Raw genomic sequence first — 57,671 nt, 5'->3', positions numbered from 1 at the left:
GTAACAGAATTGCGGCACCAACATAGAAGGAAATGACAACTGATTGGGGAACGACACCCTTTTCAGCCGTGTTGGCAACACCAAATGCGGTAAAGATGAACGGGAAAATAGCTGCGATCACCGCACCACCGTTTGACAAGAAACTTTGAATCCCGTATGCGTAACTCTTTTGGTCATCATTGACCATATCGCCGACCATCATCTTAAATGGCTGCATGGCGATGTTAGACGAAACATCCAACAGGGCAACGGTTACCGCCCCAAATACCAAGGCCGTAATCGATGCGTACCCGAAACCAAAACTCCCCGAGTTAGGCAACAGACACATGACGATGATGGCAATTAACGTTCCCAGAGCCAGGTAAGGCAGGCGGCGGCCGCCAAGCTTAGGTGCCCAGGTTCGATCTGAATAATAACCAATAATCGGTTGAACGATTAAACCGGCAAGTGGTGGCAAAATAAAGAACCAACCCAACTTGTTGGGATCTGCCCCAATCGTTTGGAAGATCCGGCTCATCTGTGAGCTCTGCAGGGTAAAGGCAATCTGCACACCCAAGAAGCCAAAGTTAATCATCCAAATGGTACTGGCAGGAAGTTTAGGCAAACCAGACTTCTTGGTTGCAGCTGCGCTACTTTGTTCATCCATTTCATATTCCTCCAATTCAAAATATCATATTAATAATAGCGTTTACATTTTGTATTATTGCACGTTTTAATCAATGTTGCAAACGGTTGCATGAAATTAATTGAGCATTTTTAAAATCGGATCGGCGAAAATAGACTGGTACCGGTTACTTTGGCGAGATGTCAATCTCATAAAAATTTCTTGTGGCATTTTGATACCTACTACTTTTAGATTTGTATTTATGAGAGAAAAAAAGTTTTTTGACTTTTTTCACTGATATATAACGGCTGTGGTCTAGACCTCATGTGTAATATGAAAATAAGACGTGTAAAACTGTGCTAACCTTTCATTGCACTTCAATCAAAAATGTTTTATATTGAACAAGCATTCACAAGTAACTTGATGGACACAATTTCATAAGGTGGTGAGATTTACATGTTGTTAGGTAGTGTTGAAGCCGGTGGTACAAAGTTTGTATGTGCTGTTGGTAACGAAGATTATCGCATCTTGGATCGGACACAATTTCCAACGACTACGCCAAAAGAGACCTTGCAAAAGACTGTTGATTATTTCAAGCAGTTCAAGGATCTCAAGGCAATCTCAATTTCTTCCTTTGGACCAATTGAGCTCCGTAAGAACTCGCCTAAGTATGGGTACATTACAAATACCCCGAAAAAAGGCTGGGCCAATACGGATTTTGTAGGTCGAATTAAAGAAGATTTTGATATCCCGATTAGTTGGACAACCGATGTTAACGGGTCCGCTTATGGCGAATACGTCATGGCAACGCTGTTCAACGAAAAGATCAATTCGCTGGTCTATTACACGATTGGTACCGGGGTTGGTGCTGGTGCAATTATCAACGGTAACTTCGTTGGCGACATCGGACATCCTGAAATGGGACATGTTCGATTGAAACGTCATCCAGACGACCTGAATTTCAAGGGGATCTGTCCTTACCATGGCGATTGTTTGGAAGGCTTGGTTTCCGGACCAACGTTCGAACCAAGAACCGGTAAGAAAGGCCAAGATGTTCCACTTTCAGACCACACATGGGATATCATGGCATTCTACGTAGCCCAAGCCGCAATTCAAGTCACTTTGATGATGCGTCCAGCCAAGATTGTCTTTGGCGGTGGCGTTGTCAGCGAAGAATTCTTGAAGAAGGTTCGCGAGCAGTTTAATGAGTTGATGAATAACTACGTTGACGTTGGCGATCTCGATAAATACATCGTGATGCCATTGGTCAAGGATAATGGTTCAGCAACCGTCGGGGATTTTGCTTTAGCTTTGAAAGAATACAACAAGTAACAACTTATTTTTTTGGGAAGTTCCACAAACGTTTGCGGAACGAATGAATTTTAAAAGGAGATTTTTTATATTATGAAAGCACTCGTATTTACTGGAAAACAACACATGGAAATTCAAGACATTGACAAGCCAGAAGTAAAGCCTAACGAAGTTCGTGTTGACACTGCTTATGCTGGTGTTTGTGGAACCGACCACGCCCTTTATAACGGCCTTCCAGGTTCAGCAGATGCTGTTCCTCCAATCGTCTTTGGTCATGAAAACTCAGGTGTCATTTCAGAAGTTGGCTCAGATGTTGACGGCTTCAAAGTTGGCGATCGAGTAACTGTTGACCCTAACATCTATTGTGGCAAATGTTTCTACTGCCACACTGGTCGTCCAGAACTTTGTGACAACCTCTCAGCCGTTGGTGTAACTCGTAATGGTGGCCTTGAAGAATCCTTTACTGCTCCTGCCACAAACGTTTACCCTATTCCTGATAACGTTTCATTGAAAGATGCAGCCGTTATCGAACCCATCTCATGTGCCGTTCATGGTATCGACTTGCTTAAGTTAACACCATACCAAAAAGCTTTGGTTATCGGTGATGGCTTCATGGGTCAATTATTCGCTCAAATTCTTCAGTCTTATGGTGTCCACCAAGTTGACTTGGCCGGAATTATCGACGAAAAATTGGATTTGAACCGTGAAAAATTAGGTGTTACCAACACTTACAACACCACTCGTGACCAGATTCCTTCAGATTACGACGTTGTTATTGAAGCCGTTGGATTACCACAAACTCAACAACAAGCTGTTGAAGCTACTCGTAAGGGTGCTCAAGTATTGATGTTTGGTGTTGGTAAGCCAGATGCTCATTTCGAAATGAACACTTACGAAATTTACCAAAAGCAATTAACTGTTCAAGGTTCATTCATCAACCCTAACGCATTCGAAGACTCAATCGCCCTTCTCCAAAGCGGTGACTTGAACGTTGATGCCATCATCAGCAACGTCTTCGACTTGGACGAAGTTGAACCATTCTTGCAAGGAAAGACTAAAGGCGTTTCAAAGGCAGTTGTTAAAGTAGGTGACTAGTTTGAAAAATAATGAGGAAACCGCCAGCCAAGTTCTAAATGGCCGGACGATCTCGATGTCTAAATCCATTACGTTTTTCATCATTTCTTTGGTGATTAACTCCGCCGGAAACGTGCTTACCTTGGTTACCAGCGCCCAAATCCACCCTTCCTACTTGGGATCGGCTTATTGGACCGCCGCTGAAGCCAACCTGGCAGTTGCGTTTGGCTGGAATCTATTTTGGACATTCTTAATTCTTGGGGTCGTGATCACAATTTTAAATGCCATCCTGGTTGGACACTGGGATTGGCGGCGCGCACTTGGAAATCTGATCTTCATGGTTCCCTTCTCAGCGTTGATTCAAGTATTCGAAGACTTCTTCCTTGGTAAGTACCCGGCATTGTTTGGTGGTTTTCCACCAGCCAAGACGCCATTCATGATTGGATTTTATATCCTCTTGAACTTCTTGGGTGTCGCAATGATCGGAACTGCCATCTCCATTTATCAGCGGGTCAACCTGGTACTGCACCCCGCCGATGACTTGATGCAGATTCTGCGTTTCAAGTATTTCAAAGGAAATGCCAACACAGCGATGTGGGCATCATACATTCCACCAACACTGATGGCAATCTTGGCCTTCGCAATCACTCGTCAATTCACCAACTTGGGAATCGGAACCATCTTTGCGTTCTTATTCCAAGGCGGAATTACCGGGATCGCGGATACTAAGGTCTTCCCTCACCTGAAGCATCAAGCTTTGGACGTGGGAAAAGATTAGAGCGCGACGAGGCCCGGGAGATGCGGTTTCTAAGTGCCCTTTAATTAAAGTCCCTGACTTTGGGACTTTAATTAAAGGGCACTTAGAAGTTAGCATCTGGGCCGTCGCCAAGTAGGCTAGGCAGGGCTTCACCCGGCCGTCGGAGCGTATTTCGGAAGCCGAAGGAATCTCAAAATCGGCTAACAAACATTTGCCCAAGGTGCTTTATTAAAAATCAACCCTGGTTTTTACTGGAAGTTCCTTGGGCTTGGGTTTCCTCGTAAATGAACGCGGTTACACAATTAATATGAAAGAGGCAATTAAACATGGCAATTAAAGATGATATTACAGGAATTCAACACGTTGGAATTCCATCCGTTGATTTGGACAAAACAATCGCATTTTATGAATCACTTGGCTTTGAACAAGCCGGCTTATTCCATAACGGTGAGAACCGCTGCGCATTCATGCGTTTTGGCAACTTAACCATTGAAACTTGGGAAGGCGATCCAACTGCTCGTAAAGCTGGTGCAATCAACCATATTTCACTGAATACACCAGATGTTGAAAAAGCTTTCGCTGATGCCAAAGCTCAGGGATTACGCATGGTGAATGATGAAATTCAATCCATTCCTTCATTCTGGGATAAGGGAATTAAATTCTTCAACATCCTTGGCCCTAACGAAGAAACAATCGAGTTCTGCCAAATCCTGTAGGACAGAGTGTGACGAGCAACGGGTGATGCGGTGTGTAAGACCGAAAAGATTTAAATCCTGGTCTTGGATTTAAAGCTTTTTGGTCTTACACGTTAGCATTAGTTGCGTCGGAACACGTTTCAGCTAGATAACAGTGGTTAACAAACGGGGCTGGGGCAAATGCTTTTTGTCCTAGCCCCATTTGTGTTTTATAATTAAATCATTGAATGATTCCAAGAAGGGAAGTACTAATAATATGGCTCATATTTCTTTTGATGGCTCAAAATTATCAAAGTTCGTTCACGACAACGAACTCGGTGAAATGCAGGCATTAGTGAATGCTGCGGACAATGAATTACGCAAAGGCACTGGTGCCGGCAGCGATTTCCGTGACTGGCTGACTCTGCCAAAGGATTACGACAAAGAAGAATTTGCCCGCATCCAGGCAGCTGCTAAAAAGATTCAGTCAGACTCCAAAGTCTTGGTTGTCATCGGGATCGGTGGTTCATACCTCGGTGCCAAGATGGCCGTTGACTTCTTGAATGATACTTTCTTCAATTATTTGCCAGATGACCAGCGCAAATTCCCACAAGTGATGTTTGCAGGTAATTCATTGAGCTCCTCATACGTTTATGATCTGATTAACTTGATCGGCGACCGTGACTTCTCAGTGAACGTCATCTCTAAATCAGGTACGACCACTGAACCTTCAATTGCATTTCGAATCTTCAAGGAACGTCTCATCGCCAAATATGGTGAAGAAGGCGCTAAAGAACGGATCTACGCTACAACTGACAAAGCTCACGGTGCTTTACGCAAAGAAGCTGACGCCAGTGGTTATGAAACCTTTATCATCCCCGATGGTATCGGCGGCCGTTACTCAGTCTTGAGCCCAGTTGGCCTGCTGCCAATCGCTGTTTCCGGTGCTGACATTGAACAGTTGATGAAAGGTGCCGCAGATGCTGCCGATGAATACAGCGATCCTGATTTGACCAAGAACGAGGCTTACCAGTACGCTGCCTACCGAAACATCTTGTACCGAAAAGGCTTCACCACTGAATTATTGGAAAACTACGAACCAAACATGACCTACTTCGCCGAATGGTGGAAGCAATTGATGGGTGAGTCCGAAGGTAAAGACCAAAAGGGAATTTACCCATCATCTGCCAACTTCACAACCGACCTGCATTCCCTAGGTCAATACATCCAAGAAGGCTTGCGAAACCTCATGGAAACGGTTATCAAGTTGGATAAGCCAAACCACGACGTTGACATCCCTAAAGAAAAAGACAACTTGGATGGCTTAGGCTATCTTGAAGGCCGCACGATGGACTATGCCAACACCGAAGCCTTCCATGCGGTAGTCCTCGCCCACACAGATGGTAACGTGCCGAACATGGCCGTTCACATCCCGGACGAAACACCATACACATTGGGATATTTGATCTACTTCTTCGAGGTTGCGGTTGCCATTTCCGGTTACTTAAACGGTATCAACCCATTCAATCAACCAGGTGTTGAAGCATACAAGCAGAATATGTTTGCATTACTTGGCAAACCTGGGTTTGAAGAAAAGGGTAAGGAACTTAAGAAGCGCATCTAACTTTCAAAAGTCCAAAAAATAGCAGTCCTCGACGGTAATCGTCCAGGACTGCTATTTAATTACAACAAACAATGTACAACTAAATTAAGTGCACATCATCCTCACACGATACGAAACAGTTGCTTTGATGTTGCCACAACTAATGGTATCGTCATTTATTCCAACGAAAACTTGTGTTTATCAAACGGTGTAATTTTCACAACAGTAGATAAACACTTAACGGACAAGAATACACCTCTTTCGACAACAACATTACTGATTGGAGCCTCAAGATTGGCCGCACTAACAAAATGCTGATTATCCTTTTCAGTCATTATTATCGCTTCCTTTAATTTGAATTAGTTTTGTTCTAATTCATTTTTAATATAATGTCAAGCTTTTTCTTAATTTTGTATTAACCTCATCGCTTTTTAATGTTATAGTTATTCCAATAAAAAAAGAGGATGATACTTATGGAAAAAACAAAAGGTATTTCAAGACAACTAATAACGGCAGGATGGACGTCTTTTTTTTCCGAAATCGGTTCATCCACGTTTATGTTTTCTGTAAGTTTGCTTTTATTACATACATACCACAATGCAGGAGTATTTACCTTGGTTCAACTTTTAGAGCCAGGCATCATTCTGTTGTTCAATCCCTTTATTGGAGTTTACGTTGATCAGCACAAAAAGAAAAATATTGCATTAACAAGCCAGTTGGGATTAGTTATTACTTTCGTCATTCTTTCCGCTTGGATTAATAAAGCAATAAAGTCACCTCTGTTTCTTGTGTATTTAACCATATGCCTTTTTATTATTCTCATATCTACTCAATCACGAAAAGTAAGTTATCAGGCAGCAGTTATCTCTATGATGCCCAGAGGCTCAGTAAATAAAATGGTGTCAGTCCAACAAACCTGTACCCTCTCAGCAACATTGATTGCTCCATTTATTGGCTCACTGTTATATTCAACTCTCGGTTTTAAATCCTCAGTATTTTTTGAGGGAGTTACAGAAATTATCGTCTTACTTGGAATATTTTTGATAAAGTTTGAGCTTTATGCAACCGGTAATCACACTTTCCAAGGTACACAAAAAAACATACTTTCTCAACTAGCCTCAGGGCTAACAATAATCAAAGTTCACCGGAACTTGTTATTAGTAGTACTACTAAGCTCTTTTATAAACTTCTTCTTCGCAGCGATAAATATAGGGTTGCCCATCACCGTGATTGAATCTAAAAATATGGGGTCATTCTCACTTGCTGTTATTGAGGTTGGGTTATCAATCGGGATGTTGAGTGGTGGAATTACTTCAGGGTTCATGAAAAGTGTGAATATAACCGTTATTGGCTTTCGCTTAGCTATAATTGGAATACTTGTTGTTGCCATGGGCGTATTTTTCCTTAGTAATGTTCTTATAATTATCTTAATTGGAATAACTACCCTTTGTTTTTTTGTTGGTTTATTGATAGTACGTATAAATATTCCTATGAGTAGTTATGTGAAGGAATCTGTTCCGCTAGACTATCAGGGAAGAGTAAATTCAACCGTTGACGCTTTGTCATCCTTAATGTCCCCCTTTGGAATTATCACGTTTGGATTCCTTTTTGCTCATACATGGAATCCCACTATTTATCTGCTAAGTGGCTTATTCATATTATTCATAAGCATAGGATTTTCACACAAAATATCAAAAGGAGACTAGTAACCATGGAATATAAAAATATGTATAATTTAATTTCGAGGAACATGGATTTCTTTAATGTATTAGATGTTCCAGTCAACTCAACAATGAATGTAGAGCTAAAAGCATATATGGAACTTATAATCACAGACATTTTCAGTAAAAACAATCTACGAAAGCATTTGCACGGGTTTTCCTCCCTTGTTGCAAAGCTAAATCATTATTTCTTTGTTCCAGATGTCAGTGCGAGATTTCCACAACTTTGTGAGGGAGCACTGCTCAGCCTATCTATCTCCAATACCTCTTCGTCTAATTCGTTCTTTTTGTCGAAGGTTGAAGAGGATTTAGAACCATGGAACCCCATTCTTTTACAATTGCAACACTTTGCAATCTTAGAATATGTTAAAAATGATGGTAGCGAAATTCAACATATTTCAAAATTAATTTGTAAAAGCTCACTTGGTCTCCACACGCCACTTGAAATAAGCGATTATAACGATATCTATAGTGCAACCCATGCGGTAATCTCTGGATCAATTTATGGTAGGCGATTATTATGTAATCTATTTCCAACGAGAACAACCTATGATTACTTTAAATATTTCCAACACGCATTCTTTTTTTCGCTCTTGGATCATCATTACGACTTAGCAGTAGAAACACTGATTGCCAGTTGTCTACTGTTTGAATTGAGTATTAGCGACCGAAAAACTATTGAGAATGAGATCGATTATATTGATACAAACATTTTTCAAAACCAAAGAATAAATCACATAACGAGGACAAATTTTAAGGACTATTACCACCTATTACTTGTACGTATAATATTAGAGGAAGTGAGATAATGATTGCTGATCTTCAATCTGAAATTAAGGATAAATTGGATAAAGATTACAACTTTTGGGAATATTTAAACTTAACTTACTCTATTTCGATTGGGGTATTAATTAAGCATTTTGTCAATCAACCTGTAAATACGGAAGAATACTTAATTCTAACCAAGTTCTGCAAATTGTTCTACAACAGTGGCCTTATCCAACGGCTTCCCAAATGCTTTCTCAAAGCAAATACCATATTCGCAGTTTATAGCATAATAAATTCCGACTTTACGTACACTTATCCAATGAATTCAGAAAGCTTTGTTCTTAATCGAGTAGAACTGGACGAACTGCAACAACTTCAGTACAGCCTTCTGCAAACTCTAAATGAAAAGCCATGTGTTTTTGTTGATCCAGTATCAATTTATCATGAGGTAGATTGTAAAATTAATCCGAACGCTGTTCGGACAAAAAAGATCAGCTTCCTTTAAAATGGTGTTTACCACAAACCCATCTTTTAGGAGCTGATCTTTTGTCTAGTATAACCTATTCCGAACGAATTAAAATCGAAACCTTTTGTGAACTAGGGCTGTCCAATATCCAAATGGGCGTTCGGCTGAACCGATCACCGTCAACAATTTCTTATGAATTATCTCGATGTCAACCTTATCAGGCTGAATTAGCACAAACAGATGCCGAATACAAGCGATCACGATGTGGTCGGAAAACTAAGCTGAGCGATGAGTTAAAGCAAAAAATTCTCAACCATTTACGTCTAAGCTGGTCACCAGGAATGATTGCTCACGAATTTAAACTAGCTACTAAATCTATTTATAATTGGCTAAATCAGGGGAGAATTGGTTTCTCCTTGAATGATCTACCTGAACATGGCGTACGCCAACGGCGTAACGTTGACCAACGATCCAAATATAATCAATCTTTGGGGCGATCAATTGAACAGCGTCCCATGATCATTAATCAACGTAATCGCATCGGCGATTTTGAACTAGATACAGTCGTTGGTCCTCGTGGGCATAGTAAGGCAGTTTTATTAACTTTAATCGATCGAAAATCACGGTTCCTTTGGGCATACCGGTTAAAAGATCGGACGACAGCGACTGTTAATGAAGCACTAACTAAGTTCCTAACCACTTTTAATGGTCCGGTGCACAGCTTTACTGTGGACCGTGGCACTGAGTTTAGTGGGCTAGTATCACTTGAATCACAATATGGTATTAAGACCTATTACTGCCATGCTTATACTCCAGCTGAACGTGGTAGTAATGAACGCTTTAATCGGAATTTACGTTATTTTTATCCTAAAGGGACTCGTTTTGAGCACATTAGTGCTCAAGATTTAACGACGACGTTACTCCAAATTAACCAGCGACCGCTTAAAATACTCGACTGGCAAACACCGTATCAGGTTATGCTGACAAATTTGTCCAAAAATTCGGATTAAATTTGCAATCTACCATGAGCACATTATTTCTTGCAAGGATGCCTCGTCACTCGGTATAGAATCATTTGTAATTAGCCTAATTAATTCACTTTTGAAGATAAAAGTTAGTAACGGTAGACTGGATGGAAGAGTTGAAACTGTTGGAATGTTTGCATTATTATCAAAAAAATACCGGTTTTTCTTTTACCTATCATTTCTGAATCGAAACCTTGAAAGTATCGCACAATCGACCAACTTAGATTATTCTACTCTGGACGTAGTTAGCCTAATATCATTAAACACTTTGATAAACAAATAGAGGTGAACCCTTTTGAAACAACAAAAATCATTGATACCATTGAATCAAATCATATCAACAATGAGCAGTCAGGACAAACTATACTCAACACTAGTATCACTTCTCAAAAGGACTAATCAAATTCCTATAAAATCGAAGAACAATAAGATAGCGTTTGATTGGGAAAAATTTATTTCATTCTCCCCAAAGCTTCGTCTTCAAACCCTGGTAAATGTTATAAATAATCAAGTGGTTTATGGAAGACGGTTAGATAGAAAAAATTACAATTTCTTTATTGGCTTTTTAATATTTAGCATTCAGCAGTATGATATTAAGGCCATCACTACCAGTTCGATAATGCTGCTAACACAAAGTGACTCTGTAGAATTGAAAAATACAATTACACGATTTGTTAAGGCCCAGCAACGGGAAAACGGATATTTCGGATATCTGAATCCATTATTATCGGAAATAAATCGTGAGTCCGTCACCGAATTTGTAAATACTACAACTGCTTACTTAATGTTGCTTAACAGTTATTTAAAAAAGTAGTTTCACAACTACATGATGAGGTGAACTGAAATGAATTACACTTTCAGTTTTTTTTACTAGTGTAAATGTTATTCACGCCAATTACCAGAAGGGGTAAATAGAGATGCCGATAATACCGTTGAGAATCGGTAGTGGCCACCAGTTATCTTTAAACATTTCCTGATATCCTTTGGTTATTAACTGCTGAATTGAATGCAAAACACACATTTTTGAAGTATGAAATCAATCCTCCCAATCTACAGAATCTCATGTCCAACAATGATGTGATCAATTACCTGCTCATCCTCTGCTGGTTTATCCAGTAATAGCTTAACTGCCGACTGCCCCATTTCATCTGGATGAATATCAACAGAATGGAAATGCTGATCGGTGAGTTCACTTGGTAGTGAATTGTTGTAACCAAGAACTTCAACGTTTTTATTAGGATTAATCATTTTGAAACGGTGGTACATTTGCAGGCCACTGTAATCATCAATGGCGACGATTCCATCCATCTGCGGATTGTCGCGAATGAACTGATCTTCTAATTCATCATTCTCTTGAGTTGACAGCACGACAGGCGATTTGCCGGCCTGCTTCATCGCTGCCAGGTAACCCTTGCGCCGATCAATTTCATACGGCCAACCGTTATGGGTTTGGACAAAAATTGGATTCTGGCACTGATAGTGATCAATTAAGTAGTTGGTGCCGTCAAATCCGGCCTGGACGTTATCGTTATCGACATACAGCCAATCTTGTCCGGCCGCCGGTTTACCAATTGTCACAAAATCAACGTTTTCTTTTTGCAGCATTTCGATGACTGGGTCATTTTGGTGGGAGTATAGCAGGATAAAATGTTTGATTTGGGCGCGGGTAATCATTGATTTAACATTCTCGATTACCTGTTCAGTACTGTCTCCAATCGCGATTGATAGGACGTAATTGCGGCTGTTGAGCTGCGCGTTAATCCCCCGCAAAATACCAACGTAAAAAATATTTTCGACAACCCGGTTATTAACTGGGAAGACGACGCCGACGGTATTGGCTTCACGATTGGTCAGATTCTTAGCGTTATAGTTGGGCTGATACCCCATCAAATCCGCCGTTTTCTTGACGCTGCGGCGAGTCTTGAGACTGATGCGTTTATTATCATTGAGTGCCCGTGACACGGTGGAAACCGATAAGCCCAGCCGTCTGGCAATGTCTCGGATTGTAACCATTTGAATTGCCTCCCCTCTACTAAATTTTACCCTTTTTGAAGTTGCGATCTTGTTAAACTTTTGTATCAATTATTAATATTGAACGCTACTACTAGATTTTGACAGTATTATGTGATAATTTCAACGTATGAGGTGATTATGGAAATGAAAAAGCACAGATCATTAGCTGCCATCTTGGCGGTTGTTGCAAGCTTTGCACTAATTTTGGCTGGCTGCAGCAGTTCTTCAAATAAGAGTTCCAACAACAATTCTAATAAGGCCAGCATGCAAAACGAGACTCAAGATAAATCCGCTAAGCAACTGTTAACATCAAGCGATAATCTTTGGTACATGAATGGTTCGATTAATTACAACAGTAAATCAGGCATCGATGCCTACAAATTCAATTCTAAGAACCATACCGTGACCATTTACAGTGTCAACAAGATGTACAAGACCTACAGTGAAGCTAAGCAGGCAAATGATCTGGACAAACAGGGAACTTTGAAGTACACCTTCAAGAATGACTCGGCTGACAAACCGGTGATTTACATGAAGGGTAAACTTTCGGATATCCCAATGCATCAGACAATTTCAGTGAAAAATACCGTTAGCGGCAAGAACCACCAGTCTAAGCTGGCAGTGACCGGCTATAAGGTCGTTCGAAACCTGGATAACGATCCGGCTCCCCAAGTTTGGGTAACGCCCAAAGACTAATTAATTTTACCAGAAGAGACAATGGCAGAATCACTTTTGCCGTTGTTTTTTTGTATCCTGCGTAAGCCTCAAAAGGAGCGCGTTACCAGCCCCCGGGCCTTATTTCGCTGTTAAACAGTCAGTTATGGTAGGATAAAACCATTCAACTTGATCAAAGAAGGTATTCGAACATGAAGGGCAACAAACTATTACAGCGGTCAATCAGAACGTTTTTTCAGAATTGGGGGGCTTACGTCAGTTTAGTTATTGTGATTAATCTACTGTTGGGCATCGTTGTTGTGCCAATCATGCAGTATATGACTGGCCTGATTCTCCAAGTGAACCGGATCCCCTACTTATCGTATACGAATGCGGTCTGGCTTTTGACCCAACGACCACTGGCGGTGGTGGAACTGTTCATTTTGCTGCTGGTTATCTTTGCGATGGTCTTTTGGCAGTTCGCGTTTCTGCTCTCTGGGATTAACAACATCGCCCTCAAACAAAATTTGAGTCTCTGGGGAGTTTTTAAAATTGCCATCCATGACATGCGTGGATTGCGACTGGGCAGCTTCCTGTTCTTTATTGGCTATTTTATTTTAGTTCTGCCATTTTCAGTTGCCTACCTGAACTCACCACTGCTTTCAAAAGCGACCATCCCCGTCTTTATCTTGGACGATTTGGAAAAGAATCCGTTGATTGCAATCCTGCTCACAGTCCTGGGCGTTGCCGTCTTTTACTTGGGAATTCGACTGATCCAAGTCCTGCCGATGATGATTATTCACCATCAAAAGGGCCTGGAAGCCGCCAAGAACAGCTGGCAGTTGACCAGCCACAATACCTGGCAGTATCTCTGGCGGATCTTCGTACTGGGAATCATCAGCTTCGCGTCAACGACCTTGGTATCGTATTTACTTTACCTTTTCCAGACTTACCTGGATGCCCAGTCAAAAGTGATTAGCTTTGTTGGTGCGGTCACCAACATGGGCCTGTTGACCGTCTGGCAACGAATTGTCGCCTCGTTTAGTGTGGTTGTCTTCATGCTCATCTTGTTAATGGTCTTGGATGAGTCCAAATGGCATTCAACGGCGGCTGTGGTCCGTTTACCCCGAAAGCGACGGATTGGTCGGCGGGTCATGGGAGCCCTTCTGATTGGCCTGTTTTTGGTCGGAGACGTGGCCTTTAATGCTGTCTATCTTCAAGGAGCACTGCTGACCAAACCCATCACGATTTCCCACCGTGGGGTAGATGACGGTAACGGTGTTCAAAATACAATTCCGGCGTTGAACAAAACCAGCAAAGAAAAGCCTGATTACGTTGAAATGGACCTCCACGAAACCCGCGATCATCAATTTGTGGTCATGCACGATGAAAATCTGTGGAACCTGGCCGGGGTGAATAAAGATCCTTATCAATTGACCCTCTCCCAAATGACCAAGATGAAAGTTCATGAGAACGGCCACACGGCCCACATTGCCAGCTTTAATCAGTATCTGCGGGCTGCTGAACATGATCACCAAAAGCTATTGGTTGAAATTAAAACTACTCGTCACGATAGTCAAAACATGCTGCAGCTATTTATTAAACGTTACGAAAACCGCCTGCTGCGGGATCACGATCGGATCCATTCACTGGATTATCATGTGATCAGCGGCTTAAAGAAGCAGGCTCCTAAATTATTTGTCAGCTATATTTTGCCGTACAACTTCTCGTTCCCCCAAACCAAGGCCAATGCTTACACCATGGAAGAAACCACGTTGAACGAAACGTTTGTCAACGAGGCGCATTTCCACCACCAACAAGTGTATGCCTGGACGGTCGATGACGAAGACGACATGACCCGAATGCTATTCTTGAACGTTGACGGGATTATTACTGACAACTTAACTGAGCTTCAATCAACCATCAATTCTACGTTTGATCATCCAAGTTATGCTCAGCGGTTGTTGATTTATTCGAATGAATTGCAGGATGAAGAAAAGGTTCTACAATATCTGTTGTTGGTAATAGATTTTTATCTATTACTGATGACAGATTTTTTGTTTATCATTAGAATAAAAAAGCGGACATCTCCCGTCCGTTAACTTGCTCCCACCACAGAATTAAGTCAAGAAAGGAAATGCCCTATGTCAAATGATACTACGAAAATGTTGTTAGGAATAGATGATGAACACTTAATAATTGAGGAAGGACAAGTGGGTGATGATGGAGTGATTCGATTGGTGGGGTCCCTAAACTACACCCCCAAGGCATGCCGCAATTGTGGGATTATCAATGATCACCAAATTATTGGCTATGGTTGGCGGAAGACCACCATTAGATTCGCAAAAACATTGGGCAGCACCGTTATCCTGTGTCTCAATCGGCGAAACTTTCACTGTAAGGCTTGTCATACCAATTTCCTGGCGCAGACGAATGCGGTGCCGAAACACTGCACGATTTCAAATACGACCCGCAAACAATGCTTAGAAAAACTGACCGAACCGGTTTCGCTCAAACACATTGCCGATGAGTTATCCACTTCGGATTCATTCGTTGGTCGGCAGCTCTTGCGCGCTGAACGGGACTTTCAAACCAACTGGCACTATTTACCAAAAGTTCTCCTCATGGACGAAGTTAAAAGCACTAAGAGCGCCACCGACGCGATGAGCTTTGAATTTATGGACGCGGAAACCCACGAATTGATCGACCTGTTACCCTTTAGGACCATCTATCAGCTTCAAAAGTATTTCCAGCATTACGACCAGGCTGCGCGAGAAAATGTGAAAATTATCGTCACCGATATGAACTATACCTATCCCAAATTGGTGGGGCAGATCTTTCCGAACGCCATCGTTGTCATCGATCCGTTCCACTTGGTTAACGCTTTAAATCGAGCTTTTAATAAGACGCGGGTGCGCCTCATGAAAACCCTGGCGACTTCCTCACGCGAGTATCACGCCCTAAAACGCTATTGGAAACTATTATTAACGCCGGAAAATCACCTCAACTACGAAGCTTTCCGTAAGTGGACAAACTTCCCTTATCCAGCGACTGCCACTGATGTGGTTGATGCTTTATTGGACATTGATCCCGAGCTCAAGCAAACTTACAACGTGATGAATCGGTTACGTGAAACCATCAAAAACCGTGATTGGCCCAACTATAATCAAGTATTCCATCACTTAGAGGGCTGCTCGGAAGAGATGTTGGCAACCCTCCAGACCCTAGCGACTCATCATGATGAAATTGGCAATACCTTTACTCACCATTACACCAACGGGCCCTTAGAAGGTTCAAACAACAAGATTAAAGTCATTAAACGCACTGGATTTGGTTACCGAAACTTCTTCAGATTCCGGCTAAGAGTGCTGTTCGCTTTTCGAGTTCATACAAAAAGAGCTCTAATCACCAAGTGATTAGAACTCCAATATTTTGTTCACCAACAACAGTTGACGAAGAACCGAAGAAAATTAGTTATCCAAGACATCAAAAAGGGAATCCCAGCTGGGATTCCCTTTTTGATAACCTAATATTCTTCTAAATCAATTTAGGCAACGTCTAATTTGCATCAAGCCATTCAGCTTCAACCCTACGCCAAGGAGTCCCACGCCGGCAGCTCCACTGGTGCTTGCTTCAATAGGGCCTTTTGATCATCTGAAAGGTATTTTTTGTGGACCACGACTTCGTAGACGTAGTCGTCCATCCAATCGTCACTCATGGTGAAGTAGCCCTTCTCACCATTCTTGTCACCCCAGGAATTTTCAACTTTCCATTTAGTGGGCGTCTCACCATCAAGGTCAACCCCAGTGAAAGTCATCGCGTGCGACACTTCGGCTTGATGATATTGCAGCCGGGCTGCCTTGTCCATCTCCAAGTCGACATCGAACAGTTTCGTGTAGCGATACAAGTGACTGTCCAGATAGCCTTTCTTGCGGTCCATTTGTTCAAGCACATCGTTGCCAAACCAGACCGTTTCGCCATCCTTGAGTTGGGCAATGGTAGCGGCCTTTAAAACGTCCATCGGCAGATTTAAGAAGGCAATCTGCTTGCCGCCGACAACGTTATTTTGACTTGGCAGTGAATATAATTGGTTGTAATCTTTTTCCGGGGAATTAGCTAACACCACATAATCATCCAAATCGACACCGAAGTATTGATCATAGAATTGTTGAGGGGGTAGACCGGAGACCCGATGATACTTTTTGTCATCGTCGCGATAGGCAAAATCAACGGTTGCCGGTGGTTCACCGAATGAATAGGCCGTGATTCGGTAGACTTCACTCAGCATTTGTTTGCGAGCGACACTGATCGCCTCATCGCTCTTTTCATCCTTGACCATCGACCGCAGTTTGGCAGCGTCAATCCGCAGTTTGCGGTTCATAACCGTATCAAAAGCACCGGTATTCTCAACGTTCGCCGTTTCCGGAAAATCACTGACCGGCATCACACCATATTTTTGGACCAATGCCGCTGCCATCGCCCATTGGCCGCCATCGTCGCCAGGGAAGCTCAAATAATTTTCAACTTCCCGGTCATTAGCCGGCCGACTGGCGGTCGCTAAAATTCGGTCATAGAAGATGTTGGCGCGCTCAATTTTATCCCAGAAGAACAGGTATTTTTGTGAAAGGTTGAAATCCTTCACCTTATACTTAGCAGCAAACTGATGCCGTAAAGTGTTCACCAAAGAAAACAGCCAGCAGCGACCACTTTGCTTCTGGTTGGTCACCGAACCGGTCTGGAGGTCCACTGAAAATACTGGATTCAATCGCACTTGGGCATCCGGATCCTGAGCTGCTTGGTTGATGCCGTTTTGTTCGATTATCTTCGACAGCACATCACTCTTAGGTGCATTCTTGAAATCATTGTGGAGTGCTGAAAAATCTTGCTCCGTTAAAACACTATTCTTATCAGTCATTCAGACATCCCTCCTATGTAATTGTGTCATATTGTAAATCTTTTCTTGGTTGGTCGCAATGTGGCATCTGTTGCTTATGCTTACTTGTTCAACAGAAATCTATTAGATGTGCTGATTACTGCCGCAGAGTCGCAGGCCGCCGGCTCTGCCTGCTGTAGTGGCTTGGATTTCGAGCCTGTAGTCTCGAAATACCAAGATGCTGTAATCGCGACTTTCAGTCGCTTCAACAGCATGGACACTACTGCTGGCAATGCCGGCGGCCTGCGACTCGGCTATTTTGAGGATGAACTTTAACCGGGCGAATTTGGTAGCTCAAACACTGTTTACCCGCAACGGCATCACTGAATTACTACAATTTCGGCAAGACAAAATTCAAATTCTCTTTTCCAACGCCACTTAAAGCTGTAAAACAAAAAAGTCTACAGGATAATCTGCAGACCCAAATGACGATTACCTCATACTAGATGCGCTTCTTAAGCCGTGGCGTTACCAAATAAGCAATTAAGGCACCGACTGCTCCTTGAATCAAGTTGGTGCCAATCCCAATATAGCCGGCATAAATGTTATACAGAACCGAGTCTGCCACAAAATAGCCGATTACCATAATGACGATCCCGACTGAAACGGCGATCAGCTTGGTCCACTTGCGATCGGTATTTTTACCAGCGATCAAGCCGACAATCAAGCCTTCTGCGCCGTGGACAATCAGTGAAAACCACATATATTGACCATAACCGGAGATCAGGTCCAACAAGAAACCACTGGCACCACCGACAACTCCGCCGACTCTCGGTCCCAGCAACAGCGCGCTGATAAAGATTCCAGCGTCACACAGATTGATATTGCCATGGGTCATTGGAATTGGGATGATAAAAAAGCGGCTGATCGCAACCGTGACGGCGATAAACATCGCCGTTAAAACAACCTTGAAAATATCACTGCTGACCTTGCCGCCTACACTTTTACGATCCATTACTGACTTCCTCCCAATACATAATCTTCTTTATTTGCTTCAGTAAAATCATACTTGGCCCGACTTCCGCCAATCAATTTTGGCCGTGAAGAAAGGCAGACCACATTCGCCGCACCGACACGGCGATTGGTCATGCGGACTGGAATCTGAACGTATTTAACGTGCATCCCAATCTCGGTTCCCCCGATGTCGATACCGCCAAATGCCGTGATGTGCTCCACTTCAACTGGGTCATCCATTCGTTCATAAGCAGCGACTTGCGTACCGCCACCGGCATGCATTGCCGGAACCACGGAAACAATTTCTAAATTATTGCGCTCGGCAACCTTCCGTTCAACCAAGAGGGCCCGGTTGATGTGCTCACAGCCCTGAATGGCAACATGAATATTGCGTGGAATTAAAAATTCTTCCAAAGTCGACACAACGGCTCGACCAACGTCCAATCTGGAATTAGTCCCCTTCCAGTCACCAGAAATTTCACTGGTACTGCAGCCAACCACAAAAATGCCATTTTCCGGGAATGTCACCCGCTCAAAATATTCAGTTAAGACAGCCGACAAATCACGCTTGATTGTTTGTAAATCCATCTTTTACACTTCTTCCCCTGTTTGTCCTAACGTAAACTTCGCCACATTGTACAATGACCTGGTCAAATTCAACCCAAATTTCCGTTGGTGCTGTGGTGCGCGGCTGGTCAGACTCACCGCATCGTACACCCCAATAACTGCGTTTTGAACCGCTGTATCAAAATCCAGCTTAAAGTTCAAATACCCAATTAACAGTGCTGAAAATAGATCACCGGTGCCATAAAAATGACCGCCGATTAAAGGCGAGCCGGCCCATTTGAGTTGGTCGCCGTTGACATAGACACAGCCAATCCCACCGTCACGGTGGACTCCGGTGACAATTACCTTGGCTTTGGAGTGGGTCGCTTCACGATAATCGGTAACAGCTTGATGAATTCGGTCATCACTGGCATTAACTCGGAGGCGTTCTCCACTGAGCAGCCCCAATTCGGTAATGTTTGGGGTAATAATCGTGGCAATTGATGCGAGTCGCTTAATGGCATCCAAGTAGCCAGGTTCAAAGCCGGCATACATTTTACCCTGATCACCCAAAACCGGATCAATCAGCAGGTCAGGCAGGCTAACTCCCGAGAGATAGTCGTACAAAAGGTTAGCCGTACTAATCTTACCAACGTAACCAACGATTCCTGAATTAAATTGAAGATCATCCAACCCATTCCAGTGACCAGTTGCCCGCCTGATAAAAGAATCAGTATTCTGAGTAGTAGGCGTTCCAAAACCTTCTGTTTGAGTTGAAAGCAGTTCTGTCGGCAAGGTTGCCGTTTGCAGTCCAAACGCTGAAAATACGGCGATGGCGGCAGTAGCCGAAAGCCTGCCGACCGCGGAAAAATCTTCTGCAATTAATACACTCGGCTTGATAATGATCATCCTTCCAATCATGTTTGTTACAAATATTGTACCCCATTGCCAATCTAAAAGTTAATACCTTACACATTAAATGTAACATTCTCTCATCAAAAGTATTTTAAGTATACCAAGAATCCCAGAAGAAACAATAGACAGTTTGCTGTTAATGTCAGTGACTCTGGTATAGTAGAGCTGTAAATAGTTTGGAATATAGAAAAGAGTGATCACCATGAACTTTGCCACTAAAACCGGCATCACAACCCTGGCGCAAACTTTTATCATGGGCTCAATTGATGCCTACACCTTTCAAAATTTTGACGGTTCATTTGTGAGTGCGCAAACCGGAAACCTGGTTGTTTTCGCTTACGAACTCGCCACCAAGGGTTGGAGTACGGCTTACATTCGCGTACCGGTATTACTAGGATTCCTACTCGGAGCATTCATCTCACAAGCCTTTAAACACATTCAACTGGCAAGCGACCGCCGGTTCAACGTCCTCTTGCTGTTCAGTATCATCCTATTGGGAATTCTGGCAGTGGCGGCAGCATTCCACCTGTCGATGCTCAACATGTTATTCAGCCTCGGCCTCTTCTCAGGTTATGAACTGACCGTGTTCAACAAGATTGGCACGACCAGTGTGAACAACGGCATCATGACTGGGAATTTGAAAAATTTTGCAAATAATTCCTATGAAGCCATCTTTAGCCACGATCGTGAAGCTTTGCTCAAAGCCGGCCGCTTTTTGAGTGGGATTATCATGTTTATTCTCGGCATTATCTTCAGTGCCTACCTGCTTCATGCTGCCGGGCCAAAAGTCTTTGTGGCCGCCTTGATGATCAATCTGGTTTTGTTGATCATCCCACTATTTGGTTGGCGAAATCGTCAACGGGATGAAACAATAAGTTGACATTCACTTATATTTGAGTTAGATTAAAAAGCAATTAGAAAACTTACGAATTATCAAGCTATGAGGAGAAGAGTAACCACTCAGATCGATTTCAGAAAGCCTGGCAGATGAGAGCAGGTATCGAAATGACGGTGAAGATGAGCTCCAAAGGGCATTAAGCCGTTCACGCGGATTAATCGGTAGGAACCGTTAACTTCCCGGGTATCATAGGTACCGTTGAGGCGTTGTTTGCAAAGGCAACGTGAATAAGGGTGGTAACACGAGCATTCGTCCCTTGATTGTCAATTTGACAGTCAGGGGACGAGTGCTTTTTTTCGTAAGTAAAACTTTTACAATTACAGGAGGATTTTCACATGACAAATACAGCAATTACAACTAAATTTCCATATCGGTACGACGTTGTCGGCAGTTTATTAAGAACACAGGCGTTAAAAGACGCCCACGCCAAGTATCATGCCGGCCAAATCAGTACAGCTGACCTACAAAAAGTTCAACACGCTGAAACAAAGAAGATTGTTGATAAACAAGTTGAGCTTGGCCTCAAAGACATTACCGACGGTGAATTTAACCGCAGCTGGTGGCACCTGGACTTTCTTTGGGGATTAACCGGTGTCCAAAAATACGACTATCACAAGAGTTACAAGTTCCACGGCAGTAAGACGCGGACTGATAACGCTGAATTGGCCGGCAAAGTCGCCTTCAACCCAAACCATCCCTTCTTTGACAGCTTCAAGTTCCTTCAATCAATTACCCCGGATAGTGTGACCCCCAAGCAAACCATCCCGTCGCCAACGATGCTTTTCCGCGACAATCGCAGTGATAATTGGTCAAAGTTCTATGATGCCTGGGATCAATATTTGACTGATGTCGCCAAGGCCTACCATGAAACGATTTTGCACTTCTATGAACTCGGTGCCCGCTACGTTCAATTAGATGACACCACTTGGGCATTTCTAATCAGCAAGTTAAACGAAACCGTTCACGACGCGGATGCCCATGCGAAATACGTCAAATTAGCCGAAGATTCTGTCAAAGTCATTAACCAGCTGCTGACTGGTTTGCCGAACGACTTGACCGTGACGACTCACATTTGTCGTGGCAACTTTAAATCCACCTTCCTATTTTCCGGCGGTTATGACGATGTAGCAGAGTATCTGGGTCAACTCAATTACGATGGCTTGTTCCTGGAATACGACAGTGAGCGAGCTGGTGACTTCTCACCACTTGGCAAGATTTGGAATGGCGATAAAAACAAACGAATTGTCCTTGGCTTGATCACTTCCAAATCACCTGAATTAGAAGACAAAGACGCGGTCATCAACCGGATTCATCAAGCCAGCGGCCAGGTCCCACTGGAAAACTTGGCGCTCTCGACGCAATGTGGCTTTGCCTCAACTGAAGAGGGTAACAAGCTCACCGAACAGCAGCAATGGGACAAACTTAAACTGGTCAGAGATATCGCCCGAGAAGTTTGGGATGTCGACTAGCTGTTAGCCAATCGAAAAGAGGCGTCGTTATGGATAAAAGCAGGGAAAAATACTCGCAAGCAACTGATCGCCAGCAAACTCACTGGCTGGGATTGGCCATTGGTTTGGTTGGTGGTCTCATTATCGATGCACTATTTAATTTTCGGACCGGGACGTTTTTCACTTTTATTGGAATTGTTCTGGGAATGAGCGGGTTGCTGGATTTTAAACAGCGTTAATCGTTTCAAACCGTCTGCCAGGTGCCATCTAACTGGCAGATTTTTATGAGTTGCCTCAGGAACGAAAAACAGGTACGCTTTTATTAAAAGTTTCTCATAATTATGTAAAGGAATGATGAACATGCTCGCCTGGATCAGCCTGCAACACAGCATCGTAGAGACCGTTGCACTTCAGTGATGAATGACACTTGGCACATCCCCAAACGGACAGGTTTCAAATAAACCGTTTGGCTGTGCTTATCTTAACTGGAGTGCATCTAATGACAATTAAATATCCAAGTACTATTTTCAAAGGCTACGCGTACACTTTCTTTTCCTTTTTCGGGATCACTTCACTTTGGGTGATTTACCTGCAGATGCAGGGGCTAAATCTAGTAGAAATCGGTTTATGTGAAAGCATCTTCCACGTTGCCAGTTTTGTTTTCGAAGTGCCATCGGGCGTATTGGCCGATCGCTTTTCCTATCGTTTCTCACTTTTCTGGGGCCGAATTGCCTCAATCGTTTCCGCCATCCTCATACTGGTAGCCCACAGTTTCTGGCTGTTTGCCCTGAGCTTCGTGCTGAGTGCGCTGTCGTATAATCTCCAATCAGGGACAATCGACGCGCTCATGTACGATTCATTGGTGGCCCCTCAACAAACCAAACGATTCCCCAATGTTATCAGCAATCTCAACGTGGTGATTGAGTTTTCGCAGACGGCAGGTGTCGTGATTGCCGGATTTTTGGTCCACTGGCATTTCGAATTGACCTACGTCGCGGCAATTCTGATCGGTATTTTCGGCCTGATAACCGTTTTATTAATGAAGGAACCGACTGTCCCCAAGTCAATTGATCTGCCAAAACAGACAGTCAAATCAATCATCGTCATGGCCTATCGGACGTTGAAAAATAACCAACAACTCCGCGGTTTGATGATTTTCCAAGCGGTCTTTGATGGGATTTGTACCAGCTATTACTTCTATTTCCAATCCTTAATGGAAACGCACCATTTCTCTGGCTTCATGATCTCCTTGTTGATGGTGATTTCTGCTGGAATGAACATCGTCGGCATCAAATTGACCCCGTGGATTCAGAAACGCTTGGCAAAGCCGGCGTTGGTAAGTGGCGTAAGTGCAACGTTGGTCGGGCTACTGCTGCTCACATGGATTAACTGGATTCCAACGTTAACCGTCCTGTTTTTGTTTTCCCAACTACTGGCGTCATTAATTGAGCCGATCTTCAGCAGCTACTACAATGAAATGATTACTTCACAACAGCGGGCAACTTTACTGAGTGTTGCCAGCGTTCTGTTTTCAGCTTCAATGATCTTTTTATTCCCACTAATGGGCTGGCTGGTTCAGATTCAAACATTCTCGTTTGGCTTTGGCGTGATTGGCTGCTTGATGTTGGTATTACTATTGTTAAGTCAAAAATATTTTAAAAAAGCAAAATGAAAAAAGTTTGAGGCTCCACTGGTATCTTGTTTAAACGTGGAACTATCGGCTGATCCCGGCCATTTAAGCCAAGAAGCGAGTCATTCCAAAACAGGAATAACTCGCTTCTTGGCTTAAATTCTGGGATCAAAACGCCTCGTGTCCCACTCTCTTTGATGTTTAAAGCAATGCTTCACCCTTATCGTGATCAACTAGCCGTTCACTTTCCGGCATCATACTGCCGCCGGTTGCCCAGACAATGTGGGTGGCATTAGCGGTGTTAAAGGCCGGCACTTCGGTAATTGCCCGTTCGATTGCGGTAAAGCCAGCCGCAGCTGATGGTTCGACTGTGATATTCTCAGTGTCCATCAGCTGGGCTTCATATTTGTAAATCATTGGATCTTCGAAAGTAACGCTGCCAAATAATAGTGTCCGCATCATCTTACCGGCAATGCGTGATGGCCGGCCAACTGCCAAACCGTCAGCTGCCGTCTTACCGTCCAAGCCGATATCAAAGACCGAAATCGCATTATTCAGCTTCGTCATCATCCCCAACGTCACGGATGGAACGTGAGTTGGCTCACAGAAGATGGCGTGGATGTATGGCCCAATAATGGTCTTGAGTCCAAACGTCACGCCACTGGGACTACCGCCAACACCAGCGGGAAGATAGACAATCACTGGATGATCGCGATCAACTTTGATTCCCTGCTGTTTAAATTGTTGCTGCAGGCGAACGGCCGCAACTGCATAACCAATGAATAAGTCAGCTGATCCCTCATCATCGATAAAATGAATGCTCGGATCTTCCGCTGCTGCCTGTCGAGCTTGTGGAATGACCGAGGAAAAATCAGTATCCAACTCGACCACATTAACCCCATTGACCCGAAGTTTGGCCTTTTTCCAGGCTTTGGCATCCCGTGACATATAAACGGTTGTCTTGAAGCCAAATGTTGAAGCGGCGATGCCCACACTTAACGCCAGATTCCCAGTAGAGGCAACCATCACGCCATATTGGGCAAACAATTGCTTATATTCCGGCGATCTTAAAATCGCATAGTTATCAGTTTCTTTAAGATCGCCTTTGGTCATGGCGACATGTTCGGCGAATTTTAATACTTCATAGATTCCACCGCGTGATTTGATCGATCCGGAGATAGGTAATTCACTATCAGTTTTCAAGTAGAGGCTGCCTGCCAGCGCAGTGGGCTGGGCCTGATTCCAAGCCGACTTCATTTTGGTCAGCTCGATTAATGGTGATTCAATCACCCCGTGCATCCGAGCAGTCTCTGGGAAAGCAGCTTCAATAAACGGTGCAAAGCGATCCCAACGGGCAACTGCGTCAAAAATATCAGCTTTTGAAAACGGTAGCTCTGCAGGCTGGCCATAATCAGGATTTTTCCAAAAAATTGGCGTTTCATTCATCAAGTCTTTAACCTGTGGGTATTTAACTTCCAATGATTGTGTATTGTCCATATCGATGATCCCCTAAAAAATATTTACTGCTATTGTATTCTGAAATTAAGGCAACACAATGCTGCCACAGCAACCTTTACCAAGCTTTAATCATGGTTGCAGACAGATGTCACTTCTCAAAGCGTTTGTCGGCGACATCCCCATGGCAGCTTACTCGTTGACCTGATTGGTACTTGGTGCATTGTGCTTAATAGCATCCGGTACCTTAAATTTCTTCACTTGGTTCACATTTGAATAGGTGCTGGTGACCTCCTCGGTAATCGACTTCTTTGATGATTTATCCTGATACTGCATATAAATATAGGTATTGGTTGGCAGATAAGTCTTCTTATTCAATGTATATTTGTAAACAAATTTGGTAATCGTGACCTTTTTCAAGACATTCTTGGTACTCTCGCTGTTATTTGCTTCAGCCAAAATAAGCTTCTTGGCAACCATCGACCCTAGCTTGCCGTGGCCATTATATGAGAGGACATCGGTTGTCTGGTTCTTTTGGAGCTTCAGATGCTTCTTCAAATACTGCATGGCTTTAACCGCAGCGCTTCCGGAGACCTGTCGACGAACACTTTTAATCAGTGGGCTCTTTTTAGGCAGGCGTTGTTTGGACCAGCTATTATCAGCATGAATGTAGACAGTCCGGCCATCAATGAAGTAATCATAATTTTTAACCAAACCAGTGGCATTATTCAGTTTAGCTTGAACGATCATTGGATCAAGGTGGAACTTGGCAGTAAATTTGCCAGTGGATGTTTTTTTATTTTGCGTATTTTTATTAACCAACACAACATTGCCACTCTTAATCCCATGAGCGGCCTTCTGTGCGTGATTCACAATGGTAACAGTATCAGAGGGTTTATTAGTCGATTGCTTTGATGAACAGCCAGCCAGGACGATGCCCATGACCGCAACTGCTGCAATAATTACTTTTTTCATCAGATACTCCTTATTCGCATTTAAGTCAGGTTAAACATAGACCACAAGACCACGTAGGCTCCGGTCACAACCAGAAGCGACAGCCAGTGGGCCTTCAGCACTCTTTTGACGGATTTGAACCACTTTGAGAAATAGTAAACCGAGCGGTTCTTCTGAACCACATTGATAATCTGAAAGGCAGTCATTGTGGCGCAATATATCAAGACGATGTAAGAAATCACAAATAACAGATCCATGGCAATTCCTCGCCAATTTCCGGTTAACACAACCATCAAGAACTGCCAGAGATACGATCCAAGCATACCAAAATAAAAGAAACTGGGAATGACAATGGCAATTCTGGTGGGAAAAATTGTGATCACCACATAAGCGGCCAACAACAAAATTCCCCGCAGCAGCCCTTGAAGTAGGCGGTGATCATTGATGGAAAAGCTGACGGCTAACGGCTGGAATTTAAAAATCACCGATGCTAAAAAGAAGGCAATCGCTCCCCAAACAATAAAAATCAGGTAAGTCGAGCGCCGCAGCTTCAGGTTTTCTAGCAAATAACCACCTCCTTGTGGATTGAATTAATTAGTCAGTGACAATTGTGAGTTGGGGTTTCCATGTTTTGGCCGTTGTATCAGGAACGATGTAGACACCATAATGGCCATTAACGGAATTGGTGGTCAAGCTGGTGACGTGACTGGCAACCACAGCGGCATAATACTTCAAGGCATTGGTTGTCCGATATTTGGACCAATAAGAATAATAGCCGGTCATTGTTTTGGGATCGACCTGTTTAACGGTAAAATTAGTTGCTTTTGCATTTGTCACGCCTGCTTTGGCCGCGGCATCTCTGGTACTGATATCCTGAGTGGCAAGCAGCTTGGCCATTGCGTCTAATTTGGTATCAGCGGCACTTTGGGTTAATTTGGCAGCCACTTGATCCATCACCAACTTTTGAAATTGACTTTGCGGCAAACTTGCCAAAGTTGTCAAATTATCCTCAAAGAATTGAAGTGATCGCTGAGCTGAGAGCGAAATAACACCCTTTGCGGCAGAAGCATGACGTGAGGGATTAACGCCCTTAGTCAGATAGTTGCGCCAAATAAAGCCGTCAGCGCCATTCCCATAGTTGTAAACTTCGTAGTAAACATGGCTGGAATTGCCATGCTGCATCACAACACTATTTTTAACGTACCAAGTTGTGTTCGGGTAATTTTTGAGGTTATGCAGCCGTTTGGTGTGGGTCGCATTCCACAAATAAACTGCACTTTTGGATTTAGCGTGATAGGCCACGGCCGTGCTGCGACTTAACACTTTTGTCCATATGTAACTTGAATCGGTGTTCGTTGCGGTCGAATTGGCAGTAGCCGCGGTGGTGTTTCCTGAAACTGGAAAGCTTGTAGCGGTGAAGACGCCAAATGTCACCAGGGCAAGCAATAATAACTTTTTCATGATGTTTTCCTCCTATGTACCAGCCAATTAATTATATCAGAAAAATGGGGTGAAATATCGCCTTTAGTGAATATATACGCAAGAGAGCGGGGGCGTTGTCTTTTAATCCCAGAATTTACGCAAATAAACGAGTCATTCCTGTGCTTGGGATAACTCGTTTATTTGCGTAAATTCTGGGATCAGCCGATTGCCGCACGTTTGTTCTGGATAATAATGGGGCTCAAAGAGTCTAGCATTAGATCCTGATAGAAACCGAGATACAACTAGCAAACAGTGTTGTCTCAAACTACTTTTGTTCTAATTTATTTTTGGTATGACAAACCCCGCCGCAGACGTTTCCAAAAACTGGTGTCGTCGGTCTGTAAAATCAAGCCTTCATAGATCTGACCAATGTACCAAGTCAAAAGGCCGATGCTAATGACCAGAATCGCCAGTGAAATGCTAATTTCCAACCCACTCGCGTTGTCATTGATAATTCTCATGGGCATGAAATACGACGAGAAGAATGGCACATACGACAAAATTTTTGAAATCAGCGCGTCTGAATTGCTTTGAAACGGCATCGTCAAGAAGAAGGCAATCATACTCAGATAGATGGCAGGCTGAGCAGCTTTCGGGGCATCTTCTGCTTTGGCAACCAGTGCACCACTAAATGCCGAGATGATCGTGTAAATGATCACGCCTAAGAAGACAAATAGCAGGTTGATTCCCAGCATGTTTTTAATCACGTCATTGACCAGTGTCTGGTTGTCCGAAATTAGCTGTTTAATGTTATCCAGGTGCATGGCGATCTGGAAAAAGCCGTAACCACCAACAATATAGACGATGATCTGGGTCAGGATAACGCCAAAGACACCAAGAATTTTGCCGACAAAGTACTTCGAGGCTTTGGTGCTGGAGAAAATAATCTCCATGACTTTAGTGCCCTTCTCGGAAGCAATTTCTTGGGCGGTCACAGAAGAGTAAGTGATCAAAATCATATAGATCATGAAGACTAATACCCAAAATGAAATGATTTTCGCCAGGTTGGCACCGCCATGGTTGGTTTGAATTTTTTGTTTGAAAGACGGCTGAACTGCCAGTGATTTGGTTTGTTTGGCACTCAACTTTGCGTTCGCCAGGTTAAGCTGTTGCTGGGACTGGGCAAGAAAGACGTTGATTTTAGTTCTCATCCCGCCGCCTAGAGAATCACTTGAATGATAGACACCACTGACTTTTGCCTTGTCCGCCGATAACACCAGGTAGCCAGCTAAATTATTATTGCTGACACTTTTCTTAGCGGCTGCAGTGGTGGTGATGCTGGCCTTCACGTCATCCCGATTGGCTTTGATAAATTGCCTTCGGAGTGCCGGTTGATCAGAAATGACGGCAATTCGCTGTTGATCTGAACTGGAAGTCGCACTGGTGTAGCCGATGCCTAAAGAAATTGCCAACAAAATGAACGGAGACAGCACCAAGACGATGAAGCTCCAAGACTTAACTTGGCGGAGATAGGTTTCCATGGCAACAATTAGGGTTTTATTCATGAGAGATCCCCGCTTTCATTCTGAAAATTTCATCAAGTGTTGGTGGCTGCTGACTAAATTCTTCGATGTATTTACCGTCAGTGAGCTTCTCAAAGACTTCGGGTCCCTTACTGGGATCATCCAATCGCAACAAGAACCGAGAACCGCGAATATTCTGGACTTTAACAACATGTGGGAGCTGGTTCAGCTGTTCTTCAGTCCAATCGGTAGTGACAAAAATTTCTGATTTGCCAAACTGATCGCGAACTTCGCTGATGGTGCCGTTTAAGACCACTTCACCCGTCCGTAGCATAACCAGTCGATCGCAAACTGCCTCAACATTCGCCATATCATGGCTGGAGAAGATAATTGCTGCCCCCTGATCCCGTGCTTCCAGAATTGCCTTTTTCAACAAATCCGCATTTACCGGGTCCAGGCCACTAAAGGGCTCATCCAAGATAATCAATTTGGGATGATGAATTAGGGTCACAATCAGTTGCACTTTCTGCTGGTTTCCCTTTGAGAGATCCTTAATCTTATCAGTTTTCTTACCTTTAACCGCAAACTTTTTCAGCCAGTCGTCAATTTGTGGGCGAATTTCTTTTGCAGGTTTCCCCTTCAATCGTGCTAAATAGACAATCTGCTGCTCAATGGTTAGTTTGGGCATCAAGCTGCGTTCTTCAGGCAGGTAGCCAATTGCATCAAAATCAGCCTCTTTGATGGGCTGACCACTCCAGCGGATTTGACCATCATACTTGAGAAAGTTTAGGATGCTGTGAAAGGTGGTCGATTTTCCAGAGCCGTTTTGGCCGATTAATCCGGTGATCTGGTTGTCGGGAACATCAAAACTAATGTCGTCCAATGCAGTCAGACTGCCAAATTGTTTGTGGAGATGATTGATCGTGAGCATGCGAATACCTCCCATTTCTTTTGAGCTTATCATACCATAATCGTCTGGCGGATTTTACGGAAAACATTTGATGTCAATGGATTTGTACATAAAAAGCAGGATCGCAAACTTGCAATCCTGCTCAGAATCATTTTAATTATCGATACTGTTTCATTGGTTTAACAAAGTGCCAACTGCGTTGATGGTACGCTTGATCCCAGAATTCCCATTCCAGTTCGCAGCTCTTCAAGAATTCTTCTTTGACCACATCCAGATGATGTTGATCGTAGTGTTCCGCTTCACGGTCAATCAAAGCAAATAACTGGGGCAAAATGCTGTCACTGTCATCTTCCATGTCAGCGTAAAAATCAATCCATGGTTTAAAAACATTGTCGTCGGTATTCTTCCCCTGCTTCACAAACCGGTTTGCGATTTCCAGGTAAGTCCATGGACACGGGGTCATGGCCGCAACAACATCAATCAAGTCGCCAGTTCGCGCAGCACGATACATGTGTTCGTTGTACAGGTATGTGCCGGGAGCTTGTGGTTCGTGCTGCAGGGTTTCGTATTCGACCCCTGCCACGTTGCAGAAGTTGTGATGCGGATGGATTTCACTATTCAGGATAAAGTCAATTTGTTTGGCAAAAATAGCCATATCGGCTCTGGTTTGCGATTTTTGAATGGCATCGGCGTACACCTTGATGAACGCATTCAGATAGTTGTAGTCCTGACCAACATAAAAGGACAAGGCTTCTTGGGTAATTCTCCATTGCCGATTCCTTCGACAAACGGATGTTGATAGATCTCGTGTAAAATTGGCTGTCCAGCTGCGACTAATTCTTCAGAAAATTTCATGGGTCAGTGCTCCTTAAAGCAAAATTTTCAAATAGAACGCGACCGGACTTGGCACTTTTCGAACTCATTATTCCACTTCCCTACGTTGGTATTAACCAAATCAGGTTCAAAGGGATTGGCAAGTCACCATCTCAGCACAAGGCACCCCTAGTGATCTTATTTGAATACCCAAAGTTTACCATATTTTGAAGAGTATTTTACGATTTTCTTCGTATATGATACGCTGAAAGCAACAATTTTCTGAGGGTTGGGGGAATCTTACTACAAGGAGAGTTGTTTCATGAAATTCAATTGGAAGATCACACTGATTAGCTTTTCCCCATACATCCCTTTGATCGCCATTTATTTGTTAATCCATTTATACATAACAAATGATGTCATCGCTTTGCTATTCACTTTAGGTGTTTTTTCAGCCGGATATATTTTTGTTCATTATAAGTATGCCAAGACTTTCTTCAGTAACCATCCTGAACTTGATCTACAAAACTTTGAATTCAACACAGTGGCAAACGTTGTCTTGGCACTGTGGATCATCGTCATGGTTGGCCTCATAATTCTCAGGCTTTATCCACAAAGTCCAGAAGGCTATCTATTGGCATTTGGTTTATTCTACTCCGTCATTAACGGCTTCAAATCCTACAGGAGAGCTGCAAAATGATATTTAACTGGAAATACGCTCTATTCACTAACGCACCAATGTTCCTCACATTGATCGTCTATATTGGTATGACTGCATTACACATTGATTCAATCTGGCTAATTCTTGCCGTCGTTGTAATCTGGCTCGCATGGTATACCTATGCTGGTTGGAAAGTCTACTCTCTTCATCCTGAATTTAATTTCCCATAACTATCAGCGCGGCACAACTTCAATGATCATCATCACAGTTTCGACGATTGGTTTTCTGTTCTTACTCTTAAAGCTTCAACTAATAGCCAACATCGCCCTCTTTATCACATGGCTTGCCATCTCAAACTTCTTGATCGATGGATTCTCCAAGTATAAGAATCTCCCATAATGACACGACAATTCCAAAAACCGGCGCCGTAAATCTCAAACAAGATTTACGGCGTCGGTCAGTTTATAATCATATGTTAAGCGTTCTTCACCGCAAACACCGGCAAAGTATTCAAGAATACACAGTCATCTCGACTAGTTGCCCGTCCCTCGGCTAAAATGGAACAGCGTTGCACAACATTGGCACCCACTTTCTTCAACAAGTGTTCTGCCGAAGCCAGTGAGCCGCCTGTACTGATCACATCATCCACAATGATCACCTGTTTGCCTCGAAGCTGTTCTGCGTCACACCCATCCAAAACCAGCTGTTGATGATAATCAGTGGTAATCGAACGCATCCCAATCGCAATTGGGTTTCGCATGTACGCCTTAACACTCTTTCGCAAGACGAAATAACGTGGGTGATGGGTAATCATGCTCAGTTCTTGAGCCAATGGGATCCCTTTGCTCTCCAATGTCACCAGATAATCAAACGGAATGTTAATCCGCTTGGCCAACTCCTGAGCGGCATAACGGGTTAACTCAGCATCCCCCAATAAGACGAAGGAGGCAATTGCCGCCGTGTCTGTGATCGGGATAATCGGTAGTGTCCGCTTCAGTTTACCAATTGTTAATTCATATTCCTTCTGCATCTTGATCCTCCAGATTATATAAGATAGAAAGAAAGTACCAAAAACGACTAATATGTGTGAAAATCGAGGCTTTTCACAGCCACAACTGTTAACGAAATTTCTACTTTTATGTTTTTTGTTCGTCTATGTATATGATAATACTCCATTTTATCCTTTTTATCCACATATGATAGTCCAGACACGAATTTTACAGCAAAAACGTCAAAATGTCACTTTCAGCTCACAATCCGTCACCTAAGACGACACATTATGTGGTCTATTTTGGGAATCATCCACAAGATACCCCCATATATAGCCAAAATGGGTCTCAATCAATCCAACTATTTGTCACTCCCAAAACCACCCTTAGTGTGATTCAAATTTTTTTGAAGCTCACCAATCCGCGAGTCCACGCGATTATGCAGGGTACAAGCAAATCTACCGAATACACAATATATTGATTCTGAAACCGGTTAGATATACTATATATAGTATCAGTTCGAGCAATTCAAACGAAATGAGAATATAATGTACATATGGGAGGAATCATTATGCAAGCAATGAAACTTTCATCAGTTTCACTATCTGATGAATTTATAAAACAAGTTAAAGAAGAAGTTACACCTCACTGGGGAGAATTAGGCTGGGTTACCTACAAGCGGACTTATGCCCGTTGGCTGCCTGAAAAGGGCCGTACTGAAAACTGGGACGAAACCGTTAAACGGGTGGTTGAAGGCAACATCAACCTTGACCCTCGTCTGCACGAAGACAACGTTGATCCCCAAGTTGTTGATGACTTAACCGAAGAAGCCAAGAAGCTCTACAAGCTGATTTATGGTCTTTCAGCTACCCCATCAGGCCGTAACCTTTGGATCTCTGGTACCAGCTATCAGGACCGTAACGGTGACGCCTTGAACAACTGTTGGTTCATCGCTGTTCGCCCACAATCATATGGCCACAGCCACATTTTGCCAGAGTATCTCCAACCGGACACCCCAGCCGTTTCGATGCCTTATTCATTCATGTTTGACCAATTGATGAAGGGCGGCGGCGTTGGTTTTTCTGTCACTAAAGATAATATTCATAAGATTCCTCTAGTTGATAAAAAGATCGATTTGAAAGTAATCATCGACAAGGATAGCAAGTCATACCAGGATTCCCTTGATATGGGTGCAACTGACAAAGATGAATGGTTGAAGAATCATTCAATCAAAGACGTTCGTTACTATCGTCTGCCAGATACCCGCGAAGGTTGGGTGGTTGCCAATGCGCACTTGATTGATATGCACTTCAATGGCACTAACGCCGATGGTAAGACTGACTTAGTTCTGGATATGAGCGACATCCGTGAAAAGGGTGCTAAGATCAAGGGCTTTGGCGGAACTGCTTCAGGTCCAATGCCACTGATTGAAATGTTAATTGATATTAACAGTCTGCTCAATTCACGCGTTGGCCGCCATTTGTCATCGGTTGATGCCACTGATATTGGCAACTTGATCGGAAAGACTGTCGTTGCCGGCAATGTCCGTCGTTCAGCCGAATTGGCTTTAGGCTCAGCTGACGATGAAGATTTTATTACGATGAAGCAGGATAAAGACAAGCTCTACCATCACCGTTGGGCATCAAACAACAGTGTGGCAGTTGATTCAGAATTCGACAACTACGGGCCGGTTGCTGATTCAATCCAACACAATGGCGAACCAGGAATTGTTAACTTGGAGCTTTCCAAGAACTACGGCCGTAAGATCGATGGTCTGCAAAAAGACATCGACGCCAATGTTGAAGGAACCAACCCCTGTGGTGAAATTTCTTTAGCAAATGGTGAGCCATGTAACTTGTTTGAAGTCTTCCCTTACGTTGCCAGTCAACAAGGTTGGGATCTCGATGAAGCCTTTACTTTGGGAACTCGTTTCTCAAAGCGGGCTACTTTCAGCAATTACGACTGGGAAGTTTCCCGGAACGTCATTGAAAATAACCGTCGGATCGGTATCTCAATGTCAGGAATTCAGGATTGGATTTTGGCTAAATTTGGTAACCGAGTTGTTACCGGTTATGAAGATGCTAAAGATCCTGAAACTGGCGAAGCTATCAAGAAGCCAATTTACGATCCACGAGTTGTTAAAGAAGTTGATGGCTTGTACAAAGCCGTTGTCCGCGCTGATAAAGATTACTCTGATACACTTGGATGCAAACCTTCCATCAAGCACACCACTGTTAAGCCATCAGGAACGGTTGCCAAATTAGCCGGTGTCTCTGAAGGCATGCACTTCCACTATGCTGGTTACTTGATCCAACGGATTCGTTTCCAAGATTCAGATCCACTGCTGCCAGCTTTGAAGGCTTGCGGCTATCACGTTGAACCAGATGTTTACACCAAGAGCACCATGGTTGCCGAATTCCCAATCCGCGCATCACACGCCGACAGCGAGAACTTCGCTTCAGCCGGAAACGTTTCGATCGCAGAACAATTCGCAACTCAAGCCTTCCTGCAGACTTACTGGTCAGACAACGCCGTTAGTTGTACCGTTACTTTCCAACCAGATGAAGGCGACCAAATTGCCCCATTGATGAGACAATACCGCTTCACCACCAAGTCAACTTCATTGCTGCCATACGTTGGTAATGAGTTCAAACAAGCTCCTAAGGAACCAATTGACGAGAAGACTTATGAAGACAAAGTAATGGAAATCCACGGCGATGTCGCAACGGTCTTCGCAAAGCAAAACGATAACCATGATAAGAAGGGTATCGAACTGGTTGACCAAACCGATTGTGCTGGCGGAGCATGCCCAGTGAAATAGAGTGTGGAGCAAGCCGTTTAGTTTCCGAGCATTAATTTGATACACATCTTTAATGCGGTTTTCGCATTGAAGATGTGTATCGGATTAAGCGGAGGAAGCTGGCTTGCGGAACACATTTCAACCAGAGTGCGAGTCGCAGTGTCAGTTGCCTCCGAGCACGTTTCATCTAGGTAAAAACAACTGCTAAAATAATGCGTTCAACCTTGGCCCCTCGGTCCCCCGCCGATCGGCCAAGCCCTAAAACAGATCATTCCCACGGAGAGGCCAGGGCAATTAACTTGCTGCTGGCCTCTTTCATTACATACATCATGGAGGTATCACAATGTTAAAGATCTACACCAAAGTCGGCGATCACGGCAAAACCAAGCAGGTAACCGGAAAAATGGTGCCGAAGTACGACCTGCAAATTGAGGCATTAGGGGCACTGGATGAACTGGATTCATGGCTTGGCTATGTAATTTCAGTCCTGTCCCCCAAGAGTGCTTCACTGGCACCGACCATCCAAACAATCCAGCGAAACCTGTATGAATTACAGGCAGATATCACCGTTAAACGTCACCACAACATTACCTTTGACGACACCAAAAAGCTGGAAGTACAAATTGATGAAATTATGGCCAAATTGCCTGCCATCAAAGCCTTCATTCTCCCTGGCGGCAATCAAGCCGGGGCGTCGCTCCAATATGCCCGGGCTTTGGCACGACGAGCTGAAAGAATGGTCGTTGAATTAAACGACAAGCAGCAACCGCTCAATGATGAAATCTTTGAGTATCTCAACCGTTTGTCGGATTACTTATTCGCCCTTGCACGTTATGCCAATTACCTGGAAGGCTATGACGAGATTAAAAGTAAATGTTAGTTGGGAAAAGGTGAATCGGAAACCAGTTACTGAATTGGTTTGCGATTCACCTTTTTAATTTGTCATTAGAGGTTCTCCATTACACATGGATCGTATGGCCCGTCGTCTGACCAGTAATTAGTTTTAGCGTGTCATCAAGAGATTGTTTGACCATATTCTTGACAGCAATGTCGGTGTAAAAAGCCACATGGGGCGTTAAGAAAACATTGTCCATCGCCTTCAACTTGGTATATTCCTTAAGCGGAATGTCCCCATCAAACGACTGATTAAAAATCTCCGTCTCATTTTCAATGACATCGATGCCGGCTCCGGCAATCTGATGATTTTGCAGAGCATCAATCAGTGCGTCTGTATTGATGATGGGACCGCGGGAACAGTTGATGAAAAACGCGGATGGTTTCATTTGCGTAAATTGGGCTTTGTCGATCATATGGTAATTCTCATCACTCATGTAGGTATGCATTGTGATGAGATCGGCGTTTTTAAAAATGTCTTCCTTGGAGGTATATGTAACCAGATCTCGAAACGCGTCGTTTTCGTGAATGTCATTTCCCAATACCCGGGCGCCAAAACGTTTAAAAATCTTGGCAACCGTGCTGCCGATGCGGCCAACCCCAATGATGCCAATCGTCATTTCCGATAGTTCCCGTGAGCGCAGGCCCTCAACAATATAGTCATTTTTGGCCATTCGTGATTGAAATTGTGGGATATGGCGGATCAAATTCAGGGCATGGGTCAACGTCATTTCAGCGACCGCTTCTGGTGAATATGAGGGAACATTGGAAATCGTCAACCCATATTCTTTGGCCCATTTTAGATTACAAGAATCAACCCCTGCCGACCTCAAGGAAAGCTGGGTGATGCCAAAATCACGGAGTTTGCGATATAAATCCGGTGTTTCGCTGAGCATGCTGCGCTGACGGTAATCAATGCCGTCATACCCTTTAGCAAGATCGACAGTATCGTCGTGTAATTCCACGTCATTGAAATCAACCTGAACATCTGGATGCTCCGCCGCCCATTCGAGCACAAACTCTTTTTCGTATCCTAAAATGTTGTATGCCAAAATCTTTTTCATCACGCCATCGTCCTCATTGTGTTATATTATAAAATGATTAGAATTTGGATATAATATACCTCATAAAGCCGTTGGTGTCAAAATCATTTCAATGGCTGGCCGTCATCTCACAATCCCAAGGCGTCTCTGATCATCGTCAAAATATGCTGTTGGTCGTTTACAAAAACGGTCGATTGTCGATAGGCCAGGCCAATCTTGAAGACTGGCTGGGCCTCATCGGTCAATCTTAAAGCGACCACATTGGGATTATTAACCTTAACTGCTTGAGTCAACAGGCTGACACCAATGCCGTCGGCAACCATATTGACGATGCTTTGTGCCTCACTGGATCTGAAAATCACCTGCGGCCGAATGTGATTTTGTTGAGCAAGGGTGTGAAAGACCCGATCGTGGACAAAATTATTTTTAAATAAAATGAACGATTCGTTCTTTAACTGGTTGAAAGAAACTTCAGTGAGTTTGGCCAAGGGGCTGTCCTTGGCAACGAGAATCGAAAAGTGCTGCTGATCAAATTCATCAACGATCAGCTCAGAATCAGTCACATCATCCACGTACCCCAAAAATGAAACGTCCAATTGACCGCTTTTCAGATCCCGGAGCGCAGACAGCGACCCTTCTTCGACAGTTTGAATGTGATTAAGATCTGATACCGGCAGCTGCTTTGCGACCATCGGAAAGTAATTAGTCTCAATAATCGGCGGCATTCCAATCACCAACTGCTGGCGGTGACTATTTTCAATCTCCCGGACTGCGAGTCGGTAATGATACAAAATTTCATTTGCATGAACTAACAGTTGCTCCCCCGCAGTCGTCAGGGTAATTGCCTGGTGTGGGTTTCCCCTGACTAAGAGTCGGCTGCCAAATGCGGCTTCAAGTCGCTTAATCGCGGCGGAGATAGTCGGCTGGCTGACCGAATAGTCTTGAGCAACCCTGGAAAAATTCTTTTCGGTTGATAGAGAAACGTAATATTTTAAATCGTTGATATTCACGTTTATTTCCCCTTTCCTAAAGGATATTTATGTTAACTATTATAAATCATAATGGTCTATGTAGATATTGACTATATAAAGTTGAACAGACTATTCTAAAGGAAATGATCAAGAAAGAGGCATTTAAATGACACAATCAATTTTGAATGATCCATTTAAAAACAAGGGAACCGCCTTTACAGAAACTGAACGTCAACAGTTAGGTTTGGTCGGGATGTTGCCGCCAATGGTTCAAACACTGGATCAGCAGGCCGAACAAGTGTATCAGCAGTACCAATCAAAATCATCTGCTTTAGAGAAGCGGGTGTTCTTAATGAGTATTTTCAATGAAAACCGCGTCCTATTCTTCAAGACATTCTCACAACACGTCGCTGAATTCATGCCGATCGTTTACGACCCGACAATTGCGACTACGGTTGAACATTACAGTGAACTCTTCGTTCAACCTCAAAATGCAGCATTTCTATCAATTGACGATCCAGACTCAATCGAAGAAAGCCTCAAGAATGCTGCAAATGGTCGCGACATTCGGCTGCTTTGTGTGACTGACGGCGAAGGTATCCTGGGTATCGGCGACTGGGGCACCCAAGGTGTTGATATTACCGTCGGCAAACTGATGGTCTACACGGCGGCCGCGGGAATCGACCCCAGTCAAGTTCTGCCGGTCGTTATCGATGCCGGCACCAATAATGAGTCGTTGCTGAAGAACCCGATATACCTGGGCCTTAAACAGCATCGGGTGCGTGGTCAACGATACGATCAGTTCATTGATCGATTCGTATCTGCAGTCGAAAACCAGTTTCCAGACGTTTACCTGCATTTTGAAGACTTTGGTCGTTCCAATGCAGCCAATATTTTGAATCGTTATAAAGATGACCAACTCGTCTTTAACGATGATATTCAGGGGACTGGAATTATTGTTCTTGCCGGCCTCATTGGTGCCCTCAATATTTCCAAACAAAAGTTAACTGACCAGACTTATTTGTGCTTTGGTGCCGGAACAGCCGGTGCAGGGATTACCATGCGGGTTTATAATGAGATGTTAGCAGCCGGCTTATCACCGGAAGAAGCGAAACAGCATTTCTATATGGTTGATAAACAGGGATTGTTATTCACTGATACCCCTGATTTGACGCCGGAACAAAAACCGTTCGCCCGTTCGCGAAGTGAGTTTGCGAACCCGGACAGCCTGACTGATTTGCTTTCCGTTGTCAAAGCCGTGCACCCGACGGTTATGGTTGGAACTTCAACTCAACCGGGAACCTTCACAAAATCCGTTGTGACCGAAATGGCCGCCCATACGGAACGGCCGATTATCTTCCCGATTTCCAATCCAACCAAGCTGATGGAAGCCAGCGCAGCTGATTTAATTAAATGGACTGACGGCAAGGGATTGATTGCGACCGGAATTCCATCTGATAACGTAGAATACAAAGGCGTTACCTACCAGATTGGCCAGGCCAACAATGCGCTCATCTATCCCGGACTGGGACTTGGAGCAATTGCCAGCGCCGCATCAGTGCTTAACGATGCAATGATCTCCGCTGCTGCCCACTCACTTGGCGGTATTGTCGATCCGACACAGCCAGGGGCTGCCGTTTTACCACCTGTCAGCAAGCTCAACCAGTTCTCAGATACAGTCGCAACTGCGGTCGCACAGAGCGCGGTTGATCAGAAACTTAACCAGAAACCAATTGAATCAGTTCGCGATGCCATTCATCAAGCTCAGTGGCAACCAGAATATTAACGGGAGGACATATGACTGAATATCGGATTGAAGAAGATACCCTTGGAAAAGTCAAAGTACCAAAGAAGGCACTATGGGGGCCACAAACTGAACGGAGCCGACACAACTTTCCAACCGGCCCTTTGATGCCGGTTGCGGTGATCCGGGCACTCATCAACATTAAGCTTGCTGCAGCCACAGTTAACCAAGCGCAACAGACACTAACGCCCGAAAAAGCCCGGTTGATTGAAAAGGCCAGTCGCCAGTTGTTATCGCTCAACGATAGCCAACTCATGGCTGACTTTCCACTTCACGTTTACCAAACCGGGTCGGGAACGCAAACCAATATGAATGTCAATGAGGTCATCGCAAACCTCTGCGGTCAACTGGACTCAAAACTGACGATTTTGCCTAACGACGATGTTAATCACTCCCAGAGTTCAAATGATACTTTCCCGACCGCGATGAACATTGCTGCTACCTTGGCCGTTCTCAAACTAAAACCACAGGTTGAACATTTGATTGCAGTTTTAACCAAAAAGCAAGAACAGTATTGGGACGTTGTGAAGATTGGTCGAACCCATCTTCAAGATGCGACCCCGATCACGTTTGGCCAAGAAATTAGTGGCTGGGTCAGTGCATTGACCCACGACCTTCACTTCCTTGACGAAACCAGTCAGACCTTGCTAGAGGTCCCGATTGGCGGTACCGCCGTTGGAACCGGCTTAAACACCACGCCGGGCTTTGCTTCCGCAATGGTGGCCGAACTCAGTACTGCATATGGGTTGCCATTCAAAACCCAAAATCAGTTCTACGGTCTGGCCAACCATTCAGGCATCACGGCAACCCACGGAGCCGTGCGAACACTGGCAGCTGATCTACTGAAAATAGCCAATGATATCCGTTTTCTTGCCAGTGGGCCACGGGCCGGCTACGGTGAGTTGAGCATCCCGGCCAACGAACCCGGTTCATCCATCATGCCAGGTAAAGTCAACCCGACTCAAGCAGAAGCCATGGCCATGGCGGCGACGCGGGTAATGGGCAATGATACGACAATTGAAATTGCCGCCAGTCAGGGTAACTTTGAGATGAACGTTTATAAACCAGTGATCATATTTAGTTTCTTAGAGTCAGTCGAGTTACTAACCGGGATTATGACGAACTTTACCGATAAAATGGTCGCTGGCATCACCGTCAACCAAGATCGAATGAAGCAGTTAGTCGACAACTCACTCATGACCGTCACGGCATTGTCACCGCACATTGGTTACCACAAGGCAGCAGAGATTGCTCAAAAGGCGCATGAGGACGGGACAAAGCTGAAAGTTGCCGCTTTGGCACTTGGCTATGTGACCGCTGATGACTTTGATAAATGGATGAAGCCGATTGATATGACGAATAATGATCGAAAATAACAGTGCGGAAAAATGAGCGTTAAGCTTCCAGAGTAAAAGGGGACTATCTAAACATCCAGAGGTTGGATGTTTAGATAGTCCCCTTTTACGGCCGGAAGCTGCTCATTTTTCCACTATTCGGCTAGATAATATTAAAAAATGTTTTTGGGGTCAAATCATTCAGCGTTACCCCAGAGCCTTTAAATGTAAGGATCTTGCCACATTTTTAAATCCAATTCTAAGAATCGCAAACTATCTACCGAGTCACCGGCCCCTGCCAAGACAGCATCCCGCCGCTAACATTAATCACTTGATAACCAGCCTTGCGCAAAATCCGGGCCGCTCTTAGACTTCGTCGCCCAGATCGACAAATCAAATACCAAGGCTGTGGGGCAGATACTTGGGCGATGTTGCCAGGCAATCCAGATAATGGCACATTCTTTGCAGCTGGAATGTGACCGGCTTGATACTCATCAACCTCACGAACATCAAGAATTACCGGCTTATTTGGCAGTAACTGCTTCAGTTCAGATGGGGTAATTGACTTTATTTTTGAAAATAACAATGAATAACGCTCCTTTAAAAATGATTGATATATCGAGTATAAAAGAACTCTGCCAAAAGTGAAACCCGGTTTCTGATTCAATAAAAATTCCAGGTTGTGAAAAGTCTTAAAATTTTGTATGGTAAACCCAACAGAAAGTGAAGGATTCATTATTCGAAAAGCAATCCACGCCGCAAATGCATGGCTGCTCTTTGCCATCGTCATCGGCGTCATTTCAACACCATTCGACTTGTGGCTACATCATGAAAGCAACTTTTTTGATCTGCTCAAGGCATTTTTTGAAAATGGCTTACTCGGATTTTTAGGATCGTTCCTACTAGTGCTGGTATTGGGTTGGCTGCCAGTGTTTCTACTTGTTGGTTTTTTCATTTGGTTGAACAGACTGGTTTCAAAACGAGACTATTTTAAATAGTTATCCAGAAAAAATATTCAAGAACAGAAATCCCAAATAAGCGCTGATTAACTCAATCCAGTATTCCTGAACTGACATTTTAACCGCACCAAGCCATCTCCCCAGATAGTGGTCACTTTTGATATACATATTATTATGAACCGTCCGTAATGCCACCAGGGAAAAGAAGTAGATGCTCGCACCAAACGCCAAGGTATGAAGTAGGAAAAAACTGCCACTCCAAAATTGACCCTTGATAAACAAAAAGATGACCACCAATGCCCAAATTGCAAACATGGCATAATACCAAGCGGTTGGAAACAGGATTGACCACTTCGTGTGGATCAATGAAAAAAATAAAAAGGTTAATGGCACCCGCCAAGCAAAATAGGTCGTATCTATGATAGACACGTGAGAAACACCAAGGTTTTCGGTTGCTGGGAGAAGATCACTAAAATGCGGCAATACAATGAGTAAGGCAATCAACCAGATAAAACCGCCATATATTAAAAGCGCCTTAACCACTGTTTGATTGATCCGAATTTTTCCCATAGATCAACAACTTCCTTTAATCAGATTTCCCCCTTAAAATATTAGCTACTAGGTTATCATGAACCGAAACAAAATAAAACTGCCATCGACAATCCCGATGACAGTTAATGCTACCTCACAACCTCTTGAAATGTCCCAATATCCAGTGCCAAGGTGATCGTCAACACCAGAATAATTTGGAAAAAATCGGCTTCCTGGAACCGTCGATACACAATTGACATGAATGGATCAACTAGAAAGTAAGCCGCTACTACATTCAAAATAACAAAAATAATTGCAAACACAATTCGTTTTGCACTCATGAAACCGCCCCATTCCGCTCTCCCTAATGTGTCGAAGTTGTTGTAAGTGTACAAAGTTTGCGGTGGTAAGTCAAGCAACTTGCATATGGTATTATAAATATAATCTAATATATAACTTTGATACAATAAAACCCCACTGCCAATTGCGACAGTGGGGACTCTTTTAACGATGCGCTTTATTCGCTTTAGCTTCATGAATAATCTTCACAGCCCGCTTACGGATCTTGATACTTGGGCTCTTCAAACGACGATAAGCACTCGCGAGATCTTGTTTTTCCATATCGATCACTCCTTTGCCGCTGTTATCTTACCAGCTGGCCTTGTGAACACCAGGGATCTGACCCAAGTGGGCATACTTGCGGAAGTTGAGACGTGACATGCCAAACTTACGCATATAACCGCGAGGACGACCGTCCAATTCGTCACGGTTCCGCAATCGGTTAGGGTTAGAGTCCTTTGGCAGCTTGGCCAAGGCCTCATAGTTGCCTTCCTTTTTCAATTCACGTCGGATGTTGGCGTACTTTTCAATCAAAGCTTCTTGACGTTTATTCTTTGCAATCTTAGACTTCTTTGCCATATGAGTCCTCCAAATAAGTGTATTTTTGATATTGTGGGTTTTAGGTTATTTTGTGTACACTCAATAGTAACGGTTACTATTATGCCAAGAAACGTCGGACCTGTCAAGAATAATCATTAAGAAGCATGGGAACGTCGGTGAAACCGATACGTTAGCTCAACGATGATAATCCCAAGCCATAAGCCAATTGCCACCGCAGATGCATTGTCACCAAGGTGTAAATGAAAGACCCAACCAAACACAACGACAATCGTCAAAAATATTGCGGAGGAATAAACAACCTTCCTCAAATTCGGCCATCGTAAAATGGCTGGTCGAGCATTTAACTCATCCTCAAACCGTTTGACCCGCACCATGACGAGCATGTTCAGCAGCGCTACTAAAAGTAGGAACACGCCCGCCGCTCCGCCGTGCCGAATAAATATCATACTGATAATAAATAAAATATCGATGGTGATTGTAACCTGCTTAATGGGCCGAATCCATTCCAAGGCTTCTTTTTTCTTTAAGTACTCCTTCATCCCAACATCCTCCTTCAAGAGGACGTCCAATGATATATGGAATAGATCGCTTAACTGAATTAAACTATCAATGTCAGGATAACTGTTTTCAGTCTCCCAACTGGAAATGGTTTGTCGGGAAACATTCATTGTGTCAGCAACCTGCTTTTGCGTCAAACCCAATTCAATCCGTTCAGTTTTCAATCGTGCACCAAATCGCATTATCATCCTCCTTTCTTATGAGAATAGTGTATAACGCAAACCCATCAGAAACCTAGCAAATAATCTAAGCATACTATTATACAGGTATTTAGATGAACAGAGTGACGCCGGAATCCCACACACAATGTAGAATCGTGCTGGGCCAAAGATTCTTGGTGCGATAAAACATCCAGCCAAAGATCAGGCCAAGTGGTAACACGTTGGCGATGTTAATGAGCCAAGCGCCCAACGTCAGACCTTCCAGATAGTAAAGTGGAAAATGACTGATCTGAAATAAGATTGCTTGGATAATATTGGCGGTGACAATCCCGTATCGCTTCATCAAGAAGTTCATGAGGAACCCGCGAAACAAGAACTCTTCAATCAAGCCGGCGCCCAAAGTCACACTCAAGAACTCGCCGCTTTTGAACGGATTGGGTTGAATGTAAAAGCCATGGTGGGCACCAAACATCAAGAAAAACAGATAGGCAATGAACATTGCCAACACGACCCAAAATACGGTCGGAAAGTTTCCGTTATAAAGTTTGCGTTTGTCAATCCATAATTGGGCGTTCGTCCGACTGATCCAGAACAGTCCCAGACCAACCATGATCACGGCTTTGATCCCCAAACTAACCAGATCGCTCGCCATCCCTGTCGTGTAGTGATGCTCAATGAAATTGATAAGTTCGCGACCGAAAAACCAGAGTACAATCAGAAACACATAACTCAGGTAAAAGGTCGTCATCGACCAGGTTCTTCTCAAAATGTTGCCTTCCGTTTCGTCATATTTAGGGTTTGATTATATCACTATCCGAGAACAACCAGAAGTGAGCGACAAACCAAAAAGGCCGGTACACAATTCACAAGAATTGTGTGCCGACCTTCTCAATGGTCATGATTAACTATCAGTTTCAACCCAGTGCTTTAACAGGTAGACACTTCCAACAGATTCCAACGCCGTGAACCCAAGCAAGTAAATGGTTGCGTAATAGAGACTCATATCACTGTTCGTATCAGAACTAAAGAAGTGATTCATCACGCCATCTACCCGATTTTCAATGATCGAGAATATATACAGGAATGCCACGATGACGACAATGTACAAAATAAATCTGAAGAACTTTTGTCTAGAATCTGGCAGAAACGCGGTTAGAGCGTTCCCAGTTAAGTGGATCAATGTGATCGACGCCCACAAAAGAAGGGTCATGGCAATTGCCAGTAAAATCGTACCAATTGTCAAAAGAATCATATTCTTTACAAAGTTTGGCCTATCCGAATGCATATAGGTGTAGTGAAACATCTTCTTAAATTGAGCACCAAAATCGCCCCAAAACGGAATCGCAGCGATCACCCACAGAACTACCTGGGTAATGCCGGCGTACACCATCCCGATGAACGAAGATAGCAGGTTAACAGAGTATAGCTTGGTGTCACTTGCCGGAATTAACCGGTAGGCGTCGCTCACGAAAATGTGCTCACTGTTCCGAGACATCAACACAAAGGCAACGATGGCGACAAATACCGAGTACGAAAGTGTGATGGCAAGTGGCGTATCGGTCTCCAGATCTCCGCGATAAACTTGATAAATCAGCGTTAATACAATGGCAATCACATCAATTAAGACAATCCGGTTCATGATCCGCAACTTGGGCCGAGTGAGCGATTTAAGTAAGTCATAGAAACTAGTCATCGATATCATTCCCTTCATAAATACTTTCGTAATAGTGTTCGATTCCTTCAGCGTACTTTGAACGAATCTCTTCGGCACTCTTCTGTGCGTAAACTGTTCGGTCTTTGATGATCACGACTTCATCCAAGATACTGGCAATTTCGGAAACGTAATGATCGGAAACCAGAATCACGGCGTCATCACTCTTCCATTTGATGATACTCTGAATGATTTTCTTCCGTGACATACTATCAATCCCGCCAAATGGTTCATCTAACAGATAGACCTTGGTATCACGTGACAACGTCAATCCGATAATCAGTTTCTCTTTCATCCCTTTAGAGAGTGCTGATAACCGTAAACCTTCATCAATCTGGAGGAAACCAGCCATTTCGTTATACTTTTTGGTTGAGAAATCCGGGTAGACGTCCTCATAGAAACGGATAATCTTATCAATTCGCATGCTGGGATTAAATCCATTCAACTGTTCACTGAAGCTAATGGCTGATTTCTTGTCTGGAACGCCATCCGTGCCGGCCACGGTAATGCTGCCGGAAGCGCCTTTGGCAACCCCGGCAATCAGCCGCATCAATGTCGTCTTACCAGCACCGTTTTCACCGAGGAGGCCAACGATCTTGCCCATCTCAATGTTTAAATTAACATCTTCCAAAATACTTCGATAATTTCTCCGGTAATTCAAATTCTTGATTTCAATCGTGTTTGTCATGATTGCACCTGCTTTCTCTTATTGATATAATCCTGCAAATAATCGACAATTTCCTCATCGCTCACATTAAGTTTGCGGAGGTTTTCATATAAATCCTGGAGTTGTTCTGTAATGAGGAGCTTTTTGAGTTTTTCAATCGTTTCCCGATCCTCCGTCACAAAGTTACCCTTGCCACGCTGAGGTTCAATAATTTTCTCTGAAATCAGCTCGCCTAATGCTCGTTGGACGGTATTGACATTGACGGTAAGGTCAACGGCCAACTGCCGGACAGCCGGCAGCTTGTCACCAGGGGCCAACTCACCCACGATAATTTGGCGATAGATATAATTCTTAATCTGGTAGTAAATTGGGATCTTGTCATCGAATTTCATTGTCCCACCTCCCTAGTGTTATATTTTACTATTACACTATAACGCCATTTTGGCAAAAGGACAAGGAAAACCATTATTATTAATCATCTATGCAAAAAAACCGCTACACAGCTACGCGCAACGGTCTTGATAAATCAATTTTTATTAACAATCTTGCCACCATCCATGTGAATCACTTCGTCACTTAGATATGCAATATCTTCTTTATCATGGCTAGCAAGAATCACGGTACTCCCAGCATCGGCAATTTCTTTGAGTGTCTTTCTCAGAAGCCAAGTGCTTTCTTCGTCCAAGCCATTCGTTGGTTCATCTAACAAAAGTAGCTTAGGCCGTTCGAAGATCGCTTGAGCAATGCTTAACTTCTGCCTCATTGCCAGAGAGTAGTTAGCAACTTTCATATTCCAGTCATCTTCAGTTAAACCAACCCTTTCAAATGCAGATTTGATATCCTCAATCGTTGCAACTTGGTTAATTTTGGACAATGTTACCAAGTTCTGGAGTCCTGAAAGGTCTTTGGGAAAAGTGGTGTTCTCAATGATGAGACCCATCCTCTCAGAGAAATCCAGTGTTTCATGAGGAACTCCTTCATCCACAATTACTTGTCCTGATGTTGGAATTAGCACCCCAGTAACCACTCAAATCAACATAGTCTTCTCGGAACAGTGAATACAATTATGGTATCATTCGATGCATGGTGATAAAATGATGAATCTTCGAGATAACTTAAAGAATTTCACAATTACCATTTTTTATATCCTTGAATTTACACTTTAAGTGCAACACTAATTAAATAAAGAATGGCCCATGGCCAAATTTCTGTAAAATGATGTTTGCGAAAACAATCATGAAAGGAATTTAGCCATGGATCACTACAAGCATATTACCATAGATGAACGGGAAACTATCTTTTTAATGAGGAATCATGGAAACTCACTTCGTGAGATTGCCAGCCATATCAAGAAAAGTTACTCAACCATTTCTCGAGAATTAAGCCGTAATTCTACTGGTAAATCCTATTCACCTTCGAAGGCTCAGGAGAAGTACAAACAGCGCAAAGGCAACTGTGGCAGAGTCTCTCTTTTGAGTAATCCTCAGGTGGTTGAAGTGGTGAGAGAACACTTCTGCGAAGACCTTTGGTCTCCGGAGGAAATATCGAATCGCTTGGCAGTCGAAAAGTATCCGGTGCAGATCAGTACCACGACTATTTACCGTGGGATTTTCAATGGCTTATTTGATAATTTGTTTAAATCTGGCAGCTCTAGTGCCGTGCGCCATCTAAGGCATCACGGCAAGTCTCGCCACAATAAAGCTTATCAAGAAAAGCGAGGCAAGATTCCAATCCCCAACAAGATTCATGATCGTCCGCGAGAAGCTGACAACCGTGTAGAAATTGGTCACTGGGAAGGTGATACCGTGTTAGGCAAAAGCGGAAAGGCTTGTGTCGTTACATTGGTTGATCGAAAATCTCGTTACCTGCTTATTGGTAAGGCTGCTAAAAGAACTTCAGAAGCAGTCACGGATACTTTGAGCGACTTAATGAAGCTATGGCCTGGTAGATCGTTAACGATTACCCCGGATAGGGGTAAAGAGTTTGCCAAAGTTCAATGTTTAACTGATAAGTTTGGTACGCCCTTCTACTTTCCCGATCCTCACTCTCCTTGGCAACGAGGAACTAACGAAAATACTAACGGCTTGCTTCGCGAATATTTGCCAAAAGGAACTGACCTTGATTCAATTACTGACCGCCGGATACAAGCATATGCAGAACAAATGAATAATCGTCCCCGTAAATGTCTCGGATGGAAAACGCCTTATGAAATATTCTTTAATGTAGTGTTGCACTTAATTTGACAATTCAAGTCTTAATAAAAAGAAAACCGCTGCATCAGTACCTGCAACGGTCATCCAAAAGCCATCAAAATATGGCGATCTAAGATTAGTTGTCGCTCAAAATCGACTCAACCTAATTCCTGACTCGAACTACCCTTACTAAACACTTAAGTAAAAAGTAGAATTCTTAAAATGTACTAGTAATGAATGTCGAGAACAACAAATGTAATATAGATTGCTGCTAATATTAATATAACCAATCCCAACAGAAGAATTATTTGCATAATTGTTGGCTTTGTTCGCCTTTTCCCCAATAATTTTATGAATACGGATGTTACCCCTATTATCAAAAAAACTATAGCAATTCCAATTAGCATTAGTTGTCTCCTTAACTCAGTTTTTGATTAATAGTTTTTATGAGTAAATTACAGTTTACTTTGACTGGTTGAAGTCAGAGAAGCAATTGGAAATTCATCCGTAAGTGTGATCCGACACCCACCTTTTGATTTTCCATTATTAATCATTGTTTTCACATCCGATTGTGCTGATCCTGATCTTACTGACAGAATACCTCCTGCCCCTGCACCAAAGATTGCGCCAAATAATCCCGCCGAAATTACGCCCACGACGGCTCCTCCGGTCACCAACTCATCTTGAATTAAACCATAATACGTACGTAATTTTGCTAATGCACTGGTTGATCCTGCAAAATCATTGACTCCACCCTTGACTATCTTTTCATGAACACTCGCAGGCTTTGTAATCGAACGCAGCCCTACTTCATTAGTAGCCCCTGCATCGTTGAACTGAATATCTGCTTCAGCACCATCATATTTATTTAATAAATCTTGCATTTTTGCGCTCAATTGATCCTCGGGCAAGTTTTACTGAGATAATAACTTACATTCCTTAGAAAATTCTTTCCACTGCTCATTAGAATTGGCTACCGTAACATTTTGATCCGAAGCCTGATCTGTATCCGAAAATTTTGTGGTGCTGTCACTAGCCACCAAGGATCGGGCAGAACTATCTGCATTGACGGTTGATATGTCTTGAACCGCCATGGAAGATAACAACACCGCTGACATCATGGTTACACCTATACGAATACTTTTCTTTCTTGTTTAATACTAAAAACCTCCAAAATATGAGTAGATTTATTTATATTTCAAAACCCATTATTTCGGAAAAGTACACACATCGCAAGAAAGGATTGCTTGCGCAAGTATTGCTTGATATTAACTGAGCTTACAAAAAGTTCATCCAATACTTTTGATAATATTCACAAAGCTTTTAAACGACATTCACACATTATTCACACGTATACTGTCGAATGTATTTATGATACTATTTGACAAATGGAGGTAAAATGATAAATCTTGGAAATAATTTAAAAGAGTTTCGCCAATACAATGAGCTTTCACAAGAAATTATTGCATGCAGATTAGGGGTTAGTCGTCAAGCAATCTCCCAATGGGAACACAACCTCACATACCCTGACATCGAAAATTTGGTAAGATTAACACAAATTTTTGATTGCGATATTAACGAATTGCTATTCTAAAAAGGAAAAATGCAGCCAATCATTTAAATAAAGCTCTCAAATTTCACTAAAGAGGTTCCACACATTAGATATGTCAGGTGTGGAGCCTCTTTTCTAATTGATTTTTCTGACCAGTACATAAACAATTATTACAAAGTTCGCCGTATAGGTGTCAGTGAACAAGTCGTCAATTGATGATTCGCTATGAGTAGAGTAACCTGTTTACGGCATTGTTAATTATGGACCAACCCCGGCAACTCTTTGCCATTGGCATCGATTGCCAAGCGAACCAAAACAAGCTTGCTGGAATCCACCGGCAGGCCGTCAATGTAGATTTCCCGATGCTCATTTCCGTGCAGACGAGTGAAGCCCTGCTTTTGGATCGTATTGTCCAAGGTCTTCAGTGCTTCACTATCCGAGGTTACAGCACCGGTATTAATGGTCTGAATTTCAATGCCTTCAGCCAAATGCTCAAACTTGATTTCTCCCAAATCAAAATCTGAGAAATCAATCTGAGTTAAGGCAGCGTCGAAATCCTTTTCGTTAATGAATAACGGCTGCTTAATCCAAATCTTAAAGTCTTCACCGTCTCCGGTATCAGTCCAAACCGCTTGAACCGGGTATGGGCGGTATTCTTTGAAGCCCTCGACCGGAATCCCCTTCTCAGGGCCACCGCTGATTGTCTTGGCAACTTCTGCAGCCGCATTGGCCAGCCGTATGAAGTCAGGGTCGTCCGTGTGCTGGGTCGCATGCCCTTCGGCAGTTACATAACTTCGTGTGGTTAGATCAACAAAGCTCGGTTCTTTATCTCGACTGTACTCATCTGGTTCGAATGTCTCCCAATTAAACATATGAATTCCCCCTTTGATTTCGCGGTCAATATAAGCTAAATCGGCGGGGAAAGCAAGCAAAGGGCTCTTATTCGGACTGTAACGATTATCCAAAAATGACAATTACCGCAACGAAGATCAGGACGGCGACGGGGAGGATGACTGAACTATTATAATTCATAAATCCCCAAAAGTTCATTTGATCATGATTACTTCCGATGACAATCTTTTTCTGCAGCCGCTCGTCGCCCTTAATCAAGCTGTCCAAACTAACCCCAAATAAATCACTTAACTGAATCAACCGTTCAATATCCGGATACGCTGAACCAACTTCCCATTTAGAAATCGCTTGGCGGCTGACATGCAGCTCTTCGGCCAATCGATCCTGGGTCCAGCCCAACTTTTCACGTTCTTCTTTAATGCGTTGTCCCAACACCATGTTAACCACTTCTCTTCACAAATTTGATTGTTATTATTATGCCATTATTAGTCGGGTGATGCACGCTCATCTTAAGGGCGATGGCGTGCAACCAGTCGTTGCGGACGATAATAATTTTTAACAATGCTTTTGATTGCTTTCCATAGCCGACCACTTATAATTAAGGTGAATCACGTAACCGCTTTCATTTATTAAGGGGGATTTTATCATGACAATCAAAAACGTAACGGTTGCAGGTAGTGGGGTTTTAGGAAGCCAAATTGCTTTCCAAACAGCTTTTAAAGGATTCAACGTCACAGTTTATGATATTAACGAGGATGCCATTAATGCCGCCAAGGAGCGAATCAAGGGGTTGCGACACAGTTATCGGCATGACATTGCGGCCACCGATGCCGATTTCGAAGCTGGTTTATCACGAATCAGCTATACTTGGGATTTGGCAGACGCAGTTAAAAATGCTGACCTGGTCATCGAAGCCATTCCAGAGCGACTAGACATCAAGAAACCGTTCTACAACAAGATTGGTGAGATGGCACCCAAAGAGGCCATCTTTACCAGTAATTCATCAACGTTGGTTCCAAGTGCACTGATGGAAGATACCGGCCGGCCGAGCCAGTTCTTAAACATGCACTTTGCCAACCAAGTTTGGCTGAACAACACCGCTGAAATAATGGGATCGCCAAAAACAGATCCAAAAATCTACGATGAAATTGTCGAATTTGCTCGAAACATTGGCATGATTCCAATCGAGTTAAAGAAAGAACAACCCGGCTATATTCTGAACTCACTGTTAATTCCACTGTTGAGCGCTGGTGAAGAACTTTGGGTAAAGGGGGTTGCCGATCCAGAAATGATTGATAAGACCTGGATGGCAGCCACCGGTGCACCAATGGGTCCATTTGCCATTCTGGATGTCGTTGGCATCCGGACCGCTTACAACATCACTGCGACCCAAGCCAAGAGTGGCGAAGATCCAAATGCTCAAGTTCTCGCTGACAAACTCAAGGAATTACTGGATGCCGGCAAGCTGGGAATGGAATCCGGCGAAGGCTTCTACCACTATCCAAATCCAGCATATAAAGATCCAGACTTTTTGAAGATTTAAGAAGCAACGTGCCAATGAACAAAAACGCTTCAGGAGAATTTTAGTTCTCTTGAAGCGTTTTTGTTCATTGGCAATTAAATTCTGTGGTTAAAGATTGCCCTGATTATTTTGTAAATGATCCAAAGGATACCAGCCGTGATCGCAAGACTGATTACTCCGGCAACAATCGAAAAGTTCATAAGAATACTCCCATGTTGAGATAATTTAAAGTCACATCTTTAGGTTATACTAAAAAGATATTCTGGGTCAAGAAAGCATCCCTTTCCCCAAACGAGGTATTGTTCACAGAATTTTTCCCAACCACTTACATCAGAAATACCAGAATTTTTATACAAAACGATAATTAATTATTGTCTTGCAATAATTAATTTCCGCGTTACAATAATATCAAAAGGGAGTGGTTACCATGATTAAGAAACAACCAAATACGTTCATCAACTTTTTATACGTCATCAGTCTGCTAAGTGTGGCTTCATTATTAATTGCAATGGGAACTTTGGCACTTGTCTTTGTGATTGCTGGAATCGTTTATCTACTAATTCCATCTGCTCGTACCGGGATTTTTCACGATATCATTAGTGGAATTGGCGGATCGACGAACATTTGGGTGATCTGCTTATCATTTGCATTATTGCTCATTATATTGGGATTAATTACCCTTGTCTCATTTTCAGTCTTCAAGCTGATTGCAAATGTCCGTCGAAACATCTATTTCAAGCCAATTAATTTAAAATACATCCAAGGTATTCTTTGGGGGTATGGGGGTATCATTTTAACCAACTACTGTAGCGGAGTCTTAGCCGACACCTATAATATTAACTCATCGTCGATTTCATCCGACCAAGGAGGCGACGGTACCTCGCTACTCATTTGGTTTGCCCTCTACGTGATCTATGTAATGTTCAAATATGGTATCGATCTTCAAGAAGACTCGGACAAAATTGTTTAGGCGGTGGTGTCTTTGATCAAAGTAAATCTAGACAGAGTGTTGTTGGATAAACAAATCACTTCAAAGATGTTGGCAGCAGAAATTAATATTACCCCAGCCAACCTATCGATTCTTAAAACGGGGAAAGCCAAGGGGATTCGCTTTGAGACTCTGGCAAGAATTTGTAAAGTTTTGGACTGCCAGCCAGGAGACATTTTGGAATATGTTCCGGAGTAGAATACTGAGCAGACATTAGGAAATGTCAGAGCGAGATAATCGTCAAGTCATCAGCTCCACAAATATAAAGACCAGTTTCTACATCTACCACTGTAGGTGTAAGGAACTGGTCTTATTCATTCGTGTAAACATAGCGAAATATTTACTTGGATATATTTAATCACTATTATGGATGCGCATTGCTCGCTATTCGTTTGGTTTTCCAATAATCAAGCCATACCAATTAATTCTGGAAGTACTTTTAGTTGATGCGGAGTCTTTTACATTATTAAGCATATAAATTCCCAGTCGATATCCGGACAACTCATCACGTTTTTCCTGTGTATACCCGGCTTTAGCAAGCAACTTTTTGACACCAGCCAGTTTTTGAGCATTAGATTCATTCCGATGACTCATTAAGTAGTTAATAACCGGCTTGAAGGAAACAATGTCGGAATATCCTTTGACAGGATCAGGATCAAAATCGTCACCATCCCACCCTGGGTCACGCATAATACCATAATTGACTGCTGCATAATATGAAAGCTGATAGTCAACAGGCGTGTTGGGGAATAACTTAATGATAGCCCAAACTAATTTTTGGTGATTATTATCCTTAATATAGCTTAAGTAATCGCTTGTGTTATCAAATTCAGAAGGATACACAATCACATTCCCATGATAATTTTTTGAACGCCCTTTAGCCATTTGACTAGCCTTCACGTACCCGGAAATTGTACCATTCTTGGTATCCACATCTGTGTAATAATACCATTGCTGGTTACCATTATGGCTAACTAGAATAGAATGCCTTCGAGAAAATGTTTGATTCGTATAATGCTTTAGATTTGCTCGTACCTTTGTGTGTGACCAATTCCAAAGGTAAACGTTCTTTTGTCCGCTTGCAACATGATACTGGCCTCCTGCATATTGAGGTTGGCCATACCGCTTCTGAAGAATTTGATAGCCTGTTGGATTAAATCCCGCTTTTAAATAGCCCTTCCAAATCCATCCCCGTTTTGAATTCATAGTGGAATAATTGGTAACTTGAATCCAGTTATTGTTCCCTTTGTAACTGCCCGTCGCCGTCTTAAACCAAGTGTAAGTTGGATAATTCTTCAAATTATAAAGCTTCTTAGTGTGCGTATCGTTCCAAATGTATGCATTCTTCTTAATATTCTTGGCGTGAACAGCGACATTGCTGAACTTATTGTAATTGAAGTCATTAATGTATTTGATATTCTTAAAGGCAGATTGTGGTTGCTTCACGGCATCAACCGTTTGGGAACCAACACCACCAATCAAAAATGCAAAACTTAAAGTTATTAACATCAATACTTTCTTCATCTTCGACCCCTCAACTTGTTGGTTTATCACATCTTATTCTGTGACAGAGTTTGATCCGTTCAACTGTTTCTCAGCCATAATTATCAGACATTGGGCTTTCTTTGTCAAAATTACCGTCACTGAATATTCAGATATGACGCAAGACAAAATAAAAAAGTTACCTTAGATTTACGTAAGGTAACTACTTGCGCGGATTTATGTTTTGTCTCTCCAAGTAACAAGAATTACTAGGACAGGAATAGAGATCACGTTTCCCATTGCAGACCGATAGTGACCAAAATATGCAGTGAGGCCGGCCAAGATAAGCAAAGCAATGGTGATTATTAGATTTTTAGTCTTGAGTTTCATGATTTAAGGATATCAAAAATTACAGGTTGTTACATCCCTACTTGCCGCTCTTAAACAACTTCCTAAACAGGAAAAAGTTAACCAGCCCAAGCAAAGCCAACATCCCAAATGCCAACCGGCTGCCGACGACGATGTTTTGCACATAAGACAGGGTGTAGATGTGTACCGAGGTCATCATAGTCGCAATGACCGTTGTTCCAAGCGATCCCGCCAACATATTTCCGGTGCCGTATATGGCATTGGCATCCTTCTGTTCATCTTTTGGCAAATGTTTCAAGCCATAGGCCATGCTATTGCCAAACGCCATCGAACGGCCCGTTGCGTAAACCGTGTACAGAATGGTAATCACCAAAACGGACATTTGTTGACCCATTACCATCATAATCACAATTGGAACGAGAAACAGCGAATTCCCCAGATAAAGAGGTAGTTTGCCGCCAAATCGGTCCAACATCCATCCATAAATCGGCTGTCCCAATCCATTTAGGACACTCCCGGGCAGCAAAATCAGCCCAGCGATAAAGGCACTGGCGCTGTTCACAATCTGCACATAACTTGGCAGCATGAAGTTCAGGCCGATGTTTGAATACTGCAGAAAAACATAGGGTAGAAAACTAAACAGAAATACCGGTCGTTTGAAGACGGACAGTTTGAATAATGCTTTGTGACTGGATTTTGACAGCCAGCCGAACAAGCAAAATGAAGCGGCACTGACCACCATGTAGCAGATGAATTTAACTAAAAACCCACGCTGGCCCACAATATTAAAGCCCATGAGCAGGGTAATCATTGCTAACGCCAGCACACCGAACCGCAGCCAGTCAAACTCATAGTGTTCGGTCGGCGTATACTGCTTGATAATGAAGATCCCCAACAGCAACAGAACCAGGGTAATCGGCACGGTGATCCAAAAAATCATCCGCCAGCTGGCAAATGACACGACCGCCCCGCCGAACATTGGCCCCAACGCTGGTGCAACCAAGACGATCAAGTTGGCCATCCCCATATAGGTTCCCAATTTGTGGGCGGGAACGACGTCTAAAATAATGTTATTCATTAGTGGTCCCGTCAGGCCAACACATCCCGCCTGGACCAAGCGCCCCACCAGTAGCGTCCAATAATTTGGCGCCAAACCGCACATCACATCCCCGGCAATGAACAGCAGTGCTGCTGACACAAAGAGCTGTTTGTTGGTGAACCGCCGTTTCAAAAAGGCTGAGGTAATCGTCAATAGCGCCACCATCAGCAGATACCCCGTGGTGACCCATTGAACGGTGGGCAGGGAAATGTTGAACTGGTCCATCAAAGTTGGGAAGGTAACGTTCATCGATGTTTCAGTCAGCACTCCCATAAAGGTCATGAATGCCACGACGGTAATCACCAGGAATGGATGCTTTTGGGCGTTCTCATTTTGTTCATTAACAGTGGAATCCACGGTGTTGCCCCCTCAAAAAGTCGTATAGTCGAATTAACTCGCAACTAATATACTACCATTTATCGGGGAGCATCGACAATTAAATTTGTGGGGTATCAATGACCTCAAATACTTCGCAGACAACGGGGCTTTCCAGTGAAAACGACTTGCCACGAATCTTGGCTTGCTTCCGGAAAAGCTGTTTGTGGAGTTGCCGCCAATATT

General features: G+C 43.3%; 63 protein-coding genes, 1 pseudogene and 1 riboswitch (2 of these 65 only partly in view). Of the genes and pseudogenes, 30 read left to right on the top strand and 34 right to left on the bottom strand.

Translation table 11 applies throughout. The annotated features are described in order from the left end of the window. On the bottom strand, window positions 1-646 hold the 5' end (the start) of the coding sequence (locus KE627_RS06645) for an SLC45 family MFS transporter (protein WP_013729001.1). Its footprint begins 713 nt before the window's first position; 646 of the gene's 1,359 nt are visible here — the first part of the coding sequence; the start codon lies at window positions 644-646; its stop codon lies off the left edge, out of view. Window positions 647-1,060: 414 nt separating this feature from the next. On the opposite strand from KE627_RS06645, the gene scrK reads away from it, so the two are divergent. The 5 genes from scrK to KE627_RS06620 all read left to right on the top strand — a co-directional run bounded on the left by scrK (window position 1,061) and on the right by KE627_RS06620 (window position 6,044). Beyond that, window positions 1,061-1,936, top strand: a complete 876-nt coding sequence (gene scrK / locus KE627_RS06640; protein WP_056939285.1) for a fructokinase ScrK — start codon at window positions 1,061-1,063, stop codon at window positions 1,934-1,936. A gap of 72 nt (window positions 1,937-2,008) precedes the next feature. After that, complete coding sequence (locus KE627_RS06635) at window positions 2,009-3,010, top strand: zinc-dependent alcohol dehydrogenase family protein (protein ID WP_014940749.1); 1,002 nt, start codon at window positions 2,009-2,011, stop codon at window positions 3,008-3,010. Between the two features lies 1 nt (window position 3,011). After that, window positions 3,012-3,767 carry a DUF6198 family protein gene (locus KE627_RS06630; RefSeq protein WP_013729004.1) on the top strand — a complete coding sequence of 252 codons (756 nt, stop codon included), beginning with the start codon at window positions 3,012-3,014 and terminating at the stop codon, window positions 3,765-3,767. Between the two features lie 305 nt (window positions 3,768-4,072). Continuing rightward, a complete protein-coding gene (locus KE627_RS06625) occupies window positions 4,073-4,462 on the top strand; it encodes a VOC family protein (protein ID WP_013729005.1) in 390 nt (129 codons plus the stop codon). 235 nt (window positions 4,463-4,697) lie between these two features. Beyond that, on the top strand, window positions 4,698-6,044 hold the full coding sequence (locus KE627_RS06620; RefSeq protein ID WP_013729006.1) for a glucose-6-phosphate isomerase: 1,347 nt from the start codon (window positions 4,698-4,700) through the stop codon (window positions 6,042-6,044). Between the two features lie 155 nt (window positions 6,045-6,199). On the opposite strand, the gene KE627_RS06615 is transcribed toward KE627_RS06620, so the two are convergent. Then, window positions 6,200-6,358 (bottom strand): hypothetical protein, encoded by a 159-nt coding sequence (locus tag KE627_RS06615; RefSeq protein ID WP_153106976.1) that lies wholly within the window; start codon window positions 6,356-6,358, stop codon window positions 6,200-6,202. Between the two features lie 138 nt (window positions 6,359-6,496). Between KE627_RS06615 and KE627_RS06610 the strand changes: the two genes are divergently transcribed. From KE627_RS06610 to KE627_RS06590, 5 genes are all read left to right on the top strand, one after another. Continuing rightward, window positions 6,497-7,729 carry an MFS transporter gene (locus KE627_RS06610; RefSeq protein WP_056939286.1) on the top strand — a complete coding sequence of 411 codons (1,233 nt, stop codon included), beginning with the start codon at window positions 6,497-6,499 and terminating at the stop codon, window positions 7,727-7,729. A gap of 5 nt (window positions 7,730-7,734) precedes the next feature. Beyond that, window positions 7,735-8,553 carry a hypothetical protein gene (locus KE627_RS06605; protein ID WP_056939307.1) on the top strand — a complete coding sequence of 273 codons (819 nt, stop codon included), beginning with the start codon at window positions 7,735-7,737 and terminating at the stop codon, window positions 8,551-8,553. Beyond that, window positions 8,553-9,017 carry a hypothetical protein gene (locus KE627_RS06600; protein ID WP_133286491.1) on the top strand — a complete coding sequence of 155 codons (465 nt, stop codon included), beginning with the start codon at window positions 8,553-8,555 and terminating at the stop codon, window positions 9,015-9,017. The genes KE627_RS06605 and KE627_RS06600 overlap by 1 nt, the downstream gene beginning before the upstream one ends. 41 nt (window positions 9,018-9,058) lie before the next feature. Continuing rightward, window positions 9,059-9,988, top strand: coding sequence for an IS30-like element ISLpl1 family transposase (locus KE627_RS06595; protein WP_068479136.1), 930 nt, complete (start codon window positions 9,059-9,061; stop codon window positions 9,986-9,988). Window positions 9,989-10,298: 310 nt separating this feature from the next. Next, a complete protein-coding gene (locus KE627_RS06590) occupies window positions 10,299-10,817 on the top strand; it encodes a hypothetical protein (protein ID WP_013729011.1) in 519 nt (172 codons plus the stop codon). 236 nt (window positions 10,818-11,053) lie between these two features. Here KE627_RS06590 and KE627_RS06585 read toward each other — a convergent pair whose 3' ends face one another. Beyond that, entirely contained in the window at window positions 11,054-12,016 is a 963-nt protein-coding gene (locus KE627_RS06585) for a LacI family DNA-binding transcriptional regulator (protein WP_056939298.1), read from the bottom strand. Window positions 12,017-12,160: 144 nt separating this feature from the next. On the opposite strand from KE627_RS06585, the gene KE627_RS06580 reads away from it, so the two are divergent. The 3 genes from KE627_RS06580 (at window position 12,161) to KE627_RS06570 (ending at window position 16,086) form a co-directional block, all read left to right on the top strand. Further along, window positions 12,161-12,712 carry a hypothetical protein gene (locus KE627_RS06580; RefSeq protein WP_173667702.1) on the top strand — a complete coding sequence of 184 codons (552 nt, stop codon included), beginning with the start codon at window positions 12,161-12,163 and terminating at the stop codon, window positions 12,710-12,712. 170 nt (window positions 12,713-12,882) lie between these two features. Beyond that, entirely contained in the window at window positions 12,883-14,772 is a 1,890-nt protein-coding gene (locus tag KE627_RS06575; RefSeq protein WP_225430520.1) for a glycerophosphoryl diester phosphodiesterase membrane domain-containing protein, read from the top strand. Window positions 14,773-14,814: 42 nt separating this feature from the next. After that, window positions 14,815-16,086: an ISL3 family transposase gene (locus tag KE627_RS06570; protein WP_035181568.1), complete on the top strand. Its 1,272-nt coding sequence runs from the start codon at window positions 14,815-14,817 to the stop codon at window positions 16,084-16,086. A 173-nt stretch (window positions 16,087-16,259) separates the two neighbouring features. Here KE627_RS06570 and KE627_RS06565 read toward each other — a convergent pair whose 3' ends face one another. Further along, entirely contained in the window at window positions 16,260-17,585 is a 1,326-nt protein-coding gene (locus KE627_RS06565; RefSeq protein WP_013729015.1) for a C1 family peptidase, read from the bottom strand. 60 nt (window positions 17,586-17,645) lie between these two features. On the opposite strand from KE627_RS06565, the gene KE627_RS06560 reads away from it, so the two are divergent. Then, window positions 17,646-17,879 carry a hypothetical protein gene (locus KE627_RS06560; RefSeq protein WP_041805779.1) on the top strand — a complete coding sequence of 78 codons (234 nt, stop codon included), beginning with the start codon at window positions 17,646-17,648 and terminating at the stop codon, window positions 17,877-17,879. Window positions 17,880-18,045: 166 nt separating this feature from the next. Here KE627_RS06560 and KE627_RS06555 read toward each other — a convergent pair whose 3' ends face one another. From KE627_RS06555 to KE627_RS06545, 3 genes are read right to left on the bottom strand one after another with little or no spacing between them, the layout of a single operon-like run. Beyond that, window positions 18,046-18,558: an ECF transporter S component gene (locus KE627_RS06555; protein WP_014940758.1), complete on the bottom strand. Its 513-nt coding sequence runs from the start codon at window positions 18,556-18,558 to the stop codon at window positions 18,046-18,048. Further along, window positions 18,558-19,145, bottom strand: a complete 588-nt coding sequence (locus tag KE627_RS06550; RefSeq protein ID WP_013729017.1) for a TIGR01440 family protein — start codon at window positions 19,143-19,145, stop codon at window positions 18,558-18,560. Before KE627_RS06550 ends, KE627_RS06555 begins: the two co-directional genes overlap by 1 nt. Before the next feature lie 3 nt (window positions 19,146-19,148). Continuing rightward, a complete protein-coding gene (locus KE627_RS06545; RefSeq protein ID WP_056939166.1) occupies window positions 19,149-20,012 on the bottom strand; it encodes a bifunctional hydroxymethylpyrimidine kinase/phosphomethylpyrimidine kinase in 864 nt (287 codons plus the stop codon). A 208-nt stretch (window positions 20,013-20,220) separates the two neighbouring features. Between KE627_RS06545 and KE627_RS06540 the strand changes: the two genes are divergently transcribed. The 4 genes from KE627_RS06540 (at window position 20,221) to KE627_RS06525 (ending at window position 24,036) form a co-directional block, all read left to right on the top strand. Next, on the top strand, window positions 20,221-20,898 hold the full coding sequence (locus KE627_RS06540) for a YoaK family protein (RefSeq protein WP_056939165.1): 678 nt from the start codon (window positions 20,221-20,223) through the stop codon (window positions 20,896-20,898). Between the two features lie 353 nt (window positions 20,899-21,251). Then, the gene (locus KE627_RS06535) at window positions 21,252-22,385 is read left to right on the top strand and encodes a vitamin B12 independent methionine synthase (RefSeq protein WP_056939164.1); all 1,134 of its coding nucleotides are present in this window, start codon (window positions 21,252-21,254) and stop codon (window positions 22,383-22,385) included. 29 nt (window positions 22,386-22,414) lie between these two features. Further along, on the top strand, window positions 22,415-22,603 hold the full coding sequence (locus KE627_RS06530) for a hypothetical protein (RefSeq protein ID WP_013729021.1): 189 nt from the start codon (window positions 22,415-22,417) through the stop codon (window positions 22,601-22,603). A 260-nt stretch (window positions 22,604-22,863) separates the two neighbouring features. Continuing rightward, on the top strand, window positions 22,864-24,036 hold the full coding sequence (locus tag KE627_RS06525; RefSeq protein WP_013729022.1) for an MFS transporter: 1,173 nt from the start codon (window positions 22,864-22,866) through the stop codon (window positions 24,034-24,036). A 159-nt stretch (window positions 24,037-24,195) separates the two neighbouring features. Here KE627_RS06525 and dsdA read toward each other — a convergent pair whose 3' ends face one another. From dsdA to tenA, 7 genes and pseudogenes are all read right to left on the bottom strand, one after another. Further along, complete coding sequence (gene dsdA, locus KE627_RS06520; RefSeq protein WP_056939163.1) at window positions 24,196-25,491, bottom strand: D-serine ammonia-lyase; 1,296 nt, start codon at window positions 25,489-25,491, stop codon at window positions 24,196-24,198. Between the two features lie 150 nt (window positions 25,492-25,641). Continuing rightward, window positions 25,642-26,424: a DUF6612 family protein gene (locus KE627_RS06515; protein WP_013729023.1), complete on the bottom strand. Its 783-nt coding sequence runs from the start codon at window positions 26,422-26,424 to the stop codon at window positions 25,642-25,644. 20 nt (window positions 26,425-26,444) lie between these two features. Next, a complete protein-coding gene (locus KE627_RS06510) occupies window positions 26,445-26,969 on the bottom strand; it encodes a hypothetical protein (RefSeq protein ID WP_013729024.1) in 525 nt (174 codons plus the stop codon). Window positions 26,970-26,997: 28 nt separating this feature from the next. Further along, window positions 26,998-27,864 carry a hypothetical protein gene (locus tag KE627_RS06505; RefSeq protein WP_013729025.1) on the bottom strand — a complete coding sequence of 289 codons (867 nt, stop codon included), beginning with the start codon at window positions 27,862-27,864 and terminating at the stop codon, window positions 26,998-27,000. Between the two features lie 302 nt (window positions 27,865-28,166). Further along, a complete protein-coding gene (locus tag KE627_RS06500) occupies window positions 28,167-29,390 on the bottom strand; it encodes an ABC transporter permease (protein ID WP_013729026.1) in 1,224 nt (407 codons plus the stop codon). Then, window positions 29,383-30,279 (bottom strand): ABC transporter ATP-binding protein, encoded by an 897-nt coding sequence (locus KE627_RS06495; RefSeq protein ID WP_013729027.1) that lies wholly within the window; start codon window positions 30,277-30,279, stop codon window positions 29,383-29,385. Before KE627_RS06495 ends, KE627_RS06500 begins: the two co-directional genes overlap by 8 nt. A gap of 136 nt (window positions 30,280-30,415) precedes the next feature. Then, window positions 30,416-31,113: pseudogene (tenA, locus tag KE627_RS06490) on the bottom strand (thiaminase II). Window positions 31,114-31,173: 60 nt separating this feature from the next. Further along, a riboswitch (TPP riboswitch) is annotated at window positions 31,174-31,272 on the bottom strand. 121 nt (window positions 31,273-31,393) lie between these two features. Here tenA and KE627_RS06485 point away from each other — a divergent pair. Together KE627_RS06485 and KE627_RS12310 are read left to right on the top strand one after the other, a co-directional pair. Beyond that, a complete protein-coding gene (locus KE627_RS06485) occupies window positions 31,394-31,771 on the top strand; it encodes a hypothetical protein (RefSeq protein ID WP_013729028.1) in 378 nt (125 codons plus the stop codon). Next, window positions 31,768-31,962 carry a hypothetical protein gene (locus KE627_RS12310; RefSeq protein ID WP_013729029.1) on the top strand — a complete coding sequence of 65 codons (195 nt, stop codon included), beginning with the start codon at window positions 31,768-31,770 and terminating at the stop codon, window positions 31,960-31,962. Before KE627_RS06485 ends, KE627_RS12310 begins: the two co-directional genes overlap by 4 nt. Window positions 31,963-32,207: 245 nt before the next feature. Here KE627_RS12310 and KE627_RS06475 read toward each other — a convergent pair whose 3' ends face one another. Further along, entirely contained in the window at window positions 32,208-32,762 is a 555-nt protein-coding gene (locus tag KE627_RS06475; protein ID WP_013729030.1) for a phosphoribosyltransferase family protein, read from the bottom strand. 530 nt (window positions 32,763-33,292) lie between these two features. On the opposite strand from KE627_RS06475, the gene nrdJ reads away from it, so the two are divergent. Then, entirely contained in the window at window positions 33,293-35,542 is a 2,250-nt protein-coding gene (nrdJ, locus tag KE627_RS06470; RefSeq protein WP_056939162.1) for a ribonucleoside-triphosphate reductase, adenosylcobalamin-dependent, read from the top strand. A gap of 322 nt (window positions 35,543-35,864) precedes the next feature. After that, entirely contained in the window at window positions 35,865-36,401 is a 537-nt protein-coding gene (locus tag KE627_RS06465) for a cob(I)yrinic acid a,c-diamide adenosyltransferase (protein WP_013729032.1), read from the top strand. A 79-nt stretch (window positions 36,402-36,480) separates the two neighbouring features. On the opposite strand, the gene KE627_RS06460 is transcribed toward KE627_RS06465, so the two are convergent. Then, the gene (locus tag KE627_RS06460) at window positions 36,481-37,479 is read right to left on the bottom strand and encodes a D-2-hydroxyacid dehydrogenase (protein WP_013729033.1); all 999 of its coding nucleotides are present in this window, start codon (window positions 37,477-37,479) and stop codon (window positions 36,481-36,483) included. Window positions 37,480-37,586: 107 nt separating this feature from the next. After that, window positions 37,587-38,468, bottom strand: a complete 882-nt coding sequence (locus KE627_RS06455) for a LysR family transcriptional regulator (protein WP_146971959.1) — start codon at window positions 38,466-38,468, stop codon at window positions 37,587-37,589. A gap of 127 nt (window positions 38,469-38,595) precedes the next feature. Here KE627_RS06455 and KE627_RS06450 point away from each other — a divergent pair, with 127 nt between their 5' ends. Continuing rightward, on the top strand, window positions 38,596-40,215 hold the full coding sequence (locus KE627_RS06450) for a malolactic enzyme (RefSeq protein ID WP_056939160.1): 1,620 nt from the start codon (window positions 38,596-38,598) through the stop codon (window positions 40,213-40,215). A gap of 11 nt (window positions 40,216-40,226) precedes the next feature. Continuing rightward, the gene (locus tag KE627_RS06445) at window positions 40,227-41,609 is read left to right on the top strand and encodes a class II fumarate hydratase (protein ID WP_056939159.1); all 1,383 of its coding nucleotides are present in this window, start codon (window positions 40,227-40,229) and stop codon (window positions 41,607-41,609) included. A gap of 235 nt (window positions 41,610-41,844) precedes the next feature. Here the strand turns inward: KE627_RS06445 and KE627_RS06440 are convergent, their stop codons facing one another. Continuing rightward, entirely contained in the window at window positions 41,845-42,153 is a 309-nt protein-coding gene (locus KE627_RS06440) for a rhodanese-like domain-containing protein (RefSeq protein ID WP_013729036.1), read from the bottom strand. 118 nt (window positions 42,154-42,271) lie between these two features. On the opposite strand from KE627_RS06440, the gene KE627_RS06435 reads away from it, so the two are divergent. Then, on the top strand, window positions 42,272-42,565 hold the full coding sequence (locus tag KE627_RS06435) for a hypothetical protein (RefSeq protein ID WP_056939158.1): 294 nt from the start codon (window positions 42,272-42,274) through the stop codon (window positions 42,563-42,565). On the opposite strand, the gene KE627_RS06430 is transcribed toward KE627_RS06435, so the two are convergent. The 10 genes from KE627_RS06430 to KE627_RS06385 all read right to left on the bottom strand — a co-directional run bounded on the left by KE627_RS06430 (window position 42,566) and on the right by KE627_RS06385 (window position 48,069). After that, the gene (locus tag KE627_RS06430; protein ID WP_056939157.1) at window positions 42,566-43,096 is read right to left on the bottom strand and encodes a hypothetical protein; all 531 of its coding nucleotides are present in this window, start codon (window positions 43,094-43,096) and stop codon (window positions 42,566-42,568) included. 110 nt (window positions 43,097-43,206) lie between these two features. Beyond that, window positions 43,207-43,398 carry a hypothetical protein gene (locus KE627_RS12305; protein ID WP_225423907.1) on the bottom strand — a complete coding sequence of 64 codons (192 nt, stop codon included), beginning with the start codon at window positions 43,396-43,398 and terminating at the stop codon, window positions 43,207-43,209. Window positions 43,399-43,561: 163 nt separating this feature from the next. Beyond that, complete coding sequence (locus KE627_RS06420; RefSeq protein WP_133286506.1) at window positions 43,562-43,678, bottom strand: putative metal homeostasis protein; 117 nt, start codon at window positions 43,676-43,678, stop codon at window positions 43,562-43,564. A 27-nt stretch (window positions 43,679-43,705) separates the two neighbouring features. After that, on the bottom strand, window positions 43,706-43,975 hold the full coding sequence (gene rpsN, locus KE627_RS06415) for a 30S ribosomal protein S14 (RefSeq protein WP_013729040.1): 270 nt from the start codon (window positions 43,973-43,975) through the stop codon (window positions 43,706-43,708). Between the two features lie 116 nt (window positions 43,976-44,091). Further along, on the bottom strand, window positions 44,092-44,697 hold the full coding sequence (locus KE627_RS06410) for a helix-turn-helix domain-containing protein (protein WP_013729041.1): 606 nt from the start codon (window positions 44,695-44,697) through the stop codon (window positions 44,092-44,094). An 88-nt stretch (window positions 44,698-44,785) separates the two neighbouring features. Then, window positions 44,786-45,442, bottom strand: a complete 657-nt coding sequence (locus KE627_RS06405) for a CPBP family intramembrane glutamic endopeptidase (protein WP_041805784.1) — start codon at window positions 45,440-45,442, stop codon at window positions 44,786-44,788. A 135-nt stretch (window positions 45,443-45,577) separates the two neighbouring features. Next, entirely contained in the window at window positions 45,578-46,369 is a 792-nt protein-coding gene (locus KE627_RS06400) for a hypothetical protein (RefSeq protein ID WP_013729043.1), read from the bottom strand. Then, complete coding sequence (locus KE627_RS06395; protein ID WP_013729044.1) at window positions 46,362-47,075, bottom strand: ABC transporter ATP-binding protein; 714 nt, start codon at window positions 47,073-47,075, stop codon at window positions 46,362-46,364. The genes KE627_RS06400 and KE627_RS06395 overlap by 8 nt, the downstream gene beginning before the upstream one ends. Next, window positions 47,072-47,446 carry a GntR family transcriptional regulator gene (locus KE627_RS06390; protein ID WP_013729045.1) on the bottom strand — a complete coding sequence of 125 codons (375 nt, stop codon included), beginning with the start codon at window positions 47,444-47,446 and terminating at the stop codon, window positions 47,072-47,074. The genes KE627_RS06395 and KE627_RS06390 overlap by 4 nt, the downstream gene beginning before the upstream one ends. Before the next feature lie 134 nt (window positions 47,447-47,580). Continuing rightward, window positions 47,581-48,069 (bottom strand): ATP-binding cassette domain-containing protein, encoded by a 489-nt coding sequence (locus tag KE627_RS06385; protein ID WP_225424207.1) that lies wholly within the window; start codon window positions 48,067-48,069, stop codon window positions 47,581-47,583. 238 nt (window positions 48,070-48,307) lie between these two features. Between KE627_RS06385 and KE627_RS06380 the strand changes: the two genes are divergently transcribed. Then, window positions 48,308-49,297 (top strand): IS30 family transposase, encoded by a 990-nt coding sequence (locus tag KE627_RS06380; protein ID WP_056939308.1) that lies wholly within the window; start codon window positions 48,308-48,310, stop codon window positions 49,295-49,297. A 404-nt stretch (window positions 49,298-49,701) separates the two neighbouring features. On the opposite strand, the gene KE627_RS06375 is transcribed toward KE627_RS06380, so the two are convergent. After that, window positions 49,702-50,130: a hypothetical protein gene (locus KE627_RS06375; RefSeq protein WP_056938829.1), complete on the bottom strand. Its 429-nt coding sequence runs from the start codon at window positions 50,128-50,130 to the stop codon at window positions 49,702-49,704. 515 nt (window positions 50,131-50,645) lie between these two features. Here KE627_RS06375 and KE627_RS06370 point away from each other — a divergent pair. Next, on the top strand, window positions 50,646-50,840 hold the full coding sequence (locus KE627_RS06370; protein ID WP_013729048.1) for a helix-turn-helix domain-containing protein: 195 nt from the start codon (window positions 50,646-50,648) through the stop codon (window positions 50,838-50,840). Window positions 50,841-51,052: 212 nt separating this feature from the next. Here KE627_RS06370 and KE627_RS06365 read toward each other — a convergent pair whose 3' ends face one another. Next, on the bottom strand, window positions 51,053-51,670 hold the full coding sequence (locus KE627_RS06365; protein WP_013729049.1) for a hypothetical protein: 618 nt from the start codon (window positions 51,668-51,670) through the stop codon (window positions 51,053-51,055). A gap of 85 nt (window positions 51,671-51,755) precedes the next feature. Continuing rightward, window positions 51,756-52,088 carry a helix-turn-helix domain-containing protein gene (locus KE627_RS06360; RefSeq protein WP_013729050.1) on the bottom strand — a complete coding sequence of 111 codons (333 nt, stop codon included), beginning with the start codon at window positions 52,086-52,088 and terminating at the stop codon, window positions 51,756-51,758. A gap of 208 nt (window positions 52,089-52,296) precedes the next feature. Here KE627_RS06360 and KE627_RS06355 point away from each other — a divergent pair, with 208 nt between their 5' ends. The 3 genes from KE627_RS06355 to KE627_RS06345 all read left to right on the top strand — a co-directional run bounded on the left by KE627_RS06355 (window position 52,297) and on the right by KE627_RS06345 (window position 54,358). Further along, window positions 52,297-53,193: a 3-hydroxyacyl-CoA dehydrogenase gene (locus KE627_RS06355; protein WP_056938831.1), complete on the top strand. Its 897-nt coding sequence runs from the start codon at window positions 52,297-52,299 to the stop codon at window positions 53,191-53,193. A 406-nt stretch (window positions 53,194-53,599) separates the two neighbouring features. Beyond that, window positions 53,600-54,142: a hypothetical protein gene (locus tag KE627_RS06350; protein WP_013729052.1), complete on the top strand. Its 543-nt coding sequence runs from the start codon at window positions 53,600-53,602 to the stop codon at window positions 54,140-54,142. Between the two features lie 6 nt (window positions 54,143-54,148). Next, window positions 54,149-54,358 carry a helix-turn-helix domain-containing protein gene (locus tag KE627_RS06345; RefSeq protein ID WP_172874381.1) on the top strand — a complete coding sequence of 70 codons (210 nt, stop codon included), beginning with the start codon at window positions 54,149-54,151 and terminating at the stop codon, window positions 54,356-54,358. A gap of 186 nt (window positions 54,359-54,544) precedes the next feature. Here the strand turns inward: KE627_RS06345 and KE627_RS06340 are convergent, their stop codons facing one another. The 3 genes from KE627_RS06340 to KE627_RS06330 form a co-directional block, all read right to left on the bottom strand. Further along, window positions 54,545-55,684: a hypothetical protein gene (locus tag KE627_RS06340; RefSeq protein ID WP_056938832.1), complete on the bottom strand. Its 1,140-nt coding sequence runs from the start codon at window positions 55,682-55,684 to the stop codon at window positions 54,545-54,547. 385 nt (window positions 55,685-56,069) lie between these two features. Continuing rightward, window positions 56,070-57,467 (bottom strand): MFS transporter, encoded by a 1,398-nt coding sequence (locus KE627_RS06335; protein WP_013729055.1) that lies wholly within the window; start codon window positions 57,465-57,467, stop codon window positions 56,070-56,072. 79 nt (window positions 57,468-57,546) lie between these two features. Beyond that, window positions 57,547-57,671: the 3' portion of an ASCH domain-containing protein gene (locus tag KE627_RS06330; RefSeq protein WP_013729056.1), read on the bottom strand. It continues 343 nt past the right edge of the window; the window shows 125 of its 468 coding nt (coding positions 344-468); its start codon lies beyond the right edge, outside the window; the stop codon is at window positions 57,547-57,549.

Source organism: Lentilactobacillus buchneri (assembly GCF_018314255.1).
Classification (GTDB): Bacteria; Bacillota; Bacilli; order Lactobacillales; family Lactobacillaceae; genus Lentilactobacillus; species Lentilactobacillus buchneri.
Note: the sequence above shows the minus strand (reverse complement) of the source record. Positions and strands in the feature narration are given on the sequence as shown.

Coding starts and splice junctions, on each gene's coding strand:
- scrK (WP_056939285.1), top strand. CDS start 1,061: ATGTTGTTAGGTAGTGTTGAAGCCGGTGGTACAAAGTTTGTATGTGCT.
- KE627_RS06635 (WP_014940749.1), top strand. CDS start 2,009: ATGAAAGCACTCGTATTTACTGGAAAACAACACATGGAAATTCAAGAC.
- KE627_RS06625 (WP_013729005.1), top strand. CDS start 4,073: ATGGCAATTAAAGATGATATTACAGGAATTCAACACGTTGGAATTCCA.
- KE627_RS06620 (WP_013729006.1), top strand. CDS start 4,698: ATGGCTCATATTTCTTTTGATGGCTCAAAATTATCAAAGTTCGTTCAC.
- KE627_RS06615 (WP_153106976.1), bottom strand. CDS start 6,358: ATGACTGAAAAGGATAATCAGCATTTTGTTAGTGCGGCCAATCTTGAG.
- KE627_RS06610 (WP_056939286.1), top strand. CDS start 6,497: ATGGAAAAAACAAAAGGTATTTCAAGACAACTAATAACGGCAGGATGG.
- KE627_RS06605 (WP_056939307.1), top strand. CDS start 7,735: ATGGAATATAAAAATATGTATAATTTAATTTCGAGGAACATGGATTTC.
- KE627_RS06600 (WP_133286491.1), top strand. CDS start 8,553: ATGATTGCTGATCTTCAATCTGAAATTAAGGATAAATTGGATAAAGAT.
- KE627_RS06585 (WP_056939298.1), bottom strand. CDS start 12,016: ATGGTTACAATCCGAGACATTGCCAGACGGCTGGGCTTATCGGTTTCC.
- KE627_RS06580 (WP_173667702.1), top strand. CDS start 12,161: ATGAAAAAGCACAGATCATTAGCTGCCATCTTGGCGGTTGTTGCAAGC.
- KE627_RS06575 (WP_225430520.1), top strand. CDS start 12,883: ATGAAGGGCAACAAACTATTACAGCGGTCAATCAGAACGTTTTTTCAG.
- KE627_RS06570 (WP_035181568.1), top strand. CDS start 14,815: ATGTCAAATGATACTACGAAAATGTTGTTAGGAATAGATGATGAACAC.
- KE627_RS06565 (WP_013729015.1), bottom strand. CDS start 17,585: ATGACTGATAAGAATAGTGTTTTAACGGAGCAAGATTTTTCAGCACTC.
- KE627_RS06555 (WP_014940758.1), bottom strand. CDS start 18,558: ATGGATCGTAAAAGTGTAGGCGGCAAGGTCAGCAGTGATATTTTCAAG.
- KE627_RS06550 (WP_013729017.1), bottom strand. CDS start 19,145: ATGGATTTACAAACAATCAAGCGTGATTTGTCGGCTGTCTTAACTGAA.
- KE627_RS06545 (WP_056939166.1), bottom strand. CDS start 20,012: ATGATCATTATCAAGCCGAGTGTATTAATTGCAGAAGATTTTTCCGCG.
- KE627_RS06540 (WP_056939165.1), top strand. CDS start 20,221: ATGAACTTTGCCACTAAAACCGGCATCACAACCCTGGCGCAAACTTTT.
- KE627_RS06535 (WP_056939164.1), top strand. CDS start 21,252: ATGACAAATACAGCAATTACAACTAAATTTCCATATCGGTACGACGTT.
- KE627_RS06530 (WP_013729021.1), top strand. CDS start 22,415: ATGGATAAAAGCAGGGAAAAATACTCGCAAGCAACTGATCGCCAGCAA.
- KE627_RS06525 (WP_013729022.1), top strand. CDS start 22,864: ATGACAATTAAATATCCAAGTACTATTTTCAAAGGCTACGCGTACACT.
- dsdA (WP_056939163.1), bottom strand. CDS start 25,491: ATGGACAATACACAATCATTGGAAGTTAAATACCCACAGGTTAAAGAC.
- KE627_RS06515 (WP_013729023.1), bottom strand. CDS start 26,424: ATGAAAAAAGTAATTATTGCAGCAGTTGCGGTCATGGGCATCGTCCTG.
- KE627_RS06505 (WP_013729025.1), bottom strand. CDS start 27,864: ATGAAAAAGTTATTATTGCTTGCCCTGGTGACATTTGGCGTCTTCACC.
- KE627_RS06500 (WP_013729026.1), bottom strand. CDS start 29,390: ATGAATAAAACCCTAATTGTTGCCATGGAAACCTATCTCCGCCAAGTT.
- KE627_RS06495 (WP_013729027.1), bottom strand. CDS start 30,279: ATGCTCACGATCAATCATCTCCACAAACAATTTGGCAGTCTGACTGCA.
- KE627_RS06485 (WP_013729028.1), top strand. CDS start 31,394: ATGAAATTCAATTGGAAGATCACACTGATTAGCTTTTCCCCATACATC.
- KE627_RS12310 (WP_013729029.1), top strand. CDS start 31,768: ATGATATTTAACTGGAAATACGCTCTATTCACTAACGCACCAATGTTC.
- KE627_RS06475 (WP_013729030.1), bottom strand. CDS start 32,762: ATGCAGAAGGAATATGAATTAACAATTGGTAAACTGAAGCGGACACTA.
- nrdJ (WP_056939162.1), top strand. CDS start 33,293: ATGCAAGCAATGAAACTTTCATCAGTTTCACTATCTGATGAATTTATA.
- KE627_RS06465 (WP_013729032.1), top strand. CDS start 35,865: ATGTTAAAGATCTACACCAAAGTCGGCGATCACGGCAAAACCAAGCAG.
- KE627_RS06460 (WP_013729033.1), bottom strand. CDS start 37,479: ATGAAAAAGATTTTGGCATACAACATTTTAGGATACGAAAAAGAGTTT.
- KE627_RS06450 (WP_056939160.1), top strand. CDS start 38,596: ATGACACAATCAATTTTGAATGATCCATTTAAAAACAAGGGAACCGCC.
- KE627_RS06445 (WP_056939159.1), top strand. CDS start 40,227: ATGACTGAATATCGGATTGAAGAAGATACCCTTGGAAAAGTCAAAGTA.
- KE627_RS06435 (WP_056939158.1), top strand. CDS start 42,272: ATGGTAAACCCAACAGAAAGTGAAGGATTCATTATTCGAAAAGCAATC.
- KE627_RS06430 (WP_056939157.1), bottom strand. CDS start 43,096: ATGGGAAAAATTCGGATCAATCAAACAGTGGTTAAGGCGCTTTTAATA.
- KE627_RS12305 (WP_225423907.1), bottom strand. CDS start 43,398: ATGAGTGCAAAACGAATTGTGTTTGCAATTATTTTTGTTATTTTGAAT.
- KE627_RS06420 (WP_133286506.1), bottom strand. CDS start 43,678: ATGGAAAAACAAGATCTCGCGAGTGCTTATCGTCGTTTGAAGAGCCCA.
- rpsN (WP_013729040.1), bottom strand. CDS start 43,975: ATGGCAAAGAAGTCTAAGATTGCAAAGAATAAACGTCAAGAAGCTTTG.
- KE627_RS06410 (WP_013729041.1), bottom strand. CDS start 44,697: ATGCGATTTGGTGCACGATTGAAAACTGAACGGATTGAATTGGGTTTG.
- KE627_RS06400 (WP_013729043.1), bottom strand. CDS start 46,369: ATGACTAGTTTCTATGACTTACTTAAATCGCTCACTCGGCCCAAGTTG.
- KE627_RS06395 (WP_013729044.1), bottom strand. CDS start 47,075: ATGACAAACACGATTGAAATCAAGAATTTGAATTACCGGAGAAATTAT.
- KE627_RS06390 (WP_013729045.1), bottom strand. CDS start 47,446: ATGAAATTCGATGACAAGATCCCAATTTACTACCAGATTAAGAATTAT.
- KE627_RS06380 (WP_056939308.1), top strand. CDS start 48,308: ATGGATCACTACAAGCATATTACCATAGATGAACGGGAAACTATCTTT.
- KE627_RS06375 (WP_056938829.1), bottom strand. CDS start 50,130: ATGCAAGATTTATTAAATAAATATGATGGTGCTGAAGCAGATATTCAG.
- KE627_RS06370 (WP_013729048.1), top strand. CDS start 50,646: ATGATAAATCTTGGAAATAATTTAAAAGAGTTTCGCCAATACAATGAG.
- KE627_RS06365 (WP_013729049.1), bottom strand. CDS start 51,670: ATGTTTAATTGGGAGACATTCGAACCAGATGAGTACAGTCGAGATAAA.
- KE627_RS06360 (WP_013729050.1), bottom strand. CDS start 52,088: ATGGTGTTGGGACAACGCATTAAAGAAGAACGTGAAAAGTTGGGCTGG.
- KE627_RS06355 (WP_056938831.1), top strand. CDS start 52,297: ATGACAATCAAAAACGTAACGGTTGCAGGTAGTGGGGTTTTAGGAAGC.
- KE627_RS06350 (WP_013729052.1), top strand. CDS start 53,600: ATGATTAAGAAACAACCAAATACGTTCATCAACTTTTTATACGTCATC.
- KE627_RS06340 (WP_056938832.1), bottom strand. CDS start 55,684: ATGAAGAAAGTATTGATGTTAATAACTTTAAGTTTTGCATTTTTGATT.